General features: G+C 60.4%; 58 protein-coding genes and 1 tRNA gene (1 of these 59 only partly in view). 34 read left to right on the forward strand and 25 right to left on the reverse strand.

From position 1 onward, the window contains the following. On the reverse strand, positions 1-248 hold a 248-nt coding region (locus tag IHV84_RS20470), incomplete at its 3' end, for a hypothetical protein (RefSeq protein WP_233099999.1). Positions 249-351: 103 nt separating this feature from the next. Here IHV84_RS20470 and galE point away from each other — a divergent pair. The 9 genes from galE (at position 352) to tatC (ending at position 5,787) form a co-directional block, all read left to right on the forward strand. Continuing rightward, entirely contained in the window at positions 352-1,365 is a 1,014-nt protein-coding gene (galE, locus tag IHV84_RS13080) for a UDP-glucose 4-epimerase GalE (protein ID WP_198847181.1), read from the forward strand. 114 nt (positions 1,366-1,479) lie between these two features. Beyond that, the gene (gene hisF / locus IHV84_RS13085) at positions 1,480-2,280 is read left to right on the forward strand and encodes an imidazole glycerol phosphate synthase subunit HisF (protein WP_044400245.1); all 801 of its coding nucleotides are present in this window, start codon (positions 1,480-1,482) and stop codon (positions 2,278-2,280) included. A gap of 126 nt (positions 2,281-2,406) precedes the next feature. After that, on the forward strand, positions 2,407-2,796 hold the full coding sequence (hisI, locus tag IHV84_RS13090) for a phosphoribosyl-AMP cyclohydrolase (RefSeq protein WP_044400239.1): 390 nt from the start codon (positions 2,407-2,409) through the stop codon (positions 2,794-2,796). Positions 2,797-2,800: 4 nt separating this feature from the next. Next, positions 2,801-3,196 carry a phosphoribosyl-ATP diphosphatase gene (locus IHV84_RS13095; RefSeq protein ID WP_044400234.1) on the forward strand — a complete coding sequence of 132 codons (396 nt, stop codon included), beginning with the start codon at positions 2,801-2,803 and terminating at the stop codon, positions 3,194-3,196. Between the two features lie 5 nt (positions 3,197-3,201). Further along, entirely contained in the window at positions 3,202-3,588 is a 387-nt protein-coding gene (locus IHV84_RS13100) for a hypothetical protein (RefSeq protein ID WP_066697814.1), read from the forward strand. 179 nt (positions 3,589-3,767) lie between these two features. Next, the gene (locus IHV84_RS13105; protein WP_044400409.1) at positions 3,768-4,124 is read left to right on the forward strand and encodes a histidine triad nucleotide-binding protein; all 357 of its coding nucleotides are present in this window, start codon (positions 3,768-3,770) and stop codon (positions 4,122-4,124) included. A gap of 84 nt (positions 4,125-4,208) precedes the next feature. Continuing rightward, positions 4,209-4,454 carry a Sec-independent protein translocase subunit TatA gene (gene tatA / locus IHV84_RS13110; RefSeq protein ID WP_198847182.1) on the forward strand — a complete coding sequence of 82 codons (246 nt, stop codon included), beginning with the start codon at positions 4,209-4,211 and terminating at the stop codon, positions 4,452-4,454. A gap of 23 nt (positions 4,455-4,477) precedes the next feature. After that, positions 4,478-4,939 carry a Sec-independent protein translocase protein TatB gene (tatB, locus tag IHV84_RS13115; RefSeq protein ID WP_044400226.1) on the forward strand — a complete coding sequence of 154 codons (462 nt, stop codon included), beginning with the start codon at positions 4,478-4,480 and terminating at the stop codon, positions 4,937-4,939. A gap of 53 nt (positions 4,940-4,992) precedes the next feature. Beyond that, positions 4,993-5,787 (forward strand): twin-arginine translocase subunit TatC, encoded by a 795-nt coding sequence (gene tatC, locus IHV84_RS13120; RefSeq protein WP_198847183.1) that lies wholly within the window; start codon positions 4,993-4,995, stop codon positions 5,785-5,787. Between the two features lie 260 nt (positions 5,788-6,047). Here tatC and IHV84_RS13125 read toward each other — a convergent pair whose 3' ends face one another. Further along, on the reverse strand, positions 6,048-7,193 hold the full coding sequence (locus IHV84_RS13125) for a Do family serine endopeptidase (protein ID WP_198847184.1): 1,146 nt from the start codon (positions 7,191-7,193) through the stop codon (positions 6,048-6,050). A 163-nt stretch (positions 7,194-7,356) separates the two neighbouring features. Here IHV84_RS13125 and IHV84_RS13130 point away from each other — a divergent pair, with 163 nt between their 5' ends. Both IHV84_RS13130 and pdxA read left to right on the forward strand, forming a co-directional pair. Beyond that, complete coding sequence (locus IHV84_RS13130) at positions 7,357-8,112, forward strand: Nif3-like dinuclear metal center hexameric protein (RefSeq protein WP_198847185.1); 756 nt, start codon at positions 7,357-7,359, stop codon at positions 8,110-8,112. 62 nt (positions 8,113-8,174) lie between these two features. Then, the gene (gene pdxA / locus IHV84_RS13135) at positions 8,175-9,212 is read left to right on the forward strand and encodes a 4-hydroxythreonine-4-phosphate dehydrogenase PdxA (protein ID WP_198847186.1); all 1,038 of its coding nucleotides are present in this window, start codon (positions 8,175-8,177) and stop codon (positions 9,210-9,212) included. An 87-nt stretch (positions 9,213-9,299) separates the two neighbouring features. Here pdxA and mscL read toward each other — a convergent pair whose 3' ends face one another. Beyond that, the gene (gene mscL / locus IHV84_RS13140; protein WP_066697826.1) at positions 9,300-9,731 is read right to left on the reverse strand and encodes a large conductance mechanosensitive channel protein MscL; all 432 of its coding nucleotides are present in this window, start codon (positions 9,729-9,731) and stop codon (positions 9,300-9,302) included. Between the two features lie 198 nt (positions 9,732-9,929). On the opposite strand from mscL, the gene petA reads away from it, so the two are divergent. From petA to IHV84_RS13170, 6 genes are all read left to right on the forward strand, one after another. Then, positions 9,930-10,526, forward strand: coding sequence for a ubiquinol-cytochrome c reductase iron-sulfur subunit (gene petA / locus IHV84_RS13145; protein ID WP_066697829.1), 597 nt, complete (start codon positions 9,930-9,932; stop codon positions 10,524-10,526). 11 nt (positions 10,527-10,537) lie between these two features. Then, the gene (locus IHV84_RS13150; RefSeq protein ID WP_044400205.1) at positions 10,538-11,950 is read left to right on the forward strand and encodes a cytochrome bc complex cytochrome b subunit; all 1,413 of its coding nucleotides are present in this window, start codon (positions 10,538-10,540) and stop codon (positions 11,948-11,950) included. Between the two features lie 18 nt (positions 11,951-11,968). Next, positions 11,969-12,727, forward strand: a complete 759-nt coding sequence (locus IHV84_RS13155; protein ID WP_066697836.1) for a cytochrome c1 — start codon at positions 11,969-11,971, stop codon at positions 12,725-12,727. Positions 12,728-12,833: 106 nt separating this feature from the next. Continuing rightward, complete coding sequence (locus IHV84_RS13160) at positions 12,834-13,445, forward strand: glutathione S-transferase N-terminal domain-containing protein (protein ID WP_044400199.1); 612 nt, start codon at positions 12,834-12,836, stop codon at positions 13,443-13,445. A gap of 41 nt (positions 13,446-13,486) precedes the next feature. After that, positions 13,487-13,996, forward strand: a complete 510-nt coding sequence (locus tag IHV84_RS13165) for a ClpXP protease specificity-enhancing factor (protein ID WP_198847187.1) — start codon at positions 13,487-13,489, stop codon at positions 13,994-13,996. A 48-nt stretch (positions 13,997-14,044) separates the two neighbouring features. Next, positions 14,045-14,120: transfer RNA gene (locus IHV84_RS13170), tRNA-Thr, on the forward strand. Positions 14,121-14,154: 34 nt separating this feature from the next. Here IHV84_RS13170 and IHV84_RS13175 read toward each other — a convergent pair. Next, entirely contained in the window at positions 14,155-14,463 is a 309-nt protein-coding gene (locus IHV84_RS13175; protein ID WP_044400193.1) for a hypothetical protein, read from the reverse strand. A 32-nt stretch (positions 14,464-14,495) separates the two neighbouring features. Here IHV84_RS13175 and IHV84_RS13180 point away from each other — a divergent pair, with 32 nt between their 5' ends. The 5 genes from IHV84_RS13180 to mutT all read left to right on the forward strand — a co-directional run bounded on the left by IHV84_RS13180 (position 14,496) and on the right by mutT (position 21,070). Further along, positions 14,496-15,479, forward strand: a complete 984-nt coding sequence (locus tag IHV84_RS13180; RefSeq protein WP_198847210.1) for a M23 family metallopeptidase — start codon at positions 14,496-14,498, stop codon at positions 15,477-15,479. A 129-nt stretch (positions 15,480-15,608) separates the two neighbouring features. Further along, on the forward strand, positions 15,609-18,368 hold the full coding sequence (secA, locus tag IHV84_RS13185; RefSeq protein ID WP_198847188.1) for a preprotein translocase subunit SecA: 2,760 nt from the start codon (positions 15,609-15,611) through the stop codon (positions 18,366-18,368). A gap of 97 nt (positions 18,369-18,465) precedes the next feature. Continuing rightward, positions 18,466-19,695: a bifunctional glutamate N-acetyltransferase/amino-acid acetyltransferase ArgJ gene (gene argJ, locus IHV84_RS13190; RefSeq protein ID WP_198847189.1), complete on the forward strand. Its 1,230-nt coding sequence runs from the start codon at positions 18,466-18,468 to the stop codon at positions 19,693-19,695. A gap of 55 nt (positions 19,696-19,750) precedes the next feature. Further along, positions 19,751-20,617, forward strand: a complete 867-nt coding sequence (locus IHV84_RS13195) for an ATP-binding protein (RefSeq protein WP_198847190.1) — start codon at positions 19,751-19,753, stop codon at positions 20,615-20,617. Between the two features lie 45 nt (positions 20,618-20,662). Beyond that, the gene (mutT, locus tag IHV84_RS13200; RefSeq protein ID WP_198847191.1) at positions 20,663-21,070 is read left to right on the forward strand and encodes an 8-oxo-dGTP diphosphatase MutT; all 408 of its coding nucleotides are present in this window, start codon (positions 20,663-20,665) and stop codon (positions 21,068-21,070) included. A gap of 63 nt (positions 21,071-21,133) precedes the next feature. Here the strand turns inward: mutT and IHV84_RS13205 are convergent, their stop codons facing one another. From IHV84_RS13205 to IHV84_RS13235, 7 genes are all read right to left on the reverse strand, one after another. After that, a complete protein-coding gene (locus IHV84_RS13205; protein WP_198847192.1) occupies positions 21,134-21,367 on the reverse strand; it encodes a DNA gyrase inhibitor YacG in 234 nt (77 codons plus the stop codon). Between the two features lie 42 nt (positions 21,368-21,409). After that, on the reverse strand, positions 21,410-22,165 hold the full coding sequence (gene zapD, locus IHV84_RS13210) for a cell division protein ZapD (RefSeq protein WP_066697879.1): 756 nt from the start codon (positions 22,163-22,165) through the stop codon (positions 21,410-21,412). Between the two features lie 89 nt (positions 22,166-22,254). Next, on the reverse strand, positions 22,255-22,869 hold the full coding sequence (coaE, locus tag IHV84_RS13215; protein WP_142081919.1) for a dephospho-CoA kinase: 615 nt from the start codon (positions 22,867-22,869) through the stop codon (positions 22,255-22,257). Further along, positions 22,870-23,754 carry an A24 family peptidase gene (locus IHV84_RS13220; RefSeq protein WP_198847193.1) on the reverse strand — a complete coding sequence of 295 codons (885 nt, stop codon included), beginning with the start codon at positions 23,752-23,754 and terminating at the stop codon, positions 22,870-22,872. It abuts the gene before it with no gap. After that, complete coding sequence (locus IHV84_RS13225; protein WP_066783615.1) at positions 23,754-24,971, reverse strand: type II secretion system F family protein; 1,218 nt, start codon at positions 24,969-24,971, stop codon at positions 23,754-23,756. Before IHV84_RS13225 ends, IHV84_RS13220 begins: the two co-directional genes overlap by 1 nt. A gap of 28 nt (positions 24,972-24,999) precedes the next feature. Continuing rightward, complete coding sequence (gene pilB, locus IHV84_RS13230; RefSeq protein WP_198847194.1) at positions 25,000-26,733, reverse strand: type IV-A pilus assembly ATPase PilB; 1,734 nt, start codon at positions 26,731-26,733, stop codon at positions 25,000-25,002. A 711-nt stretch (positions 26,734-27,444) separates the two neighbouring features. Next, positions 27,445-28,374, reverse strand: a complete 930-nt coding sequence (locus tag IHV84_RS13235; RefSeq protein WP_066698878.1) for a polyprenyl synthetase family protein — start codon at positions 28,372-28,374, stop codon at positions 27,445-27,447. Between the two features lie 207 nt (positions 28,375-28,581). Between IHV84_RS13235 and rplU the strand changes: the two genes are divergently transcribed. The 4 genes from rplU to proB all read left to right on the forward strand — a co-directional run bounded on the left by rplU (position 28,582) and on the right by proB (position 31,693). Continuing rightward, positions 28,582-28,893: a 50S ribosomal protein L21 gene (gene rplU / locus IHV84_RS13240; protein ID WP_010462012.1), complete on the forward strand. Its 312-nt coding sequence runs from the start codon at positions 28,582-28,584 to the stop codon at positions 28,891-28,893. A 15-nt stretch (positions 28,894-28,908) separates the two neighbouring features. Further along, positions 28,909-29,166: a 50S ribosomal protein L27 gene (gene rpmA, locus IHV84_RS13245; RefSeq protein ID WP_044400157.1), complete on the forward strand. Its 258-nt coding sequence runs from the start codon at positions 28,909-28,911 to the stop codon at positions 29,164-29,166. 250 nt (positions 29,167-29,416) lie between these two features. Then, the gene (gene cgtA, locus IHV84_RS13250) at positions 29,417-30,487 is read left to right on the forward strand and encodes an Obg family GTPase CgtA (RefSeq protein WP_142081915.1); all 1,071 of its coding nucleotides are present in this window, start codon (positions 29,417-29,419) and stop codon (positions 30,485-30,487) included. Between the two features lie 66 nt (positions 30,488-30,553). Next, a complete protein-coding gene (gene proB, locus IHV84_RS13255) occupies positions 30,554-31,693 on the forward strand; it encodes a glutamate 5-kinase (protein WP_198847195.1) in 1,140 nt (379 codons plus the stop codon). Positions 31,694-31,887: 194 nt separating this feature from the next. Here proB and IHV84_RS13260 read toward each other — a convergent pair whose 3' ends face one another. Beyond that, on the reverse strand, positions 31,888-32,580 hold the full coding sequence (locus IHV84_RS13260; protein WP_198847196.1) for an RNA pyrophosphohydrolase: 693 nt from the start codon (positions 32,578-32,580) through the stop codon (positions 31,888-31,890). Between the two features lie 91 nt (positions 32,581-32,671). Here IHV84_RS13260 and IHV84_RS13265 point away from each other — a divergent pair, with 91 nt between their 5' ends. Together IHV84_RS13265 and IHV84_RS13270 are read left to right on the forward strand one after the other, a co-directional pair. After that, a complete protein-coding gene (locus tag IHV84_RS13265; RefSeq protein ID WP_066696207.1) occupies positions 32,672-34,414 on the forward strand; it encodes a proline--tRNA ligase in 1,743 nt (580 codons plus the stop codon). Beyond that, on the forward strand, positions 34,411-35,100 hold the full coding sequence (locus tag IHV84_RS13270) for a lytic transglycosylase domain-containing protein (RefSeq protein WP_198847197.1): 690 nt from the start codon (positions 34,411-34,413) through the stop codon (positions 35,098-35,100). Before IHV84_RS13265 ends, IHV84_RS13270 begins: the two co-directional genes overlap by 4 nt. 81 nt (positions 35,101-35,181) lie before the next feature. Here the strand turns inward: IHV84_RS13270 and IHV84_RS13275 are convergent, their stop codons facing one another. From IHV84_RS13275 to hemA, 6 genes are all read right to left on the reverse strand, one after another. Beyond that, positions 35,182-36,489, reverse strand: coding sequence for a hemolysin family protein (locus tag IHV84_RS13275; RefSeq protein WP_198847198.1), 1,308 nt, complete (start codon positions 36,487-36,489; stop codon positions 35,182-35,184). A gap of 117 nt (positions 36,490-36,606) precedes the next feature. Then, entirely contained in the window at positions 36,607-37,614 is a 1,008-nt protein-coding gene (locus tag IHV84_RS13280; protein ID WP_066696193.1) for an AAA family ATPase, read from the reverse strand. A 195-nt stretch (positions 37,615-37,809) separates the two neighbouring features. Then, entirely contained in the window at positions 37,810-38,127 is a 318-nt protein-coding gene (gene grxD, locus IHV84_RS13285) for a Grx4 family monothiol glutaredoxin (RefSeq protein ID WP_044400131.1), read from the reverse strand. A gap of 59 nt (positions 38,128-38,186) precedes the next feature. Next, positions 38,187-39,023, reverse strand: a complete 837-nt coding sequence (prmC, locus tag IHV84_RS13290) for a peptide chain release factor N(5)-glutamine methyltransferase (RefSeq protein ID WP_198847199.1) — start codon at positions 39,021-39,023, stop codon at positions 38,187-38,189. 102 nt (positions 39,024-39,125) lie between these two features. Next, the gene (gene prfA / locus IHV84_RS13295; protein ID WP_198847200.1) at positions 39,126-40,214 is read right to left on the reverse strand and encodes a peptide chain release factor 1; all 1,089 of its coding nucleotides are present in this window, start codon (positions 40,212-40,214) and stop codon (positions 39,126-39,128) included. A gap of 114 nt (positions 40,215-40,328) precedes the next feature. Beyond that, positions 40,329-41,636 carry a glutamyl-tRNA reductase gene (hemA, locus tag IHV84_RS13300; protein ID WP_066696177.1) on the reverse strand — a complete coding sequence of 436 codons (1,308 nt, stop codon included), beginning with the start codon at positions 41,634-41,636 and terminating at the stop codon, positions 40,329-40,331. A 76-nt stretch (positions 41,637-41,712) separates the two neighbouring features. Here hemA and IHV84_RS13305 point away from each other — a divergent pair, with 76 nt between their 5' ends. Both IHV84_RS13305 and IHV84_RS13310 read left to right on the forward strand, forming a co-directional pair. Continuing rightward, positions 41,713-41,988: a hypothetical protein gene (locus tag IHV84_RS13305; protein WP_066696173.1), complete on the forward strand. Its 276-nt coding sequence runs from the start codon at positions 41,713-41,715 to the stop codon at positions 41,986-41,988. Positions 41,989-42,194: 206 nt separating this feature from the next. Next, positions 42,195-43,154, forward strand: a complete 960-nt coding sequence (locus IHV84_RS13310) for a tripartite tricarboxylate transporter substrate binding protein (RefSeq protein WP_044400121.1) — start codon at positions 42,195-42,197, stop codon at positions 43,152-43,154. 112 nt (positions 43,155-43,266) lie between these two features. On the opposite strand, the gene ugpQ is transcribed toward IHV84_RS13310, so the two are convergent. The 6 genes from ugpQ to ugpB all read right to left on the reverse strand — a co-directional run bounded on the left by ugpQ (position 43,267) and on the right by ugpB (position 48,814). Next, positions 43,267-44,022: a glycerophosphodiester phosphodiesterase gene (gene ugpQ / locus IHV84_RS13315; RefSeq protein ID WP_198847201.1), complete on the reverse strand. Its 756-nt coding sequence runs from the start codon at positions 44,020-44,022 to the stop codon at positions 43,267-43,269. Between the two features lie 41 nt (positions 44,023-44,063). After that, the gene (locus IHV84_RS13320; RefSeq protein ID WP_198847202.1) at positions 44,064-44,405 is read right to left on the reverse strand and encodes a VOC family protein; all 342 of its coding nucleotides are present in this window, start codon (positions 44,403-44,405) and stop codon (positions 44,064-44,066) included. Between the two features lie 27 nt (positions 44,406-44,432). Continuing rightward, complete coding sequence (locus tag IHV84_RS13325; RefSeq protein ID WP_044400112.1) at positions 44,433-45,437, reverse strand: sn-glycerol-3-phosphate import ATP-binding protein UgpC; 1,005 nt, start codon at positions 45,435-45,437, stop codon at positions 44,433-44,435. A 60-nt stretch (positions 45,438-45,497) separates the two neighbouring features. Next, on the reverse strand, positions 45,498-46,349 hold the full coding sequence (ugpE, locus tag IHV84_RS13330) for a sn-glycerol-3-phosphate ABC transporter permease UgpE (RefSeq protein ID WP_066699114.1): 852 nt from the start codon (positions 46,347-46,349) through the stop codon (positions 45,498-45,500). Positions 46,350-46,490: 141 nt separating this feature from the next. Further along, a complete protein-coding gene (ugpA, locus tag IHV84_RS13335; protein ID WP_044400106.1) occupies positions 46,491-47,372 on the reverse strand; it encodes a sn-glycerol-3-phosphate ABC transporter permease UgpA in 882 nt (293 codons plus the stop codon). A 134-nt stretch (positions 47,373-47,506) separates the two neighbouring features. Further along, positions 47,507-48,814 (reverse strand): sn-glycerol-3-phosphate ABC transporter substrate-binding protein UgpB, encoded by a 1,308-nt coding sequence (gene ugpB / locus IHV84_RS13340; RefSeq protein ID WP_198847203.1) that lies wholly within the window; start codon positions 48,812-48,814, stop codon positions 47,507-47,509. 269 nt (positions 48,815-49,083) lie between these two features. On the opposite strand from ugpB, the gene serA reads away from it, so the two are divergent. From serA to IHV84_RS13355, 3 genes are all read left to right on the forward strand, one after another. Continuing rightward, entirely contained in the window at positions 49,084-50,313 is a 1,230-nt protein-coding gene (gene serA, locus IHV84_RS13345; RefSeq protein ID WP_198847204.1) for a phosphoglycerate dehydrogenase, read from the forward strand. A gap of 229 nt (positions 50,314-50,542) precedes the next feature. After that, a complete protein-coding gene (gene ychF / locus IHV84_RS13350; RefSeq protein ID WP_044398844.1) occupies positions 50,543-51,637 on the forward strand; it encodes a redox-regulated ATPase YchF in 1,095 nt (364 codons plus the stop codon). 408 nt (positions 51,638-52,045) lie between these two features. Continuing rightward, positions 52,046-53,764, forward strand: coding sequence for an AAA family ATPase (locus IHV84_RS13355; RefSeq protein ID WP_370541274.1), 1,719 nt, complete (start codon positions 52,046-52,048; stop codon positions 53,762-53,764). A 15-nt stretch (positions 53,765-53,779) separates the two neighbouring features. Here the strand turns inward: IHV84_RS13355 and IHV84_RS13360 are convergent, their stop codons facing one another. Next, on the reverse strand, positions 53,780-54,250 hold the full coding sequence (locus IHV84_RS13360; protein WP_198847205.1) for a YqaA family protein: 471 nt from the start codon (positions 54,248-54,250) through the stop codon (positions 53,780-53,782). Positions 54,251-54,412: 162 nt separating this feature from the next. Here IHV84_RS13360 and IHV84_RS13365 point away from each other — a divergent pair, with 162 nt between their 5' ends. Continuing rightward, a protein-coding gene (locus IHV84_RS13365; protein ID WP_198847206.1) for a M15 family metallopeptidase crosses the window boundary here: on the forward strand, positions 54,413-54,837 show its 5' portion. It continues 136 nt past the right edge of the window; 425 of the gene's 561 nt are visible here — the first part of the coding sequence; the start codon lies at positions 54,413-54,415; its stop codon lies off the right edge, out of view.

Raw genomic sequence — 54,837 nt, forward strand, 5'->3', positions numbered from 1 at the left:
ATCTTTTTGGGATTGGGGATGCCTTGGCCTATGGCCGATTTATGCAACAAAGCCGTGTTGATGCTCAATGGTTTTGGGGCTAAGGAGGCTCGCAAAGCCACTTCCGGGTGTTTGGAATTCACCCACAGTGGAAAACGATTGTTTGCAATGGTGCTGGGGCCGCGACCATGGCCTTCGTCCCTTGTGTGCTCTTGCTGGCCAGCCCGGCGAATCGGAAAAGAAGGCGCGCAAGCCTTTTGGCGCTGCATTGCGGGAGGCTTTTTGATCCGACAATTCACCCTATCGGGTCGATCCCGTGCGATGGATCTCTTCCTCAAAACCCAGATCCCCATTTTTTAGGAGTGCGATAGCGTGATTCTTGTAACGGGCGGAGCCGGCTTCATTGGCTCGCATACCTGTGTGGCGTTGGCCCAGGCCTGCATTCCTTTCGTGGTGCTGGACAACTTTTGCAACAGCCGCCGTTCGGTGCTGGAGCGGGTGGAGCGCATCACTGGCGCACCCGTGCCTTTCATCGAGGGTGATATCCGCGACACGGCCATGCTGCAGCGGGTGTTTGCCGAGCACGCCGTCGAAGGCGTCATCCACTTCGCAGCCCTGAAGTCGGTGGGCGAGTCGGTGCGCGAGCCGCTGCGGTACTACGACAACAACGTTGCGGGCACGGTGGCCCTGCTGGGCGCCATGCGGGCGGCGAATGTGCGCACGCTGGTGTTCTCCTCGTCTGCCACGGTGTATGGTGACCCGGCCTCGGTGCCTATCCGCGAGGACTTCCCGCTGTCGGCCACCAACGCCTACGGCTGGAGCAAGCTCATGATGGAGCAGGTGCTGGCCGATGTGGACGCTTCCGAGCCCGGCCAGTGGCGCATTGCCCGCCTGCGCTACTTCAACCCCGTGGGGGCCCACGCCAGTGGCTTGATCGGCGAAGACCCGCAAGACATTCCCAACAACCTGCTGCCTTACGTGGCGCAGGTGGCCGTGGGCCTGCGCGAGCAACTCAGCGTGTACGGCAACGACTACCCCACGCCCGATGGCACCGGGGTGCGCGACTACATCCATGTGTGCGATCTGGCCGAGGGGCATGTGGCCGCGCTGCGCTACCTGCGCAGCCACCCCGGCCTGCTGACGGTGAACCTGGGCACGGGGCGGCCCGTGTCGGTACTCGAGATGGTGCGCGCCTTTGAACGCGCCAGCGGCCGGGCTGTGCCCTACCGCATCGTGGCGCGCCGGCCCGGTGATGTGGCCCAGTGCTGGGCCGACCCCGCTCTGGCGCAGCAACTGCTGGGCTGGACGGCCAAACTGGGCCTGGACCAGATGTGCGAAGACGCGTGGCGCTGGCAAAGCGGTGTGGGCGCCAGCCTGCAAGCCTGAGCGGGCCGGGCCCTGCGGATGGCCGTGGTATCTTGCACGGGCCGCTCTGGCCGCGCCTTCGGGGTTGCGGCTTTCTTTGATTGATATTCTTCTTTTTTCTCATCCCTTTGCGCCATGCTTGCCAAACGCATCATTCCCTGTCTTGACGTTACCGGAGGCCGCGTGGTCAAGGGTGTCAATTTTGTTGAACTGCGCGACGCAGGCGACCCGGTAGAGATTGCCGCGCGCTACAACGCCCAGGGGGCTGATGAGCTGACCTTTCTGGACATCACAGCTACCAGCGACGGCCGCGACCTGATTCTGCACATCATCGAAGCCGTCGCCAGCCAGGTGTTCATTCCGCTCACCGTGGGTGGTGGCGTGCGTACGGTGGAAGATGTGCGCCGCCTGCTCAATGCGGGCGCGGACAAGACGAGCTTCAATTCGGCCGCCATTGCCAACCCCGACGTCATCAATGCGGCCTCGGCCAAATACGGCGCCCAGTGCATTGTGGTGGCCATTGATGCCAAGCGCCGCTCTGAAGAAGACGCGCTGCGCATCGGCGCCAACGGCCAGCCGGTAGGCCCTGGCTGGGATGTCTACAGCCACGGCGGGCGCAAGAACACCGGGCTGGATGCACTGGCGTGGGCGCAGGAGATGGCGCAGCGCGGTGCTGGCGAAATTCTGCTCACCAGCATGGACCGCGACGGCACCAAGTCCGGCTTTGACCTGGCCCTGACCCGTGCGGTGAGCGACGCCGTGAGCGTGCCCGTCATCGCCTCGGGCGGAGTGGGCAATCTCGACCACCTTGCCGACGGCGTGCAGCAGGGCGGCGCCGATGCCGTGCTGGCAGCCAGCATCTTCCACTACGGTGAGTACACCGTGGGCCAGGCCAAGCAGCGCATGGCAGAGCGTGGCATTCCCGTGCGTCTGTAATTGGCAGCTTGTTTTGCTATTGATTTAATAGCTGCTGGCGCTTGCTGCAAAAGCGCTAGCGGCCAAAAACGTTTAAATTTTTGATCCCCGTCCGGCCCTCCGGCACAAATCACCGACAATCCGCCCATGAACTGGCTCAATGAAGTGAAATGGGACGCGCAGGGCCTGGTGCCCGTGATTGCGCAAGAGCAGGGCACAGGCGATGTGCTGATGTTTGCCTGGATGAACCGCGAAGCGCTGGCCAAGACCGCAGAGCTGGGTCGCGCGGTGTATTTCAGCCGCTCGCGCAAGAAGCTGTGGTTCAAGGGCGAGGAGTCGGGCCATGTGCAGACGGTGCATGAAATCCGCCTCGACTGCGACAACGACGTGGTGCTGCTCAAGGTCACGCAGGAAGGGCACGAGCCTGGGATTGCCTGCCACACCGGGCGCCACAGCTGCTTCTTCAGCGTGCTCAAGGATGGCGCCTGGAAGGCCGTTGATCCGGTCTTGAAAGATCCCGAATCCATCTACAAATAAGCCCATGAGTTCCAATGATTCCCACGTGCTGTCTCAGCAAGACGCCCTGGCCCGCCTGGCGGCCGTGATTGAAAGCCGCAAGCCCGCCAACGGTGGTGACCCACAGACCAGCTATGTCTCGCGCCTGCTGCACAAGGGGCCGGATGCCTTCTTGAAGAAGATTGGCGAAGAGGCCACCGAAGTCGTGATGGCGGCCAAGGACGTGGACCATGGTGCCGACAAGGCAAAGATCGTTTACGAGGTGGCCGACCTGTGGTTCCACTCCATGATCGCCCTGGCCCACTACGGCTTGAGCCCGGCGGATGTGGTCAAGGAGCTGGCCCGCCGTGAAGGCACCAGCGGTATCGAAGAAAAAGCCCTGCGCAAGGCAGACGCGCGCGCGGCAGACGAGAAAGGCTGACAGCCATGGCAGATGACTTCACCGATGTGCAGACCAAGGACCAACGGGCCGAGGATTTGAAGGCCATCGGCTGGGTCAGCTACCTGTTGCATCTGATCGTGGCGGTGGGGGCGGTCATTCCCGGTGCGCAGCCCGGCGCTGCGTTGCTGTTGATTGCGCTGGTGATCGACCTCGTCAAAAAGAGCGACGCAGAAGGCACCTGGCAGGCCAGCCATTTTTCCTGGCGTCTGCGCACGGTGATCTGGGCAGGTGTGCTCTATGTACTGACGGCACCGCTGTGGATTTTGATCCTGCCCGGCTGGATCGCCTGGGGGCTGATCTCCCTGTGGTTCCTGTACCGCATCGTGCGCGGCATGGTCGCCATGAATAAGGGGCAGGCTCTGGAGATGTGAGTTTGGCGCTGCTGGCGAGCGGGTGTCTTGCTCAGCCCTTGGCTGACAGCCCTTCGTCAGCCGGCGGACACGCAGGACGCCGTGTATATCCCTGACAATGCGAAAACTTGCCCGGAGTCATTCAGGGCTCTGTAATCAGTTATCTGGCGGCTGCGGCCGGTTTCATTCATCCCTTCACCATGCACGATCCGAACTGCCTTTTTTGTAAGATCATTGCCGGCGAGATTCCTTCCCGCAAGGTCTATGAAGACGAGGAAATCTTCGCATTCCACGACATCCATCCCTGGGCGCCGGTGCACTTTCTCATGGTGCCCAAGGCGCATATCCCTTCGATGGCCCAGGTTACCCCGGAGCACGCCGGGCTGCTGGGGCGCATGATGGCGCTGGCGCCCCGGCTGGCTCTGGAGCAGGGGTGTAACCCGTATCCGGACGGTGGCTTTCGCATCGTCACCAACACAGGGGTTGAAGGCGGGCAGGAAATCCACCATCTGCATATCCATGTGATGGGTGGCCCACGCCCCTGGCTCAAAGGCTGAGGTCAAGAGCTGACGGTCTTTTCCCCTTCACGCCGGGGTTACATCGCGCGTCTAAAATGATTGCAATTCGTTAGGAGAAATTCCATGGGTTCCTTTTCCATCTGGCACTGGCTGATCGTGCTGCTGATCGTTGTCATGGTCTTCGGCACCAAAAAGCTCAAGAACATGGGCTCTGACCTGGGCGGCGCGGTCAAGGGCTTCAAGGACGGCATGAAAGACGGCTCAAGCGACGCCCCCGCACCCACCGCAGCTCCAGCCCCCAGCCAAGTGGCCAACAGCCAGGCCGCCGACAAGACCACCATTGACGTGGAAGCCAAGCAAAAAAGCTGATGGCTTGAGCGAGCGTTGATTCCATGATTGATATTGGCCTGTCCAAAATGGCGCTCATTGGGGCGGTGGCGTTGATCGTCATCGGTCCGGAAAAGCTGCCCCGCGTCGCCCGTACCGTGGGCACCCTGCTGGGCAAGGCGCAGCGCTACGTGGCCGATGTGAAGTCTGAAGTCAACCGCTCCATGGAGCTCGATGAGCTTCGCAAGATGAAGGACTCGGTGGAAAATGCCGCGCGCGACGTGGAGCAGTCCATCCAGACCAGCGCCAGCGAGTTTGAAAAAGACTGGGCGCAAGCCACCAGTTTCGAGACCGAGAGTCACGACACGGCTTCGGCTGTGCTGCCCGCTTACAAGCACCCTGGCAAAAACTGGCGCCTCAAGAAAGGCGCTACCCCCCAGTGGTACAAAGCCCGCAATGGTGTGCGCACCAAAGCGTTGTCCGGTGCGGCGCGGGTAGCGCGCTACCGCCCTAAAAAGTTCCACTGATGCTGCGCCCGCGCGCGCTGCATGGGCGGCCCTGACGCCCTCGAAGATCCAACATGGCAGACACCCCCACCCAAGAAGACGAGCTTGCTGGAACGGAGCAACCGTTTGTCCAGCATTTGATGGAGCTGCGCGACCGCTTGGTCAAGGCCATCATTGCCATTGCCGTGGCTGCTGTCTTCCTGTTTTTCTTTCCCGGCCCCGGGCCGCTGTACGACTTTCTGGCAGCGCCACTCGTAGCGCATTTGCCCAAGGGCGCTACGCTGATTGCCACTTCGGTGATCTCGCCCTTCATGGTGCCGCTCAAGATTTTGCTGATGTCGGCCTTTTTGCTGGCTTTGCCATTCGTGCTCTGGCAGGTGTGGGCGTTTGTGGCGCCGGGCCTGTATTCGCATGAGAAGAAGCTGGTCTTGCCGTTGGTGGTCTCCAGCACTGTGCTGTTTTTCATCGGCGTGGCCTTTTGCTATTACTTCGTGTTTGGGCAGGTGTTCGCGTTCATCCAGAGCTTTGCGCCCAAGAGCATCACGGCCGCGCCAGACATTGAGGCTTATCTGAGCTTTGTGCTGTCCATGTTCCTCGCCTTCGGCCTGGCCTTTGAAGTGCCGATTGCGGTGGTGGTGCTGGCCCGCATGGGGGTGGTGAGCATTGAGAAGCTGAAGAACTTCCGTGGTTACTTCATCGTCATCGCGTTCGTGATCGCCGCCATCGTCACCCCCCCCGACGTGGTGTCGCAACTGGCCTTGGCCGTGCCCATGTGCATTCTTTACGAGATTGGCATCTGGGCCGCGCAACTGTTCATCAAGCACACCAAAGCGCCGGGCACGGCAGAGGAAGAAACCGCTTCTTCCTGACAGCGGAGGCGCTGCTTTGTGGCGGCATTGGGCTGCTGCCCACTATTGCGGCGCCGTATTGCCCTGCTTTGCACTCCTCCAGTGACGCTCCGCATGGTTGGTTTGACGACTTTCAGTGCAGGAAGTCTGGTTGCCGCCAAAGCAGGATAGAGTTTTTTGCCAACAAAAATAGCTGCTAGCGCCCGAAAATAAAGCGCTAGCAGCTATGTTATTGATAGCGTATAAGTTCCTGCGGGTCGCAGGAGTTTTCTACCGTGCCTTCAGCGACGCACAGCGCGCTGGGGGCGAGGGCGTACCCCAGGGTTGATGTTCAACTCCAACTTCTTGTCGGCACGTTGCACCTCGAAAACCGAGGGCGTACCGGGTTTGAGTGCGGCCACGGCGCTCAGTAGCTGCGATACGTTGCCTATCGCCTTGTCGTCCACCTTCAAGATGACATCGCCAGGTCGCATGCCCGCCTGTGCGGCAGGGCCGTCTTGCAGCACCCCGGTGATGATCACGCCCTCAGTGGCTTTCACGCCGAAGGTTTCGGCCAGCTCGGCTGACAGCTCATTGGGTTCCACGCCAATCCAGCCGCGGGTCACCTGCCCGTCTTTCACGATGCCATCGAGCACCTGGCGCGCAGTAGACACGGGGATGGCGAACCCGATCCCCATGCTGCCACCCGAGCGCGAGTAGATGGCCGTGTTGATCCCCATGAGGTTGCCGTTCACATCCACCAACGCGCCACCCGAGTTGCCGGGGTTGATGGCGGCATCAGTCTGGATGAAGTTCTCAAAGGTGTTGATGCCCAGCTGGCTGCGGCCCAGCGCGCTGACAATGCCGCTGGTCACCGTCTGGCCCACGCCAAAGGGGTTGCCAATGGCCAGCACCTGATCGCCCACGGCCAGGGAGTCTGAATCGCCAAGCGTGATCACGGGCAGCTTGTCGAGCGTGATCTTGAGAATGGCCAGGTCGGTTTCGGGGTCGGTTCCGATCACGCTGGCGCGGGTGCGGCGGCTGTCGGTCAGCGTGACTTCGATTTCGTCCGCACCTTCGACCACATGGTTGTTGGTGAGGATGTAACCGTCGGGGCTGATGATGACACCGCTGCCCAGTCCGGTCTGGGCCTGCGGGGCCTGGTCGCCAAAGAAGAATTGGAACCAGGGGTCGTTGCTGCGCGGGTGGCGCACGGCCTTGCTGGTATTGATGCTGACCACGGCGGGCGATGCTTTGCGTGCTGCGCCGCTGAAACTGCCCGCTGCAGGCTGCCCTGCCGGGGCTGGGGGCGCTTCAACCAGGGCCACGCCCGCGCCCGAGCGGGTGGCGCCTTGGCGGATCCAGTCGGGCTGGAGGGTGGCGACAACAAAATAGGCCGCGGCGAAAACCGTCACGGCCTGAGAGAACAGCAGCCAGATGCGTTTCATGATGAGTAGATGGGGCAAAGGTGCGTGGGGTGCGCGAAGTTCTGCTGTGTGATCTTCGGGGCTCGGAATAGTTGCTATTGTCCTCCAAGACTTGGCGGCGCATGGCGCGGCGTTCGGTGGGGTCTTGGTGCTGCCTGCGCGAGCCCGCGCGACAATAGCGGGCATGAGCATATCCCGCGTAGACCTTCTGCAGGCATTCGACGGCCTGCTGCAACCCGAGCGTTTCAAAGACTACGGGCCCAATGGCCTGCAGGTGGAGGGCAAGGAACAGATCGCTCGCGTGGTGAGCGGCGTCACGGCCAGCAAGGCGCTGATCGAGGCGGCCATCGCTGCCCGCGCTGACGCCATCTTCGTCCACCACGGACTGTTCTGGCGGGGGCAAGATGGCCGGGTCACGGGCTGGATGAAGCAGCGCCTGCAACTGCTGCTGGCGCACGACATCAATCTTTTTGCGTACCACCTGCCGCTGGATGCGCACCCCCAGTGGGGCAACAACGCCCAGTTGGGCCAGATGCTGGGGTGGACGAGCGTGGCGCAGTTTGGTGAACAGCTGCTGGGTTGCGTGGCCAATGCCGACTATCCCCATGCGCAGGCCGTGGCGGACCATGTGGCCGCCGTGCTGGGCAGGCCGGCAACGCTGGTGACTTCTGCCGATAGCACGCGCCCCGTGACCAAAGTGGCGTGGTGCACGGGGGGGGCGCAAAGCTACTTTGAGGCGGCCATCGCCGCAGGCGCTGACGTGTTCATCACGGGCGAAATTTCTGAGCCACAAGCCCATCTGGCGCGCGAAACGGGTGTGGCCTTCATTGCCGCGGGCCACCACGCTACCGAGCGCTATGGCGCTCCGGCGGTCGCGGGTGAAGTGGCGCGGCTGCTGGGCATCGGGCACGAGTTCATCGAAATCGACAACCCCGCGTGAATAGTTTGCTATTGAAAGCATAGCTGCTTGCGCTTGATTGACGGGCGTTAGCGCCAGAATTTATGAAAACCAATCTCAAGCCCATCGCCATTACCCAAGGCGACCCTGCAGGCATAGGCCCTGAAATCGTGGCCAAGGCGTTCCGGGATGCGCCCGATGTGCTGCGCGGCTGCTTCGTCGTCGGGAACGTGGCCACCTTGCGACGCGCCGCGGGCTGCATTGCACGCCCGGGCATACCTTCGCTGCCCGTGGCGGTGATCGAGGGGGTGGCAGATGCCCTGGATGCGCCCCCGCGCTGCGTGCCAGTGCTGCCGCTTGCGGGTCTGCCCGACACCGTGGCGGTGGGGCGGGTCAGTGCCGAGGCAGGGCGCGCCGCTGCTGATTGTGTGCGGTGGGCAGCACGCGCCGCGCTGCGCGGTGAGGTGGCTGCACTGGTTACGGCGCCTTTGCACAAAGAGGCGCTGTCTGCCGCTGGTGTGAACTACCCCGGTCACACTGAACTGCTGCAGGCCGAGGCTGCTGCCCACCAAGGCGTGGCGCTGGATGCCATGCCGGTGCGCATGATGTTGGCAAGCGATGAATTGCGCACGGTGCTGGTCAGCATCCATGTGTCCCTGCGCGATGCGATTGCTGCTGTGACCGAGGCCAACGTGCTGCAGACCGTGCAGATCGCACATGCGGCACTGCTGCGCACCTTGGGGCGTGCGCCGCGCATCGCTGTGGCAGGGCTCAACCCCCATGCCGGCGAAGGTGGTTTGTTTGGCCGGGAGGAGCTGGAAATCATTGCTCCCGCTCTGGCTCAATTGCGCGCGCAAGGGGTGGATGTGCACGGACCGTTGCCGCCGGATACCGTCTTCATGCGGGCTCGGCACACCGAGGCCCATCCCGGTGAGTTTGATGTCGTGATCGCGATGTACCACGACCAAGGGCTGATTCCTGTCAAATATCTGGGTGTGGATAAAGGGGTGAACGTCACCCTGGGCCTGCCATTGGTGCGCACCAGCCCCGACCACGGCACCGCGTTCGATATCGCCGGGCAGGGTGTGGCAGATGCGTCCAGCCTGATTGAAGCGGTGCGCATGGCGCGGCAACTCGCCTGAATTTTCGAGTGGTGTCGGCCGCAGATGCGACAACGCCCTCGACGAGAGGGCGTTGAATCCATCAAAAAGCTGAGCTTGCGGCGCAGATCAGCGCTTGAGGCTATCGCGGATCTCGCGCAGCAAGACGATGTCTTCGGGTTCAGGGGCTGGAGCCGCAGGCGCTGGTGCAGGTGCTTCGCGCTTGAGTCGGTTGATTTGCTTGATCATCATGAAAATGATGAACGCCAGAATGATGAAATTGACGGCCACCGTCAAAAAGTTACCGTAGGCGAAGACGGGCACGCCGGCCTTGCGCAGTGCGTCCAGGGTCATGGCGGTGCCTGCGGGAACATTTCCCAGCACCAGGAACAAATTGGAAAAATCCAGTTTGCCAAACACCAGGCCCACCACCGGCATGATCAGATCGGCCACCACGGAGTCCACGATTTTTCCGAAGGCTCCGCCAATGATCACGCCCACAGCCAGGTCGATCACATTGCCCTTGATGGCAAATTCTTTGAATTCTTTGATGATTGTCATCTTTGCTTCCCTTTTTGGTTTCAAGGGCCCGTCGCCCCAGGTGGTGTGAGATCGCATTATCTAGGAGAGATGGCGTGCGGTGCTGCTTCGCTATGGGGCTGTGACGCCAGATCGCAAGAGGGTGGCTGGTGTGATGAGTTTTCACTCCGCTACAATCCCCGGCTGACCCCAACATAGCGATGTATACCGAGGATCCCCATGAGTGACACACCAGTCGACACCAGCAAGCGGACGTGGCTGATTGCGTCCGGATGCGCTGGTGCTGCGGGAGGAGTGGCCGTAGCCGTGCCCTTCGTCAGCAGTTTTCAGCCTTCGGAAAAAGCCAAAGCAGCCGGTGCTGCGGTAGAGGTTGATATTTCAGCCCTGCAACCCGGCGAAAAGCTCACTGTGGAATGGCGCGGCAAGCCCGTGTGGATTCTCAAGCGCACCCCGGAGCAGATTGCTTCGTTGGCCAAGACCGAGCCTCAACTGGCCGATCCCAAGTCAGATCGCAAGACGTACCCCACCCCTGAGTACGCAAAAAACCAACACCGCTCCATCAAGCCTGAAATCTTCGTGGGCGTGGGCATTTGCACCCACTTGGGTTGCTCGCCCGGCGATAAGTTCCAAACGGGCCCTCAGCCTTCTTTGCCTGACGACTGGAATGGCGGCTTCCTGTGTGCTTGCCACGGCTCCACTTTCGACTTGGCTGGCCGCGTGTTCAAGAACAAGCCTGCGCCTGACAACCTGGAAATCCCGCCCCACATGTATCTGTCCGATTCGCGTCTGCTGATCGGTGAAGACAAGAAGGCTTGAGGTAGCACAACATGGCTGAATTCAAGGAAATCTCCCCCAACGCTTCGGCGTCTGCCAAGCTGACGAATTGGTTTGAGAACCGGTTCCCCACAGCTTTCGACGCCTACCGTGTGCATATGTCGGAGTACTACGCTCCGAAGAATTTCAATTTCTGGTACATCTTTGGTTCGCTGGCACTGCTGGTGCTGGTGATCCAGATCGTCACCGGTATCTTTCTGGTCATGCACTACAAGCCTGATGCGAACCTGGCTTTCGCATCGGTGGAGTACATCATGCGTGATGTGCCCTGGGGCTGGTTGATTCGCTACATGCACTCCACGGGGGCTTCGGCCTTCTTCGTAGTGGTGTACCTGCACATGTTCCGTGGCCTGATCTACGGTTCTTACCGCAAGCCGCGTGAGCTGGTCTGGATCTTTGGCTGCGCCATTTTCCTGTGTCTGATGGCTGAAGCCTTCATGGGCTACCTGCTGCCTTGGGGCCAGATGTCTTACTGGGGCGCTCAGGTGATCGTGAACCTGTTTGCCGCCATTCCCTTCATCGGTCCTGACCTGGCTCTGCTAATCCGTGGCGACTTTGTGGTGGGCGACGCTACCCTGAACCGCTTCTTCAGCTTCCACGTCATTGCCGTTCCTCTGGTTCTGCTGGGCTTGGTCGTTGCGCACTTGCTGGCGCTGCACGACGTGGGCTCCAACAACCCAGACGGCGTTGAAATCAAGGGTCCCAATGCGCCCCGAGATGCCAAGGGCAAGCCTCTGGATGGCGTGCCGTTCCACCCTTACTACACCGTGCACGATATCTTTGGCGTGTCTGTGTTTCTGTTGGCTTTCTCTGCGGTGGTTTTCTTCGCGCCCGAATTTGGTGGCTACTTCCTCGAGTACAACAACTTCATCCCCGCAGATCCGCTGGTGACGCCGTTGCACATTGCTCCCGTGTGGTACTTCACCCCGTTCTATTCGATGCTGCGTGCTATCACCAGCGAAATGATGTATGCCCTGATCGCCTGTGTGCTCCTGGGTGCATTGTTTGGAGTGCTCAAGGCCCAGTTGCCAGCCATCTTCAAGGTGGTGATCGCTGGTGGCGCTGTGGTGGTCACCGCTCTGATGCTGGCCATTGACGCCAAGTTCTGGGGCGTGGTCGTGATGGGTGGTGCTGTGATCATCCTGTTCTTCTTGCCCTGGCTGGACTACAGCCCTGTGAAGTCCATTCGTTACCGTCCCGACTGGCACAAGTACTTCTACGCTGTCTTTGTGATCAACTTCCTGATCTTGGGTTACCTGGGCGTCCAGCCTCCCTCGCCGATTGGTGAGCGGGTTTCTCAGGTGGGTACTTTGTTCTACTTCGGCTTCTTCCTGCTGATGCCTTGGTGGAGTCGCATTGGTAAGACCAAGCCTGTGCCTGATCGCGTTACCTACGTTGCGCACTGAGAGCCGGAGAAAACAACAATGAAGAAACTCATTCTCACGATCGTGGCAGCGCTGGGCATGGTGGCTGGTTCTGCAATGGCTGCTGGCGGCGGCCATCCCCTGGACAAGGCGCCCGTCAAGACCAATGACTTGGCCTCTTTGCAAAATGGTGCCAAGCTGTTCGTCAATTACTGCCTGAACTGCCACTCTGCTGCGTTCATGCGGTTCAACCGTTTGAAAGACATCGGTTTGACAGACCAGCAGGTGAAAGACAATCTGCTCTTCACCACCGACAAGGTCGGTGAAACCATGAAGGCGGCGATTGATCCTAAGCAAGCCAAGGCTTGGTTCGGTGCCAATCCTCCTGACCTCACTGTGATTGCCCGCTCGCGTGCAAGCTCTGCAGGTTCGGGTGCTGATTACCTCTACACCTACCTGCGTACCTACTACCGCGACGACACCAAGCTGACGGGCTGGAACAACCTCGTGTTCCCCAACGTGGGCATGCCTCACGTACTGTGGGAGCTGCAGGGCGAACGCCGCCCCGTCTTTGAAGAGCACGAAAGTCACGGTCAAAAGACTCACGTGCTCAAGGGTTGGGAGCAAGTGTCTCCAGGGAAGATGACTCCCGCGCAGTACGATGCCGCTGTCGGCGACTTGGTCAACTACATGCAGTGGATGGCCGAGCCTGCTCAAAACACGCGCATCCGCGTTGGTGTGTGGGTTCTGATTTTCCTGGGCTTCTTCACCGTCATTGCATGGCGACTGAATGCGGCTTTCTGGAAAGACGTCAAATAACTTGCTGACTTTCTGACGACTTCTCTTGGGTGAGAAGTCGTCAGATTTTTTATAGAGTGGGCGCTTTGGTGCTTCCCACTCTTTTGATTTTTAGGAGCCTCCCACCATGATGGTGCTTTATTCGGGAACAACTTGTCCCTTTTCCCACCGCTGCCGTTTTGTCCTGTTTGAAAAGGGCATGGATTTTGAAATCCGCGATGTGGATCTGTATAACAAGCCGGAAGACATCAGCGTCATGAACCCTTATGGGCAAGTGCCTATTCTGGTGGAGCGTGATCTGATTCTGTATGAGTCGAACATCATCAACGAATACATTGATGAGCGCTTTCCTCATCCCCAGTTGATGCCTGGCGACCCGGTTGATCGTGCACGTGTGCGTCTGTTCTTGCTGAATTTCGAGAAAGAGCTGTTCGTTCATGTGAACACGCTGGAGTCTCGCGCCACCAAGGGTAACGAAAAGGCGCTGGAGAAGGCCCGGGCCCATATCCGTGATCGCCTGACCCAGCTCGCGCCTGTGTTCCTCAAGAACAAGTACATGCTGGGCGACAATTTCTCCATGCTGGATGTGGCCATTGCTCCGCTGCTGTGGCGCCTCGACTACTACGGTATTGAATTGAGCAAGAACGCCGCACCTTTGCTGAAGTATGCAGAGCGCATCTTCTCGCGTCCTGCCTACATCGAAGCATTGACCCCCTCCGAAAAGGTCATGCGCAAGTAAGTGCGAAGTCTTCGCGAAGCCACTGAACTGCTGGACACCCCATGAACGCCCAGGAATCGACCTCCACACGACCGTATTTGATTCGCGCTCTGTACGAGTGGTGCACTGACAATGGTTTTACGCCTTACGTCGCGGTGCGTGTGGATGATTCAGTGCAGGTGCCGCGCGAGTTTGTTCACGATGGTGAGATCGTGTTGAACATCAGTTTCGACGCAACCAGCTCGCTGCAGCTGGGTAATGATTTCATCGAATTCAAAGCCCGGTTTGGCGGCAAGCCCCGCGATATCCTGGTTCCTGTCGGGCGTGTGATTGCCATCTATGCGCGTGAAAATGGACAGGGCATGGCTTTCCCTCCGCCGGTGGACAGTTTGGTGGCGGCCCCTTCATCGTCGGCTGTGTTGGCCCCTGTAGCCGATGTTGTTGAGTCGGGTGCTTCTGTTGAGGATCGCGTTGTTCAGTTGGTTCCGGCCGTTGATGTGGGTGATGATGAACCGCCTAAGCCCACCCCTGGGCCTGCGGGCGGCCGTCCTTCACTCAAACGGGTGAAATAAGCCAGTTTTTTGTTGAGGCTCGTTTTTTCGGGATAGAATGCGTGCTTCGCCGGTTTAGCTCAGTTGGTAGAGCACCCGCCTTGTAAGCGGTAGGTCGTCAGTTCGATTCCGACAACCGGCACCAAATTTCTTTTCCTTTTTCTCTTCATTTCGTCAGTTCAACGCAAGTCCGTTTGAACTTTCAGGCGAATAGAGTTAACCTCCCACCCCTTGATTCGCAAATGAGCCTGCAGTGCAGGCAGTATTTGCCGCAGCTTGGCTGCTGCTGAGTTGCTTTTGACCAGAAGGCACCAAGTAGCACCTTCAATAGGCCCTGCCCGTACGGTGTCGCGCAGGCCCGCTGGGAGCAGCGGCTCAATGGCCTTCAGCCTTTCGCTAGAGTCTTTGGTCAGTGCGGTCAGCATGGCCAGCGTGGGTGATTCTGCGCTGGCTTGCTGCAGTGTGATGGCATAGTGGCGGCGGTTCATGGGTGGTGCCTCTATGGCAGGGAGATGTTTTTGTGCATTTGATTATCACGGACGCTCGCGGAGCCCGCACCCGCTCCTTGCACCTGTCGGGTGCTCGGCTGGCTCTGGTGGGTTGCATGCTCGCGCTCGGATTTTTGCTGGTTGCTGCGTCGCTCTATCACTGGGTTTTTGTGAAGGGGGCGCGGGAGGGGTGGCCCGTGTTTGGCGCGCTGGTCAAACTGGTTGCCAAAGACGAGTTCGATGAGCGCGACAAGTTCATGCGCGCCAACCTTGATGCCATGGCCAAGCGCGTGGGCGAGATGCAGGCCCGTATGGTTCAGCTGGAATCCCTGGGCGAGCGCGTCATGGGCTTGGCTGGCTTACCTGCTTCAGATGTTCCCAAGGCCGATGGCCGCGGCGGTGCGCTGGTCGGGGCGCGGAATTTGTCGCTCGAAGAGCTGCAAGCCACCCTGGATGATCTGGAGAGGGTGGCTGGCCAGCGATCTGACTGGATGACGGTGGCTGAATCCCGGCTATTTGATCAGCACATCCGCAAGAAAATGGTACCCACGCATGCCCCGGTGACAGGGCGCACGGCCGGGTCTGCGTTTGGGTGGCGGCTGGATCCATTCACCGGCCAGTCGGCGCTGCATACAGGGCTTGATTTTCAGGCGGATACTGGTACCCCCATCCTGGCAGCTGCTGGTGGGGTGGTGATTGCTCAAGAGTTTCACCCGGCTTATGGGAACATGATCGAATTGGATCATGGCAACCAGTTGGTGACACGCTATGCCCATGCGTCCCGCACTCTGGTAAAGCAGGGTGATCTGGTCAAGCGTGGGCAGAAGATCGCTGAGGTGGGTAGCACCGGGCGTTCTACGGGACCCCATCTGCATTTTGAGGTGCTCGTTCAAGGGATATTTCAGGATCCTCAAAAATTCCTCAATGCCGCATCTGGCATGGCTGCAGATACCGTCGCGGCTATCTCCAGAACCCCTCTGGTAGCCCAGCAAAACGCGCCTCCTGCAGGCAGGTAAAATCTATCGTCCTGGGCTCCCCGCGGAATGCTTGCATTTACCCGCGAAGAGCCCACCTGCATTCAATTCTTATTAGGGATTTCGGTCGTTCGACTGCGCTGCTGAAGTGTGTCGAGCGGACCTGTTCGCATGGCAACCAATTTCCTCACCAAAATTTTCGGCAGCCGAAATGACCGGCTTCTCAAGCAGTACCGCAAAGTGGTTGCTCGCATCAACGGCATGGAGCCCGAATATGAGAAGCTTTCGGACGACGCGTTGCGCGCCAAAACCCAGGAATTCAAGGATCGCGTAGCCAAGGGCGAGTCCCTCGACTCGATCCTGCCCGAAGCGTTTGCGGTGGTGCGTGAGGGTTCCAAGCGCATCATGAAAATGCGCCACTTCGATGTGCAGATGCTCGGGGGCATGGCACTGCACCATGGCAAGATTTCGGAAATGCGCACGGGTGAGGGCAAAACCCTGACCGCAACGCTGCCGGTGTACCTCAATGCGCTGTCTGGCAAGGGCGTGCACGTAGTCACCGTGAATGACTATCTTGCCAATCGCGATGCCCAGTGGATGGGCCGCCTCTATAACTTCCTGGGTTTGACGGTGGGTATCAACCTGCCCAACATGCCGCGCGAGGAAAAGCAAGCCGCGTATCGCGCTGACATCACCTACGGCACCAACAACGAATACGGCTTCGATTACCTGCGTGACAACATGGTCTACGAAGCCCGTGACCGTGTGCAGCAAGGGCTGAACTACGCCATCGTGGACGAGGTGGACTCCATCCTGATCGACGAGGCACGTACGCCGCTGATCATCAGTGGTCAGGCAGAAGACCACACGGCAATTTACATTGCCATGAACAAGGTGGTTCCGCTGCTGGTGCGCCAGGAAGGGGAGGCTGATCCTCGCACTGGCGAAGGAGTCATCAAGCCCGGAGACTTCACCGTTGATGAGAAGGCGCACCAAGTCTTCCTGACCGAGCAAGGGCACGAGTCTGCAGAGCGTATTCTGGCCAGCCATGGCCTGATCGCCGAGGGTGCTTCGGTTTACGACCCGGCCAACATCACTTTGATGCACCACCTGTACGCAGCCCTGCGTGCCAACCACCTTTATCACCGCGATCAGCACTACGTTGTGCAAAACGGCGAAATCGTGATCGTGGATGAATTCACTGGCCGCCTGATGTCGGGCCGTCGCTGGAGCGATGGGTTGCACCAGGCGGTAGAGGCAAAAGAAGGTGTGAACATCCAGGCTGAAAACCAGACCCTGGCTTCGATCACATTCCAAAACTACTTCCGCTTGTACAACAAGCTGGCTGGTATGACGGGCACGGCCGATACCGAAGCGTATGAGTTCCAGGAAATCTACGGTCTGGAAACCGTGGTCATTCCGCCCAACCGCCAAAGCCTGCGCGACGACCAGTTGGACCGCGTCTACAAGACGACCCGCGAAAAGTACGAAGCCGCGATCAAGGACATTCGCGAGTGCCACGAGCGCGGCCAGCCTGTGCTGGTGGGTACTACCTCGATCGAGAACTCCGAAATCATCGATGAGCTGCTGAACAAGGAAGGGCTGCCGCACCAGGTGCTCAATGCCAAGCAGCACGCGCGCGAAGCCGACATCGTGGCCCAGGCCGGCCGCGAAGGCATGATCACCATTGCCACCAACATGGCTGGTCGTGGTACCGACATCGTGCTGGGTGGCAACATTGAGAAGGATGTGGCGGCCATCGAGGCCGACGAGTCCCTGTCCGAATCTGAGCGTGCCGCCAAGGTGGCCGCGTTGCGCGAACAGTGGAAGGCCGACCACGAAAAGATCAAGGCACTGGGCGGTCTGCGCATCATTGCGACGGAGCGCCATGAGTCTCGCCGCATCGACAACCAGTTGCGTGGCCGTTCCGGCCGCCAAGGTGACCCAGGCTCTTCACGTTTCTACCTGAGCCTGGACGACTCGCTGATGCGCATTTTCGCGGGCGACCGCGTCAAGGCCATCATGGACCGCCTGAAGATGCCCGATGGCGAAGCCATCGAAGCCGGCATCGTGACGCGCAGCATTGAATCTGCCCAGCGCAAGGTCGAGGCCCGCAATTTCGACATCCGCAAGCAACTGCTGGAATACGACGACGTAGCCAATGACCAGCGCAAGGTGATCTACCAGCAGCGCAACGACATCCTCGATTCGTCGGATTTGACGGACGTGATTGCCGCGATGCGCGAGGACTGCATGACAGATCTGGTGCGCCAGTATGTGCCCGCCGAGTCGGTGGAAGAGCAGTGGGATCTGGCTTCACTCGAGAAAATCCTCAACGACGAATGGCAGGTTTCCGTGCAGTTGCAGGCATGGGTGAGCCAGTCCGAGTCCATCACCGACGAGGAAATTCTGGAGCATGTTGTCAAGCTGGCGCATGCCGCCTTTGAAGCCAAGGTGGCACAAGTGGGGCGTGAGAACTTCACCCAGTTCGAGCGTGCAGTGCTGCTGCAAAGCTTTGACTCCAACTGGCGTGACCACCTGAGCGCGCTGGACTATCTGCGCCAGGGCATCCATCTGCGCGGCTACGCCCAGAAGCAGCCCAAGCAGGAATACAAGCGTGAAGCGTTTGAGCTGTTCCGTCAGTTGATCGATCACGTCAAGAACGAAGTCACCAAGATCTTGATGACGGTGCAAGTGCAGTCTTCTGCCCAGCTGGATGAGGCGGCCCAGCAGTTGGAGGCCCGTGCTGAGCACATCACCAACATGACCTACACCGCACCCACCGAAACCGGCGAGGCCGAAACCACTTCTGGTGACGCCGGTGGCGGTATCGACGCCGCAGCCTTTGAAGGCATGCGCGTGGGGCGCAATGATCCCTGCCCTTGCGGCAGTGGCAAAAAATACAAGCAGTGCCACGGCAAGCTGGCCTGATGGCAGGTTAGTTTTCAACACGGGCTGCGGCCCGTGTTTTCATTTGTACCCTCGTCTTTGCGCATAATCGTTCGCAGTTTTCTTGAAAGAGCACTCTATGCCTGTAAATCTTCTGGCCCCTGTGGCGGCTGACCTGCATCCCATCGCAGGTGTTCGTATTGGCGTGACCGAAGCGGGCGTCCGCAAGGCCAATCGCAAGGACCTCACGGTGTTTTTGCTGGACGAAGGGGCCAGCGTGGCTGGTGTCTTCACGCAAAACCGCTTTTGCGCAGCGCCGGTGCAAGTGAGTCGCGAGCATCTGGCCGCAGGCAAAGGCGTGCGCGCCATGGTCATCAACACTGGCAACGCCAACGCCGGCACGGGGGCCGATGGCTTAGCGCGTGCGCGCTCTACCTGCCAGGCCCTGGCGGGCTTGCTGAACGTGGCGCCGGAACAGGTGTTGCCTTTCTCCACCGGTGTGATCATGGAATCCCTGCCCACGGACCGCATCGAAGCCGGTCTGCCCGCCGCGTTGGCTGACGCGCAGGCTGACCACTGGGCGCGTGCGGCCGAAGGCATCATGACCACGGACACCCTGCCCAAGGCGTTCAGCGCCCAGGCCCGGGTCGGAGGTGCCACCGTGTCCATCACGGGCATCAGCAAGGGTGCAGGCATGATCCGCCCCAACATGGCGACCATGCTCGGTTTTTTGGCCACCGATGCCTGTGTGGATGCATCGGTTGTGCAGCAACTGGCACGCCATCTGGCAGACCGGTCGTTCAACCGCGTGACGATCGATGGCGACACCTCGACCAACGATTCTTTCGTGGTGGTCGCGACCAACAAGGCAGCCCACGCCCCCATCACTTCGCTGGACAGCGCCGAAGGGCAGGTGCTGCTGGCGGCCATGCTGGATGTGGCGCAAAAGCTGGCCCAGGCCATCGTGCGCGACGGCGAGGGGGCGACCAAGTTCATCACTGTGCGCGTGGAAGGCGGCAAGACTGGTGAAGAGTGCCGCCAGGTGGCCTATGCCATCGCCCACTCGCCCCTGGTGAAGACAGCCTTCTACGCCAGCGACCCAAACCTGGGTCGCATTCTGGCGGCGGTGGGCTATGCCGGCATTGCTGACCTGGACCAGACCCGGATTGATCTGTACCTGGACGACGTGCATGTGGCCGTGAGCGGTGGGCGCAATCCTGCCTACCGCGAGGAGGATGGCCAGCGTGTGATGAAGCAAAGCGAGATCACCGTGCGCGTGGTACTGGGCCGTGGTGATGCATCGGACACCGTGTGGACCTGCGACTTCAGCCACGACTACGTGACGATCAACGCCGACTACCGGTCTTGATTTGCTATTGAATTTATAGCTGCTTGCGCTTGATGGTAAAGCGCTGGATGCCAAAATGAATGAAAAATTTGAACGCTTGATGGAGCGGGCCGAGCAGCTCATCGCCCGCATCGAATCGGTGCTGCCCCAGCCCTTGGGTGCGCCCGATTGGTCGCAGTCCATCGCCTGGCGCTACCGCAAGCGCAGCAGCGGCCACGGCACGCTGGAACCTGTGCGCCATGTGGCGTCCATGCAGTTGGCTGATCTGAAAGAGATCGATGGCCAGAAGGAAAAGATCGAGCGCAACACCCTGCAGTTTGTGCAGGGCAAAACCGCCAACAATGTGCTGCTGACGGGTGCCCGTGGCACAGGCAAGTCCTCCCTCATCAAGGCCTGCCTGAATGCCTACGCGGGTCAGGGCCTGCGCCTGATTGAAGTGGACAAGGCCGATTTGACGGATCTGCCGGATATCGTCGATGTCGTCTCCGACCGTCCTGAGAAGTTCATCATCTTTTGCGATGACCTGAGCTTTGAAGATGGCGAGCCGGGCTACAAGGCACTCAAGTCCATTCTGGATGGTTCGGTGGCTGCAGCCACCCCCAACGTGCTGATCTATGCCACCAGCAACCGGCGCCACCTCTTGCCCGAGTACATGTCGGAAAACCGCACCTACACGCACACAGACGATGGTGAAGTGCACCCGGGCGAGGTGGTGGAAGAGAAGATTTCGCTGTCGGAACGCTTTGGCCTGTGGGTGAGCTTCTACCCCTTCAGCCAGGATGAGTACCTGACCATCGTGGCCCAGTGGCTTGCATCCCTTGGTGTGCCCGCATCGGCGATTGAAGCGGCACGACCCGAGGCGCTGGTGTGGGCGCTGGAGCGCGGCTCGCGCAGCGGGCGGGTGGCCTACCAGTTCGCACGCGACTACGCGGGGCGGCTATGAGGCTTGGCTGCGTTAGGGGGCTCATCCCACGTGGAGGGCTCTGCCATGGCTGAACTCCGCAAGCACACCGAGGTCGCCGTCGGCATTCTGTTGCGTGAAGATGGCGCCATGCTGCTATCCACTCGCCCACCGGGCAAGCCGTACGCTGGGTACTGGGAATTTCCGGGGGGCAAGCTGGAAGCGGGCGAGACCGTAGAGCAGGCGCTGCGCCGTGAACTGGAAGAGGAGCTGGGCATCACCATTGCCTCCGCCAGCGTCTGGAAGGTGACCGAGCACGACTACCCTCATGCCCTGGTGCGCTTGCACTGGTGCAAGGTTCGGGAGTGGAGCGGCCAGTTTGAAATGCGCGAAGGCCAGTCCATGGCTTGGCAGACGTTTCCCCTCACCGTGGAGCCCGTGTTGCCAGGAGCCTACCCTGTTCTCGATTGGCTGGAGCAGGAGCAGCTTGCTTGATTTGCTCCTGATTTTGTAGCTGCTGGCGCTTGCTAGATAAGCGCTAGCACCACATTTAATGTATCAATGCTCCAGGCGCGGGTCGCCGTACTGAGCGTCTGCCGGAGGCGCTTCTGCGGGCATGCGGAAGTCTTCACTGGCCCAGGCGCCCAAATCGATTTGCTTGCAGCGCTCACTGCAAAATGGCCGGTAGCGGTTGGCAGGGCTGTAAACGCTGTCTCCACCGCAGGTCGGGCACACCACGGTGCGGGCCGCTTCTTGGCCTGACGGTTCGTTATGGGTTTTGCTGGATGCCATGTCGGACTTCTTCAAGAGGCTTGCGCGGCGGAAAGCCTGGAATCAAGCGCACAACGTCAGTTCAAACGCCGCATCGTCGGTGCAGGCGTGCAGTCGCCCATCCGCCTCCTGCTTCATCAGGCGCACGGAGACAATCAGGCGGTTACCACTGATTTCAGGGATCAGTCCACAAGAGGGATCAATGCGCAGCCGCAGCAGTTGAAACGTGCGGCCTGCGGGCAGGTTTTGCTGGAACTGACCCCGTTCGGCCGCCACTTTTTGTGGCACGCCAGAGTCGCGCAGGAGTTTGAGCAACACATAGATCGACTCGGCCAGTGGGGCCAGCGTCGATGCCCAGCCTTGGAGTGCCTCTTGCCGATAAGCGGCGTCCTTGTGCTGCCAGGCGTAGTACGCAGGCAGATCAAACCCGCAAGTACCGCCAGGAATGCCTACGCGGCTGCGAATGCTCATCAGCCAGTCGTTTTCGGTGAGCGCATGGCCCGCCTTGCCTGATTGGCTGTTCAACGCAGCAAAACAACGGTCCAGCTGCGCAATCACCGCATCCAGAGCCGCCTCGGAAATGGATGGATTGCCACGGTAGCCGTCCAGCTGATGCTTGTGCTTTTCGATGTCCTTGAGCACATCTGATTTCAGATCGGCTCTGGCCGCCACATCCATGATTTCAAACATGGTGACCAACGCGTAATGGTGGTCCAGGGGATGGGCCCTGGGAATCAACTCTCCAAGCCGCCGGAACAATTGCTCCAGGCGGAGGTATGTCCTGAGTCGTTCGTTGAAAGGGTATTCGTAAAGGATCACGCTGGCAGGTTCCTGGGCGCAGTGGGTTGGGCCTGGCGCCGAAGGCTTGAAAACGCCAACCGGCAGGTGCTTTTATGCATTGAGGAACATCATAGCCCCAACCGGGTGGCTACTTGTTCCGCCATCTTGTGAAGATCGGCCAGCGTGCAATTATCACCATTGTGAACCACGATATCGGCCGATGCGCGCCGAATGTTGCGGGGAGATTGGGCAGCCAAAATCGCCTCGACAGTGCTCCGGTTCAGACCACTTCGGCTCATCACACGCTGAATCTGCAAAGCGGGCGGGCAATCGATCACGATCACCGCATCCAGCCGCTGCACCCAACGGCCAGACTCCACCAGCAACGGGACGTCAAACACAATGACCCGCGTTCCCGCATCTTCTGCCGCCTGTGCTTGCTGGCTGCTGTGCAAGGACACCAGCGGGTGAACGATGGCTTCCAACGCTGTGCGTGCATCAGGTGCCGAGTACGCCAACTCTCGCATCCGCCCTCGGTCAAGCGCCCCCGTATCGTCCACGAACTCAGGTCCAAAGCGCTGAACAATCGCGGCGATGGCTGCGCCCCCGGGCCCGGTGACTTGTCTGGCGATTTGATCGGAATCCACGAGGGCTGCTCCGCGCTTCTGGAGCAACGCTCCAAAAGTGGACTTGCCGCTGCCGATGCCCCCAGTAAGGCCAATTCTTGAGGCGCGCCCGCGCATTTACAGCCCAAACGTCCGCAACACCGTATCCAGCATCACCTTGGGGCTCGCGATCATTGCGGTCAGCCCAGCACCTACCAGGAACGGTCCGAAAGGAATGTAGCCCCCCTCGCGCAAGCTGCTGAAAACTTTGAGCCCAATACCGACAATCGCCCCAATCACGGAGGACATCAGGATGATCGGGACCAAGGCCTCCCAGCCAAACCAGGCGCCCAAAGCGGCAAACAGTTTGAAGTCGCCGTACCCCATCCCCTCCTTGCCCGTGGCCAACTTGAAGCCCCAATAGACAAGCCACAAGGACAGGTAGCCAGCCGCAGCCCCCATCACGGACGAGAACAACGGCACCTGAATCCACTGCAACGCGGCAGCCAGCAGACCCGCCCACAAGAGTGGCAAGGTCAAATCATCAGGCAGCAACGTGGTGTCCCAATCAATGAAAGCAAGCGCAATCAAAACCGCTGAAAAACCACACCAAGCCAATCCTGTGGGGGTGGGACCCCAGCGATGCACGCAAAAAAAGAAAAGTGCCCCGGTCAAAAGTTCCACCAGCGGATACCGCGCACTGATCCGCGTCGCGCAACCTGAACACTTACCGCGCAGAAACAGGTAACTGACGACAGGGATGTTTTCGTACCAAGCAACCTGGTGCCCGCATGCCGGACACGCTGACCGAGGAACCATGAGATTGAAGGACGCTTCCGCGGGGGGCGGCTCTTCTGTTCTTGATGGGCTGTTCTCTTTTTCTGCCTGATAAGCGGTAATTTCCGCCGCCCATTGACGTTCCATCATCTTGGGCAATCGGTAAATCACCACATTCAAAAAACTACCAACGAGCAATCCCAGCAAACCTGCCAACCCAGCGGCTGGCAACACAGCGAAATCCATTAAACCACCTGACCCAATTTGAAAATGGGGAGGTACATGGAGACTACGATTCCGCCAATCAAAGAGCCGAGAAAAACAATAATGATGGGTTCCATCAGACTGGAGAGGCCTGCAACCATCTCGTCAACTTCCGCTTCGTAAAAATCAGCAGCCTTCCCCAGCATGTGATCAATGGATCCGGACTCTTCACCGATAGCACACATTTGAATGACCATCGACGGAAATATCTTCGCGTTGTCCATAGCTACGGTGAGGCTGGTGCCTGTAGATACTTCCTGCTGAATTTTTTCTGTCGCTGTTGCATAGACAGAGTTGCCTGATGCGCCTCCTACCGAATCTAGTGCTTCAACCAGTGGAACGCCTGCTGCAAACATGGTTGCCAATGTACGTGTCCATCGTGCAACACAAGATTTATCGATCAGTGCCCCAAAAATGGGCATTTTTAATAAAAATCGATCCATGAATTTCTGCATCTTTTCATTTCTTTTCCATGCTTGAAAGAAAAAATAAAATCCGCCGCCAATTATTGAAAAAATGAGCCACCACCATTTCACGAAAACTTCGCTGATTCCCATCACGAAAAGTGTTGGTGCGGGTAGGTCGGCTCCAAAAGAGGTAAATACCTCTTTGAATGCTGGAATAACAAATATCATAATCACTGTTACAACTACAAAAGCAACAATGATGACGGAGGCTGGGTACATTAGAGCCGATTTGATTTTAGACTTAATCGCCTCCGTTTTTTCCATGTAGGTGGCTAGGCGATCAAGTAATGCTTCTAAAATACCTGCTGCCTCTCCTGCCTCTACTAGATTGCAGTAGAGACTATCAAAATACATGGGGTGCTTGCGAAACGCTGCGTTCAAAGATGTTCCCGTTTCAACATCCGAGCGAATGTCATTAAGAAGCTTTGTAACGCTTGCGTTTGTATTGCCTCGGCCAACGATGTCAAAAGACTGAAGCAATGGAACTCCAGCTTTCATCATTGTTGCCAGTTGTCGAGTAAAAAGCGCTATGTCTTTAGGCTTGATCTTTTTCCCCGAGCGGGTGCGTCGCTTCTTTATTTTTGTAGGGAAAACTCCTTGACGGCGAAGTGTCGCTTGGACTTGATTTTCGCCTACAGCCCGGATTTCTCCGCGCACCACTTTACCTGCACGATCTTTTCCCTCCCATTCAAAGACAAATTCCTTGATGTCTCTCGATGCTGCCGTGGCCATAGATTTTTCCCTGTGTGTCTGAATTTTATTATTCGTTAGTCACGGCAAGCACTTCTTCGAGGGAAGTGAGCCCAAGCCGAGCTTTGTGTAAACCGGACTCTCTCAAGGAGCGTACTCCTTCGTTCCGCGCTTGTTCTGCTATTTCGAGTGCGCTGCCATCACGCAGAATAATGCGCTGAATTTCCTCTGAAATTGGCATGACTTGGTAGATCCCCACGCGCCCTTTGTAGCCGTTGTTGCATGCGGGGCATCCGACAGCTCTGTAGGTTACCCAGGATCCGTCTAAATCTTCTTCGCGGTATCCCGCTTCCACGAGTGTCTCGTGAGGAACATCTGCTGGGGCTTTACAGGCTGGACACAGGCGTCTTGCCAAACGCTGAGCAGTGATAAGAATCACACTGGATGCAATATTGAACGGGGCGATGCCCATATTCCGCATGCGTGTCAGTGTAGTTGGGGCATCATTGGTGTGGAGTGTGGATAGCACCAAGTGACCCGTTTGTGCCGCTTTGATGGAAATATCAGCTGTCTCCAAATCTCGAATTTCCCCCACCATGATGATGTCGGGATCTTGGCGTAAAAATGATTTCAGTGCGACGGCAAACGTAAGTCCAGCCTTTTCGTTGACATTAACTTGGTTAACACCGGGTAGATTGATTTCAGAAGGATCTTCCGCGGTAGCAATATTTACACTTGGCTTGTTTAATAGATTCAGGCAGGTATACAAAGATACGGTTTTACCTGAGCCTGTGGGTCCCGTGACAAGAATCATGCCATATGGTCGACCAATCGCGTGTAATAGTCGCTCTTTCTCTTTGGGTTCATACCCCAAAGCATCAATGCCAAGCTTTGCACTGCTGGGGTCAAGAATACGAATTACAATTTTTTCGCCAAACAAAGTAGGCAGCGTACTCACCCGAAAGTCAATAACCCGATCTGGGCCTACCTTGAGCTTCATTCGTCCATCTTGAGGGACTCGCTTTTCTGAAATATCCATTCTGGATATGACCTTGATGCGTGAAGCTAGCTTGTCTTTAATTGCGATAGGAGGGGATGAAATTTCTTTCAGCTCACCGTCAATACGAAAACGCACTCGGTATTGATGCTCGTAAGGTTCAAAATGCAAATCAGATGCCCGCATATTAAAAGCATCCAAAAGCATCTTATGAAGAAACTTAACAACGGGGGCATCTTCAACCTCGTTGGCTCCTGAATCTATAACCTCGGGAGTTTCTTCGGCAACTGATTCATCAAATTCAAAATCGCCACTGGTCAGGCTTTCCATGGACTCGGAGGCGGACTTGGTTGTGGCCTCCACTAGGCGATTCAGTTTGTCATATTCTGCGATAATCCAATCCACGCCCATCTGGGTGGTGAACTTGATTTTTTCTGCCGCCTCTTGGTCTGTTGGGTCCGCCGTCGCAACAATCAAGCGGTTGCTACGTTTGCTTAGTACTACGACTTTGTAGGCTTGGCAAATCTTGGCGTCCAATAAATCTTTCGGTAATCGCAGAGGGTCAATGGCTTCCAAATCCAGTAGTGGAGCTCCAAAAACTGCAGATACCGTATGTGCCAAGTCGGCTGCCGACACCACCCCCGACCCCGTCAGTTCGGCAATAAAGCTTGTCCGACTAATTTGTGACTTTTGGTAAATTTCCTCGGCTGCTTTCTGCGTAAGCTTGCCCGCAGACATTAAGGCCCTTCCTAGGCCGGGAAGAGCGATTGCAGAAGCGTCTTTGGGGGCAATATCAGCGGTAGCCATTTAGCCGTTAGTACGTTATGGGACAGCGGGGCATCCTATCATCGCCCATCCCCTCTGCGCTGTACAGCCCGTAAGGAGGGTGGCACGGTCGCAACGTTGGTCTACATCACTTGTCGATTGACCCGATGTCTCGTGTTCTGCGAGTGATAGTTCGGCATATTCTGCGCATGCAAATTCAAGTGCTACGCCAGTAATTCAAACGTCTGACGGGTTGTTTCGTTGCTGACAACTTCGACTTGGTACTGCAATCCATGCGCAGTTAAGGTTGTGTCTAAGGATCTGGCGGGGATCTTCCCCAACTCTTCATCGATCTGGTGCTGTGTCCCAAATTTTGCCAAGGAATCTTGCTGAAATATCTCTGTCAGATTGCAAAGATGGTTGTTCGCGCACCATGTTCCGCCTTGAGCTCAGTCCGTTTGTTGAATGCTCCGAATTGACGGAGATGCTTGCTTCGGTGTGTGGATGCTTGCCTGCCGTGGCATCTGGCTTTGAGCGATTGCTGGTTTATCGCGCTCAATCTGCAGCTGCATTTGTGCAATTTGCGCGCACGGGTTCCATCTGTAATGCGTCAAGTTCTCATCGATTGCGCAAGGCACGGCCTCGCGGCAATTCGTTTCAAGTCTTTAAACTCGCACAACCGTGGAAGTCAGCCTCAGTCTAAAGTTTCTTTGACGTGTTGGCTTATGCGTGTGTGACTAGACTTGCGTAGCGCTAAGTTCGCCTGTCTGTCAGCTGATTGGCGAGCACTCGCATTGCGGCAGCAAATTCGGTCGCCGGAAGTAGCCTAATGGCGTCTATCGCGCGGTTTGCTTCTTGGGTTGCAGCAGACCTTGCAATCTCAAGCGCGCCTGTTTGCTGGACGATTTCGATGATTTTTGCCAGTTCCTCTGTGGAGCCCTGTTCAATCGCGCTGCGAATCACGGCCGCTTGCTGAGGGGTGCCGCGCTCCATGGCTGCAATCAAAGGCAAGGTGGCTTTCCCCTCTCGCAGATCATCGCCCAAATTCTTGCCCATTTCGACTGCATTCCCAGCGTAATCGAGAACATCGTCAATGATCTGGAATGCGGTGCCCAGTGCTTGCCCATAGGTGGCACATGCTTCCTCGATGGCTGGTGGTGAGTTTGCCAGTACGGCTCCCAGTCGGGCGCTGGCTTCGAAGAGCTTTGCGGTTTTGGAACGAATCACCTTGAGGTAATCCGCTTCGCTCAAGGAGGCGTCGTGCATGTTCATCAATTGCAGGACTTCGCCCTCGGCGATGATGTTGGTGGCCTCTGAAAGGATTTCCATCACCCTCATGCTGCCTGTCTCAACCATCATTTGGAAGGAACGGGTGTGGAGAAAATCCCCAACCAGAACACTGGCTGGATTGCCGAACGTTTCGTTGGCTGTGGCTCTTCCTCTGCGCAGCGTGGAAGCATCTACCACGTCATCATGCAGCAGGGTTGCGGTGTGAATGAGCTCGACCACAGCTGCCAAGGTGTGGCGATGTGAGCCTTGGTAGTTCAATGCTCCGCACACCATGAGTAAAAGGGCTGGGCGCAGTCGTTTGCCGCCGGCCGCAATGATGTATTGGGCGACCTGGCCTACCAGCGGGACTGTGGATGTCAGGCGTTGCCCGATGACGATATCAACTTCACGCATGTCCTCTGCGATTAGCGAGAGGGGTGAGGAGGCTGTGGAGGAGAGGTGATCAGTCAAGATAGCGGCTACCAAAGTTCCCCGGATTATAGGAATGAAGCGTTGGGCAGGAGTGCCTCCTCGGAGCCGGGCTAGCCTTTTTGGGGGTGCTGTGGCATAATCTGCGGCTCTGCAAAAATTGGTTTGCGGAACTCAATTCAAGAGGTTCACATGTACGCGGTCATAAAAACCGGCGGCAAGCAGTATCGCGTTGCTTCCGGCGAAAAAATTAAAGTAGAACAGATTGCTGCGGACGTAGGCCAGGAAATTGTGATCGATCAAGTGTTGGCAGTCGGTAACGGCGCTGAACTCAAGATCGGTACGCCCCTGGTGTCCGGCGCAACCGTGAAAGCCACCGTCGTGGCACACGGCAAGCACGACAAAGTGCACATCTTCAAGATGCGCCGTCGCAAGCACTATCAGAAACGCCAAGGCCATCGCCAGCAGTTCACTGAGCTGCAAATCGGTGCGATTGCTGCCTAATAAGGAGTCGATGTCATGGCACAGAAAAAAGGCGGCGGCTCTACGCGAAACGGTCGTGATTCCAAGCCAAAGATGCTGGGTGTCAAGGCCTTCGGCGGTGAATTGATCAGCGCTGGTTCCATCATCGTGCGTCAGCGCGGTACACGCTTCCACCCCGGCAACAACGTCGGCGTGGGCAAGGATCACACCCTGTTTGCTTTGGTTGACGGCCACGTGTCGTTCGGCACCAAGGGCGCACTGTCCAAGCACACTGTCAATGTGACTCCAGCCTGAGGTTTGCCTCTGGTTGAATCCAAAGCCCCGCATTGCCGGGGCTTTGTCGTTTATGTTCTGCGGTTGCTGGTTCTGGCAATATGTGGATTTTTCGGCCAGAGCAGGCCGTTAGTGGTCTGAAGTGCTGAGCATTTCTGACTCCGGGTGAGCGCAGGTGGGGTTCGTTGGTGGAGTGAATTTCAAGTCACTCCAGATGCCGATGAGAAATCACCGCCTGCCTTTCGCGCCTCTTTTGTAAATTGGATACCCCATGAAGTTCGTCGACGAAGCCTATATTGACATTGCCGCAGGTGATGGCGGCAATGGCTGCGTGTCTTTTCGCCACGAAAAATACAAGGAATTCGGTGGGCCCAATGGTGGGGATGGCGGGCGTGGGGGGCATGTGTTTGCCGTGGCAGACCCGAATCTAAACACTTTGGTGGATTTTCGATACTCCCGTCGCCATGAGGCCAAGCGCGGTGAGCACGGAATGGGCTCCGATATGTTTGGTGCCGCTGGCGAAGACATCACGCTGAAAATGCCGGTGGGGACCATCATTTCTGATGCTGAGACGGGCGAGGTGCTGTATGAGCTGCTCACCCCCGGAGAGGTCATCACCATTGCCAAAGGAGGCGATGGGGGCTTCGGCAACTTGCGCTTCAAGAGCGCTATCAACCGTGCCCCGCGTCAAAAAACGCCAGGCTGGCCGGGTGAGCGCAAGAACCTCAAGCTGGAACTCAAGGTGCTGGCTGACGTCGGCCTGCTGGGCATGCCCAATGCGGGCAAGTCGACGTTCATCACGGCGGTGTCCAATGCTCGCCCCAAGATTGCTGACTACCCCTTCACCACACTGCACCCCAATTTGGGCGTCGTGCGGGTGGGGCCGGAGCAGAGCTTTGTGGTGGCGGATATCCCTGGCTTGATTGAAGGCGCCTCCGAAGGCGCGGGCCTGGGTCACCAGTTTCTGCGCCATTTGCAGAGAACGCGCCTGTTACTGCACATCGTGGATATGGCCCCGTTTGACGACGCCATTGATCCTGTGGCGCAGGCCAAAGCCATTGTGGGCGAGCTCAAAAAATACGACACCCAACTGTATGAAAAGCCCCGCTGGCTGGTGTTGAACAAGCTCGACATGGTGCCCGTAGAGGAGCGCGAAGCTCGGGTCAAGGATTTCGTGAAGCGCTTCAAATGGAAGGGGCCGGTGTTTGAAATTTCAGCGCTGACCCGTGAGGGCTGCGAGGCACTGATCCATGCCATCTACCGTCATGTACAAAGCGAGCAAAGGGTGGAAAACGCCCCTGTGGAAGTGGATCCACGCTTTGTTGGTGACACGCCTCTTTAATTGCTATAAAAATAGTAGCTGCTGGCGCTTGCTGCATAAGCGTCTACTCATAAAAAGACCCTTAACATGGTTTCTAGCGTATTGCGAGATGCCCGCCGCATCGTGGTCAAGGTGGGTTCCAGTCTGGTGACAAACGAAGGGCGCGGCCTGGACGAGGCCGCCATTGGTGAATGGAGCCGCCAGTTGGCTGCGTTGGTGCGAGGGGATGGAGGCGTGCCGCGCGAAGTGGTCATGGTCTCCAGTGGGGCGATTGCCGAGGGTATGAAGCGGCTGGGTTGGGCGACTCGCCCGCAAGAGATTCACGAACTGCAAGCGGCTGCTGCGGTGGGCCAAATGGGTTTGGCCCAGATGTATGAAACCAAGTTGCGGGAGCAAGGCATGGGCAGCGCCCAGGTGCTCCTCACCCATGCCGACTTGGCTGATCGTGAGCGCTATCTGAATGCGCGTTCCACCCTGCTGACGCTGCTGCGTCTGGGGGTGGTTCCCGTGATCAATGAGAACGACACGGTCGTGACCGACGAAATCAAGTTCGGTGACAATGACACGCTGGGTGCGTTGGTTGCCAATCTGGTCGAGGCGGATGCTCTCGTGATCCTGACCGACCAGAAGGGCCTGTACACCGCAGATCCGCGTCGTGATCCGGCTGCGCAGTTTGTGCACAAGGCCAACGCAGGCGACCCAGCGCTGGAGGCCATGGCAGGTGGGGCCGGGTCCAGCATTGGCAAGGGCGGCATGATTACCAAGATCTTGGCTGCCAAGCGTGCAGCTGGCTCCGGTGCATCCACAGTGATTGCGTGGGGGCGAGAGCCGGATGTGCTGGTGCGATTGGTGGGCGGCCAGGCACTGGGCACCTTGCTGGTTGCCCAAACGCAGAAAAAGCAGGCGCGCAAGCAATGGATGGCCGATCACCTGCAGTTGCGGGGTGCTGTGACTGTTGATGCCGGTGCTGCCGCCAAACTGAGGGAAGAGGGCAAAAGCCTGCTGCCGATCGGAATGACTGCGGTCGAAGGAGATTTCTCGCGGGGTGACGTCATTGCAGTGCGTGACGAAGCCGGAGCGGAGATTGCCCGTGGGTTGGCCAACTATGCTGCCGCAGAGGCGCGCTTGCTATGTCGCAAGCCTTCGTCTGAGTTTGAAAAGCTGCTCGGTTACACGGCTGAAACCGAGATGGTTCACAGGGACAACTTGGTGTTGTCGGTTGCTTAAAAGCAGCCAACGAAGCTCCGGGGAACCGTTGTCTCGCCTGATGGTTTCTGCGCTGGTTGGTACTGAGCGCTGGGTGAGGGTCGTTTCTCTGAGTTTTTAGCCGATCCAAATCATTCCCATGAAAAAAAGCCGATGCCGGAGTTTGCTCTGGCATCGGCTTTTTCATGATTGCGTTCCAGCGGGTTGCCGCTTCGCTAAGTGCTTCCTGCTTCTGGCTTGCTGGCTGAGTGGGTTGCTTCCACCGGCAGACTGTTTTGGGGGTCTGGATCGAAGCTCGCCCCAGGGGGGAGTTCCATCGCGGGGTGGAGCAGCATGGATCCGGAGCGTAGCGCGGGCGCTGCATGCGCGTTGCCATGTGCGTGTTCCCCATCGCGAGCACGCATTCCGCTGCGCAAATACCGGTTACGCTGGTCCTGCCGTGGCAAGTACCTAGCCAGCTCCGTCAATGCCATTTCATAGACGCCACGCTTGAACTCAACAACCACGTCGAGAGGCACCCAGTAGTCGTTCCAACGCCAGGCGTCGAACTCCGGGTGGTTGGTGGCGCGCAGGTTCAAGTCCCAGTCGTGACCGACCAGTTGCAGCAGATACCAGATTTGTTTCTGGCCTTTGTAGTGACCGCGTGCATCGCGGCGGATATACCGGTCAGGCACCTCATAGCGCAACCAATCCCTTGTGCGGGCGACCAAGCGGACGTGGTTGGGCAATAATCCTACCTCTTCGTGCAATTCCCGGAACATGGCCTGTTCGGGGGTCTCGCCCCGGTCAATGCCGCCCTGCGGAAATTGCCAACTGTGGGTGCGGATCCGCTTGCCCCAGAACACTTGGTTCTTTTGGTTGAGCAGGATGATGCCGACGTTCGGCCGAAAGCCGTCCCGGTCAAGCATAATCGAACCCCAGATTTTTAAACTGCGTCCATTATGCACGGTGCCATGCGCCCGGCAAGAGGACCAGTCTGAATAGACTGAATTCGCCCCGATGAAAGCCTCTCAATTCTTTATCTCCACCCTCAAGGAAGCTCCGGCCGACGCCGAAGTGGTCAGTCACAAACTCATGATGCGTGCGGGGCTGATCAAGAAGCTGGGCGCGGGCATCTATAACTACATGCCCATGGGGTTGCGGGTCATCCGCAAGGTGGAAGCCATCGTGCGCGAGGAAATGAACCGGGCCGGGGCCGTGGAGTGCACCATGCCGGTGATCCAGCCCGCCGAGTTGTGGCAGGAAACCGGGCGCTTTGAAAAGATGGGGCCTGAGTTGCTGCGCATCAGCGACCGCCATGGCCGCGACTTCGTGGTGCAACCCACCAGCGAAGAAGTGGTGACAGACATTGCACGGCAAGAACTGCGCAGCTACAAACAGCTGCCCAAGAACTTCTACCAGATCCAGACCAAGTTCCGCGACGAGCGCCGCCCACGCTTTGGCTTGATGCGTGGTCGCGAGTTCATCATGAAGGACGCGTACTCGTTCGACCGCGACCAGACTTCAGCCAAGGCCAGCTACCAGGTGATGGCTGCCGCATACCGCCGTATTTTTGACCGGTTTGGCTTGACCTATCGCGCGGTGGCCGCAGACAGCGGCGCCATTGGTGGGGACCTGAGCGAAGAGTTCCAGGTGATTGCCGCCACAGGCGAGGACGCCATCGTCTACTGCCCTGGCAGCGACTACGCCGCCAACATGGAAAAAGCCGAAGCCCTCGCGCCCCAGGGCCCACGTGCTTCCCCCAGTCAGGCGATGACCAAAACGGCAACGCCCGGCAAGAGCACCTGTGTCGATGTGGCGGAGCTGCTGGGCCTGCCCCTGAGCCGCACCGTCAAATCCCTGGTGCTGGCCACCGACACCACCAATGAGCACGGCGAAATTGTGAAGACGCAGGTCTGGCTGTTGTTGCTGCGCGGCGACCATGACATGAACGAAATCAAGGTCAACAAAGTCGCCGGGCTGGAAAACTTCCGTTTCGCGACCGTGGCGGAGATTGAAGACCACTTTGGTTGCAAGCCAGGGTACCTGGGGCCCATCGGGTTGCAGAAGCCCGTGAAGATCGTGGTCGACCGCGAGGTCGCGGTGATGTCCGACTGGGTGTGCGGTGCCAACGAGGCGGACTTCCACATCACCGGCGTGAACTGGGGCCGTGATTTGCCTGAGCCGGACGCAGTGGCAGACCTGCGCAATGTGGTGGCAGGTGATCCATCGCCCGATGGCAAGGGCGTTCTGGCGATTGAGCGCGGCATCGAAGTGGGCCATGTGTTCTATCTGGGCACCAAGTACAGCCGCGCGATGAACGCGACCTTCCTGGACGAGAACGGCAAACCGCAACCCTTTGAAATGGGCTGCTACGGTATTGGTATTACCCGCCTGCCCGCCGCTGCCATTGAGCAAAATCATGATGAGCGCGGCATCATCTGGCCCGACGCCATCGCTCCGTTCACCGTGGTGATTTGCCCCATTGGCATGGACCGCAGCGAAGAAGTGAAACAGGCGGCCGAGAAGCTCTATGCAGAAATGCTGGCGCAGGGCGTGGATGTTTTGCTGGACGACCGCGGCGAGCGCCCCGGTGCCATGTTTGCCGACTGGGAGTTGATCGGTGTACCCCACCGTGTCACGATTGGCGACAAGAGCCTCAAGGAAGGTGTGGTCGAGTACCAGCACCGCCGCGATGCAGCGGCGACCAAGGTGGCGGTGAGCGATGTTGCGGCCCATGTGAAAGGCCGCATGGCGGTATGACGCAGGAGGTGGACAGCGTGCGAGGGGATAGCGGTTTGGAGCGCGGCGTGCGGGGTATTTCGCGCCGTGCGTGCTTGATTGCGGCTGCAGCGCCCGCCGGTTGGCTGGCTGTGCCTGGCCAGGCCCATGCGGGCGGCCAGCTGGAAGAGCCGTTGATGGACTCGGTGCGTACTGCCCTGAGTTCTGCGATCGCCAACCAGGCACCACCCGAGCCCGTGTTCTTCTCTACCGAGTCTCGCCTGAGCTACCTGCGCTGGCTGGGCACGATGAGCGACCGGCTGCGCAACCGCAAGCCCGATTGGGAAGTGCGCCGCGATTTTCTGCAGACGGTCTGGTACGAGTCCAAGCGTGCAGGGCTGGACGTGTCCCTCGTGATGGGGCTGATCCACGTCGAAAGTGCGTTCCGCAAGTTTGCGGTGTCCAGCGTGGGTGCGCGGGGCTACATGCAGGTCATGCCCTTCTGGACCCGTGTGATTGGCGATGGGGACCCGGGAAAGCTCTTCCACATGCAGACCAATTTGCGCTTTGGCTGCGTGATCCTGCGCCACTACATCGACCGCGAGCAGGGCGACCTGTTCATGGCCCTGGGCCGCTACAACGGCAGCCGGGGCAAGCCGCCGTACCCCAACGCGGTGTTTGCCGCCCAGCGCAACTGGGCGTTTGAAGCCAAAACGAATCTGGGCTGAGGTGCACCGAGGCTGAGGGGGCATGGGGCATAAACCCCGCTGCTCCCTCAGTAATGCCCATCCATCTTGCTAGCCCACGCCTTATGACGCGGCCGGGCTGTCTGCGGAAGGCAGCCGTGACACCATGACCTGGTCGATGCGGTAGCTGTCCACGTCCAGCACCTCGAACTTGAATCCCTTCCAGCTCACGCTGTCCGTCCGGCGGGGCACGCGGCGCAGCATCACCATCAGGAAGCCCGCCAGCGTCTCGTACTCGCCCGCGTGCGGCAGTTCGTCCAGGTCCAGTACGCGCACCACGTCGCTGACGGGGGTGACGCCATCGATCAGCCACGAGTTCTCGTCGCGCTGCACGATCTGCTCTTCATCCGAAGGGCCACCGACCAGGTCGCCCATCACCGTGCTCATCACGTCGTTCAGTGTGACCACGCCCACCACCAGGCTGTACTCATTGACGATGACGGCGAAGTCCTCATGCACCTGCCGGAACTGCTCCAGCACTTCCGACAGCGTGAGTTTGTCCGGCACGATGAGCACCTTGCGCACCAGGCTGTCGTCGGCCAGCGAGATGGGTTGGTTGTTCAGCACGCGCTGGAACAGGTCTTTTGCGTCCACGTAGCCCACTACGTGGTCGATGTCGCCCTCGCACACGGGGTAGGTCGAAAAAGGCTCGGCGGCAATACGCAGCCGGATGACGGAGTCGGGTTCGTCCCGCAGAAAGAACGCTACCCGGTCGCGGGGTGACATGGCGCTGGAGACAGTGCGGGTGTCCAGCTCAAACACATTGGTGATCACCTGCTGCTCGCGCGCGGCCAGCACGCCCGCGCGGGCGCCGGCTTCCATCATGGCCAGGATGTCGTCTGACGTAATGCGATCGTCGCGCAGCGACGACAGGCCTAGCAGCCGAAACAAAGCATCGGCCCCCCGGCTGTAGAACCACACCAGAGGGCGCAGCAGCGCCATGAACCAGGCCATGGGCCGCGCCAGGCGCACGGCCAGCCGTTCAGGTTCGGCCATGCCCAGGCGTTTGGGGAACAGGTCAGCAAAAAGAATGAACAGGGATGTGATGATCAGGAACGACGCAATGAACCCGGCGGTGTTTGCAGACGCGTCGCTCATCCAGACGCTGAAGAAACTGCTGAAGTGGGGGCTCAGGGCGCCTTCGCCCACGATACCGCCCAGGATGGCGACGGCGTTTTGCCCGACTTGCACCACGGTGAAGTAGTCACCGGGCTGTTCTTGAATGCGCAGCACCAGGTCGGCGCGCGGGTCTCCTTCGTCGGCCATCTGGCGCAGGCGCAAGCGCCTGGCTGCGGCCAGCGAGATTTCTGCCATGGAGAAAAAGGCACTCGCTGCAATCAGCAGCGCAATCACTAAAAGGCTTTGGGTCATGGAGGGTGACAGAGCGTGGCGCTATGGCACAACGGTCCATGAAGTGTATCTGTCCGTACAGCCCCGCCTCAAGGCAGGGCTGTACCGTTCAGTGGCGCAGGGTCTGCCCGTAACGGCTCACTGCACAAAGCCAATGCGCCCGCGCGTGTTGGCGGCTTTGGGCAGGTCCGCAATCTCCACGGTCGAGCGGCGATCCAGCCGCGCATTGCCAAAGCCCGTCATCAGCGCCCGGCGCATCTCGCGCGGTGGCATATGGGCCAGGTGCTCCAGCACATCGTCCTGCGGCTCCGGGTCCAGCAGGCGGCCCCAGTCGTGGCTGTTGCGAATGTCCTGGTACAGGTTCAGTGCAATGGTGCGTGCCTGCTCCAGCGTGGGCGCCTCCACCTCAAACACATTCATGCGGTTGAGGATGGGGTCAGGGATGCCGCGTGCATCGTTGGCCGTGGTGATCCAGATGACCTGGCTGGCATCAATCGCCACCTCGGCAAACTCGTCGGTAAAGCTCTGTGCGGTGTCGTGCTCCAGCAGGCTGTACAGGGCACCCAGCGGGTCGTACTGTGCGTCGCCACTGGCCTTGTCGATTTCGTCCACCACGATGACGGGGTTGGCATACTCGCCCTCCACCAGGGCCTCGAACACCTTGCCAGGGCGTGCGCCTTTCCATTGTGCAGACGACCCCGACAGCAACCAGCCAGCGGTCATGGAGCTCATCGGCAGCAGGTTCATGCCCGTGCCCAGCAACTCGGCCAGGTGGCGGGCAAAGTGGGTCTTGCCGATGCCGGGTGGGCCCAGCAGCAGCATGGGGGTCACCTCCAGCCCATCGCTGCTGTCTTGCGCCAGGGCTACGTGGCGTTTCACATCGTCCAGCACGTCGGTGAAGTTGGGCAGCAGCTCGTACAGGCCGCTCATGTCGGGCACCCCTGATGGTTTGACCTGGAAGCGTTCAGGCCCTCGTTCCAGCATGCGTTCGTACACGGCACGCAGGTTTTCGTATTCGCGTTGGCTGCCTGCGTCCTGCAGGCGGGCTAGTTTGCGTTCCACATCCCCAGGGTGAAACACGTTGCGCATCTGCGCCACCGGAATGCGCAGTGCGGCGCTTTGGGGAACAAGGCTATGGCTGGTCATTGCATGCTCCTGTGTGTTGGGGTCACGCTGTCATTCAAGCACACAACATGCCCAGCCTCAATGTGGGAAAAGCCCTGAAATGGTGCCGGTGTTGCAGCCATCCCAATCCCTGTGGTGGCCAAGCGGCCTGGCTTGCCACGTACCAAAGAAAAAGCCGCCCGAAGGCGGCCTGGTGCGCGGGGGGGGGGCTCAGCCTCAGGTACCCAGCACCTGCTTGAGTTCGCCGGACTCGTACATCTCCATCATGATGTCGGAGCCGCCGATGAATTCGCCCTTCACGTACAGCTGGGGGATGGTGGGCCAGTTGCTGTATTCCTTGATGCCTTGGCGGATGGCGTCGTCTTCCAGCACATTCACGGTGACCACGCTCTTGGGGTCCACGCCGCAGGCCTTCAGGATCTGGATGGCACGGCCGGAGAAGCCGCACATGGGGAAGCTGGCGCTGCCCTTCATGAACAGCAGGATGTCGCTGGATTTGACGAGGGCGTCGATACGTTGTTGGGTGTCGCTCATGGGGTACTCCTTGAAAAAGAGGCGGACAAAAAATGCTGTGAGCCCGCGTTGGGGGGGGATTATTTCACTGTCGGCCACTGCCCGCCCGTACAGCGCGCGATGCCGGCAAGGTCATTGCGGCTTTGCACCTGCACAAACCCATGGGCTGCGAGCAGCGCCTGCACTGCCTCGGCCTGGTCGTAGCCGTGTTCCAGCAGCAGCCAGCCGCCCGGTGTCAGCCGGGCTGGCGCCTGGGCCACGATGGTGCGGATGTCGTCCAGCCCGTCGCTGCCGCTGGCCAGGGCCTGCAGCGGCTCGTGCGTCAGCGCGGCCAGGTGCGGGTCTGCGCTGGGGATGTAGGGCGGGTTGGAAACGATGGCGTCGAATATCCCTTCCACCCCGTGCAGCCAGTTGCCGTGCTCAAAGCGCACGGGCAGGCCCAGCCGCTGTGCGTTGGCCTGGGCCACCGCCAAGGCGTCGGCGCTGGCATCCACCGCCAGCACCTGGGCCGTGGGCCGCTGGCTTTGCAAGGCCAGCGCAATGGCGCCACTGCCGGTGCCCAGGTCGGCCACGCGCGGGGCGGGCAGGGGGGCGATGGCTTCCAGCGCCCAGTCCACCAGCGTTTCGGTGTCGGGGCGGGGGTCCAGCACGCGGGCGTCTACCTGCAGCGGCAGGCCATAGAACTCCTTGCGTCCGGTGAGGTAGGCCACGGGCTCACCCGCCACGCGGCGCTGGCACAGGGCGATGAACTGCGCGTGCGTGGCCTCGTCCATCGCATCGGTGTCGTGCGCCAGCAGCCAGGCACGGCCCGCGTCGGGGCGCCCCAGTGCGTGCAGCAGCAGCAGTTGCGCGTCGATGCGGGGCAGGCCCAGCGCGTGGGCCTGGGCCAAAGCCTGGGCGAGGTTGGGGGTGTTCACGTTTGCTCTGATATTGATAGCTGATCGCGCTTGATGGACAGGCGCTGGAGGCCTAAAAGGCTTAAAGGGTTTGTGCGCTGCACCGGAATGCTGCTGCAGGCGTTACACACCCGCACCCTTTTCCAGCTCTTCCAGTTGCTCGGCCTCACGGGCGTGTTGCAGGGCTTGCAGCACATCGCCCAGGTCGCCTTCCATCACGGCCAGCAGCTTGTACAGCGTGAGGTTGATGCGGTGGTCCGTCAGCCGCCCCTGCGGGAAGTTGTAGGTGCGGATGCGGTCGCTGCGGTCGCCGCTGCCGATCAGGCCCTTGCGCAGCGCGGCCTCCTTGGCGGCGTGTTCGCTGCGCTCTTTTTCTTGAATGCGCGCTTGCAGCACCTGCAGCGCCTTGGCTTTGTTGCTGTGCTGGCTGCGGCCATCCTGGCATTCGGCCACGATGCCGGTGGGCAAGTGAACCACGCGCACGGCAGAGTCCGTCTTGTTGATGTGCTGCCCGCCCGCGCCGCTGGCGCGGAAGGTGTCGATGCGCAGGTCCGCCGGGTTCAAGGTGATGGCCTGGTGCTCATCGGGCTCGGGCATCACCGCCACGGTGCAGGCGCTGGTGTGGATGCGGCCTTGGGTTTCGGTGGCGGGCACGCGCTGCACGCGGTGGCCGCCGGATTCGAACTTGAGGGCGCCGTACACGTGATCGCCCTCTATGCGCAGCACGATTTCCTTGTAGCCGCCTAGCTCGCTTTCGTTGGCGCTCATCACCTCCACTTTCCAGCCCTGGGTGGCGGCGTAGCGGGTGTACATGCGGGTCAAATCGCCTGCGAACAGGGCGGATTCGTCACCGCCTGTGCCTGCGCGGATTTCAACGAAGGCGTTGCGTGCGTCGTCCGGGTCCTTGGGCAACAGCAGGCGCTGCAATTCGTCTTCCAGTTGCAGCAGCTCGGCTTCGCTGCTTTCGATTTCCTCCTGCGCCATTTCGGCCATGTCGGGGTCGGCCAGCATTTCGCGGGCTCCGGCCAGGTCGGCCTCGCGCTGCTGGTAGCGGGCATAGCGGCCGGCAATCTGCGTGACCTCGGCGTGCTCGACAGAGATGCGGCGGTACTGCGCCATGTCGCTCATGATGTCTTCGCGCGAGAGCAGGAAGTCCAGCTCGCCCAGGCGCTGTGCATAGCGCTCCAATTGGCTTCGAAGAAAGGGTTTCATGGGGCTTTGAAAAAAGAAGGTGCTACGAATTTGGTAGCTGCTAGCGCTTGTGTATCAAGCGCGGGAGGCCGATTTGGCTTGAAATCGGAGCGGCGGGTGAGCGGGCGGGCGCCGCTACTGGCCGTTTTTGCTTTGCGAGCGCAGGAACAGGCGCGAGACGGTCTGTGCCGTCTGGGCGCGCATTTCGGCGTCGCCCGCGCGCAGCTCGGCCAGGGTGCCGTGCAGCATTTTTTGCGTGAGGCCACGCGACAGGGCTTCCAGCACCGCGTCCACGTCTTCACCCTTGGCCAGCAGCTTTTTGGCGCGCGCGATTTCGGCAGCGCGCCATTCGTCGGCTTGCGCGTTGAGCTGCTGGATCAGCGGCACCACGCCCCCCGCAGCGGTGGCGGGGCTGCGCAGCTCCATCCAGTGCATGAAGCTTTGCACGCCCGCGTCGATGATGGCTTCAGCCTGCGCCACGGCGGCCTGGCGGTTGGCCTGCGCGGTTTGCACCACGGTGGCCAGGTCGTCCACCGTGTAGAGGTACACGTCGCCCAGGGCTTTCACCTCGGGCTCGATGTCGCGCGGCACAGCCAGGTCCACCATGAAAATGGGGCGGTGGCGGCGCTTCTTCAGGGCGCGTTCCACAGCGCCCAGGCCGATGATGGGCAGGCTGCTGGCCGTGCAGCTGATGACGGCGTCAAACTCGTGCAGGCGCTCGGGCAGGTCGGCCAGGCGCATCACCTCGCCGCCAAAGCGGGTGGCAAGCTTTTCGCCGCGCTCCAGCGTGCGGTTGGCAATGGCAATGGCCTTGGGGTTCTTGGCGGCGAAGTGCGTGGCGCACAGCTCAATCATCTCGCCCGCGCCCACGAACAGCACCTTGATCTCGGTGAGGTCTTCAAACAGCTGGCTGGCCAGGCGCACCGCGGCTGCCGCCATGCTGATGCTGTGTGCGCCAATCTCGGTGCTGCTGCGCACCTCCTTGGCCACAGCAAAGCTGCGCTGAAAGAGCTGGTTCAGTGTGGTGCCCAAAGCGCCCGCTGTTTCGGCAGCGCGCACGGCGTCCTTCATCTGGCCCAGGATCTGCGCTTCGCCCAGCACCATCGAATCCAGCCCGCTGGCCACGCGGAACGCATGGCGGGCAACGAGGCTGTCTTCCAAAGTGTAGGAGTGCGAACGCAGCAGCGCGGGGCTCACGCCGCCGCTGTGGGCGAGCCAGCCCAGGGTATGGTCCAGCGCGGGCCGTTCGCCAGCACAGTAAATTTCGGTGCGGTTGCAGGTGGAGATGATGGCGGTTTCCACGCCCGAATGGCTGAGGGACTGCCCCAGCGACTGGCGCAAACCCTGCAAGGTGGGCGCGATCTGGTCGAGCGCGAACGCAAACCTGCCACGCAGATCGAGCGGCGCGGTGGTGTGGTTGATGCCGAGGGCCCAGACTGCCATGGTGGCGGATTATAAAATCGTTACCTTCTCTGCGGCTCCCAGCATGGGTATGCCTTGATCTGGGTCAATTGCGCACATGGGTCCGCTCGACAGCCTCAACCACCTTCTGAACTTCTTGGCGCCGGCATTCTGGATGGCCCTCTTCATGGCCATGCTGGGGCCTTTGGTGCTGCGCGGCCCGCGCGGGCTGGGGCGAGGCGCGCAGTGGCTGCTGGACTTTGCGGTGTGCTCGGCCGTGCTGCTGGCGGGGCTGTGGATCACCGGCCGCGACGGCAAGATGCTGACGTATGGCGCCTTGGTGCTGGCCTGCGCCACATCGCACGCAGTAGGCCAGCGCCTGTGGCGCAAATAAGCGTTTGCATTGCTCAGCGCGGCGGCTGTTAAGAGCGGCTAACAAAACTCAGCGAAGCGGTTCTGGCTAGGCGCCGCGTCGCAGGCAGTACGCGTAGTACGACAAGACGCGGCAACGACGCCAGAACAGTTTTGTTAGCCGCTCTAAGCCTGCCATTCTGCTTTTACCATCGCAACTTGACAGATTTACAACAACGGAGACACCCCATGAGTACCTTTCGCACCCTGTTGGTGGGCGCAGCCTTGGCCTGGACGGCTGCTGTGCACGCGTTTCCTACCAAGCCCGTGCGCATCGTGGTCGGCTTTCCTGCGGGTGGCCCGCTGGACCAGCATGCCCGCCTGCTGACCGATAAACTGCAGGCCGTGCTGGGCCAGCCCGTGGTGGTGGACTACAAGGCCGGCGCCGGCGGCACGGTGGGCGCGCAAGACGTGATGAAGGCGCCGCCCGACGGTCACACCCTGATGCTGGCCAACACGGGTGTGATGGTGATCAACCCGGCTCTGTACAGCCGCCTGCCGTACGCCACGCTCAAGGATTTCACGCCGATTGCGCGCACCGCGATGCAGCCGTTGGCCCTGCTGGTGAACCCGAACGTGCCAGCCAAGAACCTGCAGGAATTCATGGCCTACGCCAAGTCCAAGCCAGGGCAGATCAACTATGGCTCGGCAGGCAATGGCGGCATCAGCCACCTGGTGCCTGAAATGTTCAAGACGGCCACGGGCCTGTTCATGGTGCACATCCCCTACCGCGGCAGCGCCCCAGCGTTCACCGACCTGATGGGCGGGCAGGTGCAGTTCATGGCCGAGAGCATTCCGCAGGCCGCGGCGTACCACAAGCAGGGCAAGGTGCGCGCCCTGGCGGTGACCAGCCGCGAGCGCAACCCCGCCTTGCCTGATGTGCCCACAGTGATCGAGAGCGGCCTCAAGGGCTTTGAGGTGGTGGGCTTTTATGGATTCCTGGCGCCTGCGGGCACGCCCAAGGATGTGGTGGCCAAGCTCAGCGATGCGTTTGGCCGGGTGATGCAGTCGCCCGAAGTGAAAAGCCGCATGGTGAGCCAGGGCGCAGACCCTGCGTTCCTGGGCGCAGATGACTTTGCCAAGTTTCTGGCCTCTGAGATGCCCCGTTGGGCAGATGCAGTGAAGAAGTCGGGCGCGAAGCTGGATTGACCCCCTGAGGCGCTGCGCGCCTTTCCCCTGAAAGGGGTATGCCACCGGTGGCCCGGCAGAGCCGGTTCCACGGTGGCGCTAGCTCAGGGCCGCGTTGGTTGGAAGATGCGCCCTATGGCGTGGCGGGCGAAAACAGATCCACGCGGTCGGTGATGATGCCGTCCGTGCCCAAAGCGATCAGGCGCTGGGCGGCCCAGTCGTCGTTGACGGTGTAGCTCAACGTGCGCATGCCCATGCCTTTGACCTGGGCGACCAGTGCGGCGTCCCACAGCGCGTGGTTGCACACGATGGCCACACAGCCCAGGCGGCGAGCGGTGTCCAGGCAGCCATCCCACAGCGTATCGAGCAGCAAGGCGCGCGGAATGTGGGCTGCGGTGGCCTGTGCGCCTGCCAGCGCGTCGGGCTTGAAGGACGAGAACAGCGGGGGCACGGCCTGGCCCTGCCAGAGCCGCGCTGCGGTTTCGCCCACCACGCGCCCGGTGGTTTCTTCCTGCCCTGGCGTGGGCTTGATCTCGATGTTCAGAAAGTAGCCGTTGGCGATGCAAAAGCGGGCCAGCGCCTCCAGCGTGGGCACGGCCTCGCCAGCGTAGGCGCGTGAATGCCAACTGCCCGCATCGAGTTGCGCAAGCGCGCCCAGCGGCAGGTCGCCGCCGGTGCCACGGCCGTTGGTGGTGCGCTCCAGCGTGGCGTCGTGCAGCAAAAAGGGCACGCCGTCGGCGCTCAGCTTGGCGTCGCATTCGAACATACGGTAGCCGTGCTGTGCGCCCAGGCGGAAGGCGGCCAAGGTGTTTTCAGGGGCCAGCTTGCCGGCGCCACGGTGGGCAATCCAGCGGGGGTAGGGCCAGGAGGAAGCGGTGATCGCGTTCATGGTGCGAAGGGGAGGGCAGTGGTTGGCGGGCTCAGTTCGGTTCAAGCGGGCTCGCCAAACTTGAGCAGGTTGCCGTGGGGGTCGATGACATGGAACTCGCGCATGCCCCAGTCGCGCAACTGCGGGGGCTCTACCAGCAAGCCGCGTTGCGCAAAGTCGGCGTGCAGGGCGGCGGTGTCGCCCCGCACGTAGCACGAGGTGTTTTCGGCGATGTGGCGCTCGGCGCAGTGCCACAGGTGCAACTCGCAGCCGTCGCGCCGCAGCATCAGGTAGTCGGCCGATGCGTGCAGGCAATCGAAGCCCAGCAGTTCGGTATAGAACTGCCGGGACTCCGCCAGGTCCAGCGATGCCAACACGGGCACGGTGGCGTGGATGCCTGCCATGGTGGCGCTAGTGCGTTGTGCGCGCGCTCAGATGCGCTTGCCGGTTTCCGCGTTGAACCAGTGCAGGCGGTCTTCGCGGGGCGCCACGCGAATGGCGTCGCCAGGCTTGGGCGAGGGGCGGCCTTCGTCGATGCGCACGATGAGTGTGTCCTGTCCCATGGTGGCGTACACCAGGCGCTCGGCACCCAGCAGCTCGATCGTGTCCACGCGCACTTCCCAGCCGGTGTCGCCAATGTCCATGTGCTCGGGGCGGATGCCCAGGATGGTGCCGGGCTTGCTGTTGGGCGCGTGCTTGAGCAGGTTCATGGGCGGCGAGCCGATGAAGCTGGCCACGAAGGTGGACGCAGGCGTGTGATAGACCTCTTCAGGCGTGCCGAACTGTTCCATGTTGCCCGCGTTCATCACGATCATGCGCTGGGCCAGCGTCATGGCTTCCACCTGGTCGTGCGTGACAAACAGGCTGGTGATGCCCAGTTCGCGGTGCAGCTTCTGGATTTCCAGGCGCGTTTGCGCGCGCAGCTTGGCGTCGAGGTTGGACAGGGGCTCGTCAAACAAAAACACCTGCGGCTGGCGCACGATGGCGCGGCCCATGGCCACGCGCTGGCGCTGGCCGCCGGACAGTTCGCGGGGCTTGCGCTCCAGCAAGTGGCCCAGTTCCAGAATCTTGGCAGCCTTGTCCACGCGCGCCTTGATTTCTTCCTTGGGCACCTTGGCGATCTTCAGGCCATAGGCCATGTTCTCGAAGTTCGTCATGTGCGGGTACAGCGCGTAGTTCTGGAACACCATGGCGATGTCGCGCTGGGCGGGTTCCAGGTCGTTCACGATGCGGTTGCCAATGTGCAGCTCGCCGCCGGAGATTTCTTCCAGCCCAGCCACCATGCGCAGCAGCGTGGATTTGCCGCAGCCCGAGGGGCCGACGATGACGACGAATTCGCCGTCCTTGATTTCAGCGTTCACGCCATGGATGACCTGATTGGCCTTGGGGCCGTGGCCATAGCGCTTGATGATGTTGCGAAGAGAGATGGATGCCATTTTGCTCTTAAATTTGTAGCTGCTGGCGCTTGATAAATAAGCGCTAGCGGCAGATTTCGTTTATTTTTCTGTATCGACCAGGCCCTTGACGAACCAGCGCTGCATGAACACCACCACCAGGGCGGGGGGCAGCATGGCCAAGAGGGCGGTGGCCATCACCACGTTCCATTCGTTGCCGGTGTCGCCGCCAGCGATCATGCGTTTGATGCCGATCACCACGGGGTACATGTCTTCCGAGGTGGTCACGAGCAGCGGCCACAGGTACTGGTTCCAGCCGTAAATGAACTGGATCACGAACAGCGCGGCGATGGACGTGCGCGACAGCGGCACCAGGATGTCCTTGAAGAAGCGCATGGGGCCGGCACCATCAATGCGTGCGGCTTCGACCAGCTCGTCCGGCACCGTCAGGAAGAACTGGCGGAACAGGAAGGTGGCCGTGGCCGACGCGATGAGCGGCACCGTCAGGCCCGCATAGGTGTTGAGCATGCCCAGGTTGGACACCACCTGGTACGTGGGGCCAATGCGCACTTCCACGGGCAGCATCAGCGTGATGAAGATCAGCCAGAAGCAGATGCCCTTGAAGGGGAAACGGAAGTACACGATGGCGAACGCCGACAGCAGCGAGATGGCGATCTTGCCCACGGTGATGACCATGGCCGTCACGAAGCTCACCCACATCATGTGCGCCACCGGGGCGCTGGAGCCAGGGCCCGAGCCGCCGCCGAACAGCGCGGTTTTGTAGGTTTCCCAGAAGTTGCTGCCGGGCAGCAGGGGCATGGGCACCTGCACGATGTCTTGCGCCGTGTGGGTGGACGCCACAAACGCCAGGTACAGCGGGAAGCCCACGATGATGACGCCAAGCACCATGATCAGGTGCGAGAACGCCTTGAGAAAAGGACTGCGTTCAACCATTGGAATCTTTCAGATGTGATGCCTGGCCCCAGGTGCCGATCAAGGGCGCGCCATAGGCGAGGGCCGCCAAGCAAGGGCCGCCCCGCAGTGAGGGCGGCGTCCCCCTGGCGGGGGAAGGCGCGAAGCGACTCAGGGGGCGCATCAATATTGCACTTTCTTCTCGACGTAGCGGAACTGGACCACGGTCAGTACGACCACGATGGCCATCAGCACCACCGATTGCGCGGCCGATCCGCCCATGTCCATGGCCTTGAAGCCATCGTGATAGACCTTGTAGACCAGGATCGAGGTGTCTTGCCCAGGGCCGCCCTGCGTGGTGGAGTCCACGATGGCGAAGGTGTCGAAGAAGGCATAGACCACGTTGATCACCAGCAGGAAGAACGTGGTGGGCGACAGCAGCGGGAACTGGATGCTCCAGAACCGGCGCCATGGGCCAGCGCCATCAATCGCGGCCGCTTCAATCAGCGATTTGGGGATGGACTGCAGGCCTGCCAGGAAGAACAGGAAGTTGTAGGAGATCTGCTTCCACACAGCCGCAATCACGATCAGCGTCATGGCGTGGTCGGAGTTGAGCAAGTGGTTCCAGTCAAACCCCGACTGGCGCAGCAGATACGCCACCACGCCCAGCGAGGGGGAGAACATGAACATCCACAGCACGCCCGCCACGGCAGGGGCCACCGCATAAGGCAGCAGCAGTGCGGTTTTGTACACCAGGGCCCCGCGCACGATGCGGTCGGCAAAGATGGCCAGCACCAGCGAGATGGCGATGCCCGAGACCGCGACGGCTATTGAGAAAAATGCCGTCGTCTTGAACGAGGCGAGATAGCTCGGGTCTTCAAACAGGTTGCGGAAGTTTTCCAGCCCCACCCATTCGGTGGACATGCCAAAGGCATCTTGCATCTGGAAAGATTGCACCAGCGCCTGGCCCGCCGGCCAGAAGAAGAAGACGCTGATCACGACCAGCTGGGGTAGCAAAAGCACCCACGGCAGCCATGCAGAGCGGAATAAAACGCGTTTTTCCATATCGGATCAGTCTGAACAAAACAGCCCGCAGCCCATGCAAACCGGTGTTTGCGAGGGGTGCGGGCCAACGATGGAGCCCAGAAACCCAGGGGAATGCCTGGAGAGTCGGGCCCCATCAACGGGGGCGATAAAAATTAGCGGTTAGCGCGTGCGAAACGGGCCAGTTGCTCGTTGCCGCGGGTCACGGCTGTGTCCAGGGCTTCCTTGGGAGTCTTCTTGCCCGACCAGATTTGTTCGGTTTCCTCGTCGATGATGGCGCGAACCTGAACGAAGTTGCCCAGACGAATGCCGCGCGACTTGTCGGTTGCCTTGCGGATCATCTGCGTCACGGCCACATCGGTGCCTGGGTTCTTTTCATAGAAACCGGAGGCTTCGGTGAGCTTGTAAGCGCCCATGGTCACAGGCAGATAGCCGGTGCGCTGGTGGCTGGCGGCTTGCACCTTGGTGTCGTTCAGGAAGTTCAGGAAGTCGGCAACGCCCTTGTACTCTTCGGCCTTCTTGCCGGCCATCACCCACAGGCTGGCACCACCAATGGCGGTGTTCTGGGGCGCGCCCTTCACGTCAGCGTAGTAAGGCAGGGTCGAGATGCCGTAGGCAAACTTGGCTTCCTTGGCCACGCGGGCGTACAGACCGGACGAGCCGGTGATCATCGCGCACTCACCCGATGGGAAGGATGCGTCGGCTGCGTTGCCGCGGCCCTTGTACACAAAGCTGCCGTCCTTCGAAGCCTTGGCCAGGTTTTCAAAGTGGCGCACGTGCAGCGGGGTGTTGATCTGCAGCTGGGCATCCGTGCCGTCAAAGCCGTTGTTCTTGCTGGCGAACAGCGTGTTGTGCCACAGCGAGAAGCTTTCCAGTTGCGTCCAGCTGATCCAACTGGTGGTGAACGGGCAGCTGTGGCCGCTGGCCTTGAGTTTGGAGGCGGCTTCGAACACTTCAGGCCAGGTCTTGGGAGGCTTGTTGGCGTCCAGGCCTGCCTTCTTGAAGGCGTCCTTGTTGTAATAGAAGATGGTGGTGGAGCTGTTGAGCGGGTAGCTCAGCATCTGGCCGTTGGGCGCGGTGTAGTAACCGGCCACGGCAGACACGTACGAGGTGGGGTCGAACTTGAAGCCCGCATCGCTCATCACCTTGCCTGCGGGCACGATGGCGCCCTTGCTGGCCATCATGGTGGCGGTGCCCACTTCAAACACCTGAATGATGTGGGGTGCATTGCCAGCGCGGAAGGCGGCAATACCGGCTGTCATCGATTCGTCATACGTGCCCTTGTAGGTGGGCACGATCTTGTACTGGGTTTGGCTTGCGTTGTATTGTTTGGCCAGGTCATTCACCCAGTCGCCCAAAGCGGCGCTCATGGAATGCCACCATTGAATTTCCGTCTGGGCGTGTGCGGGAACACAGGCGCCGAAGGCGATGGCGGCAGTCAATGCCAATTTCTTCAGTTGCATAGATATCTCTCCAAAGATGACGCTGGGCACAAAGCGACCGATGCTAGGCACGAAATGCGTCAAACATGTGTCGTTGTCCCACGGTTGCCCGGCCGATTACAACGGTAAAAACCCGTTGAGGGCCGGGCGGTGTGTCCAATTGTGACGTTTCCATGACAGTTTCAGGGTGGATTTGCCCGGAGTTGCAAGGTTTTGTGCATTGCACCATGCTTGTGCTAGCCAAGGTAAATCTGCCCCAGCCCACCTCCATCCACTGAACAGGGACCTTCATGACCGCGCAATCGCTGGACAAAAGCAAGATCAAATTTTTATTGCTGGAGGGCATTCACCCCTCTGCGGTGGACGTGCTGCGTTCCGCCGGGTACACGCAGATCGAAGCCATCTCCGGCGCGCTGCCCGACGAGGAACTCAAGCGCAAGATTGCGGACGTGCACTTTGTGGGCATTCGCTCGCGCACCCAATTGACCGAAGAGGTGTTTGCCCACGCGCACAAGCTGGTCGCTGTGGGATGCTTTTGCATCGGAACCAATCAGGTGGACCTGAACGCTGCGCGCGAGCGGGGCATTGCCGTCTTCAACGCCCCGTATTCCAACACCCGCTCGGTGGCCGAACTGGTGCTGGCAGAGGCCATCTTGCTGCTGCGCGGCGTGCCCGAAAAGAACGCCGTGGCCCACCGTGGCGGCTGGCTCAAGTCGGCCGACAACGCCTACGAAATCCGGGGCAAGACGCTGGGCATCGTCGGCTATGGCTCCATCGGCACGCAGCTGTCAGTGCTGGCGGAAGCGCTGGGAATGCAGGTGGCGTTTTACGACGTGGTGAACAAGCTGCCGCTGGGCAATGCGCGCCAGGTGGCCAAGCTGCACGACCTGTTGGCGCAAAGCGACATCGTCAGCCTGCATGTGCCCGAGTTGCCATCGACCGAGGGCATGATTGGTGCGGCCGAAATTGCGGCGATGAAGCCCGGCGGCATCCTCATCAACGCCGCACGCGGCACCGTGGTGGATATCGATGCCCTGGCCGACGCGCTCAAAGCCAAGAAGCTGCTGGGTGCGGCGATTGACGTGTTCCCGGTCGAGCCGCGCACCAACAAGGACGAGTTCCTGTCGCCCCTGCGCGGGCTGGACAATGTCATCCTCACTCCCCACATCGGCGGCTCCACCATGGAAGCGCAGGCCAACATCGGCACCGAGGTGGCCGAGAAGCTGGTGAAGTACAGCGACAACGGAACCAGCACCTCGTCCGTCAACTTCCCTGAAGTGGCGCTGCCCGCGCACGCTGGCAAGCACCGCCTGTTGCACATCCACCGTAACGTGCCGGGGGTGCTGTCGGAAATCAACCGCATTTTTTCCGACAACCAGATCAACGTGGCAGCCCAGTACCTGCAAACCAACGAGAAGATCGGCTACGTGGTGATCGATATCGACGCAGCCTCTTCCCCGCTGGCGCTGGACAAACTGGCCGGGGTCACAGGCACCCTGCGCAGCCGCGTGTTGTTCTGATCCTGGCGCGGGCTGCGCGGTCGGGCCGGTGCGTTGGGCCGCCCAAGGTTAAAATCCGCGCCGCACCCAAGGCACCGCAAGCGCAAATCGCCGGATTTGACCGGCTTTTGCAGCGCAGTGTCTTCATCCAGCCCCTCCAGGGCTGTCGCCCCACACGGCGATGGCTCGCATGCGCCACCTGGCCTTCAGGCCCAGGGCGCGCTGCAGGGGCGATTCACAAGGAATTTCCATGAGCCTCAAATGCGGCATCGTGGGCCTGCCCAACGTGGGCAAGTCCACCCTCTTCAACGCGCTGACCAAGGCTGGCATTGCCGCCGAGAACTACCCGTTCTGCACCATCGAGCCCAACACCGGCGTGGTGGAAGTGCCCGATCCGCGCCTGCAGCAGCTGGCCGAGATCATCCAGCCCGAGCGCATCGTCCCCGCCATCGTCGAGTTTGTGGACATCGCTGGCCTGGTGGCTGGCGCCAGCAAGGGCGAAGGCCTGGGCAACCAGTTCCTGGCCCACATCCGCGAAACCGACGCCATCGTCAATGTGGTGCGCTGCTTTGAAGACCCCAACGTGATCCACGTGGCTGGCCGTGTGGATCCGATCGCCGACATCGAAGTCATCCAGACCGAACTGTGCCTGGCCGACCTGGGCACCGTGGAAAAAGCGCTGAACCGCTACAGCAAGGCCGCCAAGTCGGGCAACGACAAGGAAGCCGCCAAGATCGTTTCGCTGCTCACGCCCATCCAGGCCGCGCTGAACGAAGGCAAGCCCGCCCGCACGGTGGAAGTGAGCAAGGAAGATGCTCCGTTGCTCAAGCAGTTCTGCCTCATCACCTCCAAGCCCGCCATGTTCGTGGGCAATGTGAGTGAAGACGGCTTTGAAAACAACCCGCTGCTCGATCGCCTGAAGGAATACGCCGCTGCGCAGAATGCGCCCGTGGTGGCCATTTGCGCAAAGATCGAGTCGGAAATGTCCGAAATGAGCGACGAAGACCGCGACATGTTCCTGGCTGAAATGGGCCAGGATGAGCCCGGCCTGAACCGCCTGATCCGCGCCGGCTTCAAGCTGCTGGGCCTGCAAACCTACTTCACCGCGGGCGTGAAGGAAGTGCGCGCCTGGACCATCCATGTGGGCGACACCGCTCCCCAAGCCGCAGGCGTGATCCACGGCGACTTCGAGCGCGGCTTCATCCGCGCCCAGACCATCGCGTTTGAAGACTTCATCCAATACAAGGGTGAACAAGGCGCAAAGGACGCGGGCAAGATGCGCGCCGAAGGCAAGGAATACGTGGTCAAGGACGGCGACGTGCTGAACTTCCTGTTCAACGTCTAAGCCACTGCGCGGCAGAGTTTCTGCCCCTTGGCGTCGATCCAGCCCCGCCATGGCGGGGCTTTTTTATGGGCGACCGGGTTGCAGGCCTGATTTGCACTTTTCAATTGAAATTGGGCTCTTCTAGCGAATAGTAGTGATGGAAATCGCCGCACGTCTGTAAACGACGATTTCGACGTACGACATTTATCGAGTGCATCACTAGCATTCGCTAGAAGAGCCTGAAATTGGGCGCTAGCGCTTATCTAGTAAGCGCAATGCGCTATTTAATTGATAGCAATCGATTGGGCTGCGATAGGTGTTGAGCCATCCACCGGCGGTCGGTTGGCGCAGCCGGGTTGACAGCCGCCGCACCACGCGCACACTGGGGGCATCTTGTTGCCTGGCTGCACGGCCTGCGGTCTTTTGCTCGTGTCAGACATTTCCAACCCCACCCATCTCGCTCCTTCCGACTCCTTTGCGCGGCAGCACGTTGCCAGGCCCACGCTGGAGGATGCCTACGCCGCTGCGCAACAACGCGTGCATCAACTGCAGTACCACCCGCAGGCCTGGGGCTATGCGGGCTGTGCGGTGGAGTGCATCGAAACGCACATCTCGTGGCTACTGCTGGTGGGTGGGCATGTGTACAAATTCAAGAAGCCTTTGGCGCTGGATTTTCTGGACTTCAGCACCGCCGCACTGCGCTTGGCCGCGTGCCAGGAAGAGCTGCGCATCAACCGCCGCACGGCCCCGCACATGTACCTGGACGTGGTGGGCGTGGAGGGTGACGGCAGCGATTCCCGGCCCTGGCGGGTGAAGCCCTGGGCGGCAGGGGATGCCGCAGGGGCGGAGCCCGCGGTGCTGATGCGCCGCTTTGACCAGCAGGCCTTGCTCAGCCGCAGGCTGGAGGCGGGATGCGTGGCAGACGAAGACATGGATGCCCTGGCCGAGCAGGTGGCCAGGCTGCACACGCAGGCAGCCGTGGCAGACATGGCGCAGCTGGGCGGGGCGCTGGTGGCGCCATCGCCCGAGCATGCTGCCACCGCACCGGTGCGTGAATGCCTGGCCGCTCTGGCTTTGGTGCTGTCCCAGGTGGCGCCGGGGCAGGTGGGTGACTTGGAGCGGCTGGAGCAATGGTGTGCCGCCCGGCAGCGTGCGTTGCAGGGCGTGTGGGCCCAGCGCTGGCGCGGTGGCCATGTGCGCGAGTGCCATGGCGACCTGCACCTGGCCAACATTGCGTGGCTTGACGGCCAACCGCAGTTGTTTGATGCGCTGGAGTTCAACCCCGATCTGCGCTGGATTGACTGCATGGCCGACCTGGCCTTTTTGGCCATGGACCTGCAAGCGCGTGGGCGGCTTGATCTGGCCTGGCGCTGCGTGAACCGGTGGCTGGAGCACACGGGCGATTACGAAGGCCTGCAGGTGCTGGGCTACTACCGTGTGTACCGCGCGCTGGTGCGGGCCCGTGTGGCGGGCTTGCAGTGGACGCAGCTGCAAGCGCAGCGCGTCGATAGCGCAGCACAGGCGGCCCATGCTGCGCTGATAGACGAGGCGCAGCGCACGCTGCAACGCTACCTGGCGCTGGCCGTGGAGCTGACCCAGCCAAACGCAGTGGTGCTGTGGCTGGCGTATGGCTTGTCGGGCTCGGGCAAAAGCACCCATTCGTTACCGCTGGTGGCTCAGCGTGGCGCGGTGCGCCTGCGGGCTGATGTAGAGCGCAAGCGTTTGTTCGGCCTGCGCGCGGGGCAGCGCAGTGACGGTATTGAAGGCGGCATCTACACCCCCCAGGCTTCGCGGCAGACCCACGAGCGGCTGGCGCAACTGGCCGTGCTGGTGCTGAAGGCGGGCTACCCGGTGCTGGTCGATGCCACCTTCTTGAACCCGGCCACGCGCACTCAGTTCATGGCACTGGCGCGGGCGTTGCAGGTGCCTTGCCGCATTCTGGCTTTTGAAGCGCCGCTGGCGGTGCTGCGCGAGCGCGTGCAGGCGCGCCAGCGCCTGGGCGAAGATGCGTCGGAAGCCGATGTGGCGGTGCTGGATTCGCAATGGGCCCACCTGCAGCCCTTGGCGCCCGATGAATTGGCGCTGACGGTGCATGTGGACACCACCCAGCCGGTGGACTGGGATGCATTGCTGCCCCGAAGCCGATGACCTGGGTGCGGGCCCTCAGCCGCCCAACTGCCCTGGCATGAAGTACAGCAGCACGCTCGTCATGACCAGGTAGCGAAAGAACTTGCCCACTGCCATGTAGGCTACGCAGGGCCAGAACGGCAGCTTGAGCCAGCCGGCCACGGCGCACAGCGGGTCACCCACACCGGGCAGCCAGCTCAGCAGGCAGGCGGCGGGGCCAAAGCGGCGCAACCAGCCCAGTGCGCGCACTTCGGTGGGGCTGCCCCGGGCGCGGTCCACGGCCTTGTGGGCGCCCAGGCCCATCCACCAGCTCACCGCACCGCCCAGGGTGTTGCCCACGGTGGCCACACCAATCGCAGGCCAGAAAAGATCTGGGTTGAGCTTGACGAGCCCGAACACCGCAGGCTCGGAGCCCAAAGGCAGCAGCGTGGCCGAGATGAACGAGACCACGAACACCGTGCTCAGCCCGAATTGCGGCAAGGCCAGCCAGTGAAGCAGCTGGTGCATCCAGATTTCCATAGCGTTGGAGTGTAGGGCTCTGCGCCCGCGTTTCTCGCTTTGGCGGCCTCGTCCTACAGCGGCGCGGGGCATACGCTTTGGGGGCGGTGGCCCGTCGCTCGGTACCTTCTCCTCATGCCCACCCTGGAAAGCAAAAACGAGGAGGAACCCATGCCCCACCGCCACACAACTTCGATATTTGCCGACACGGCCCGCCCATCGCGCCCCCGCTGGCAGCTCTGGCAGCACTGGCTCGTGGCCGGGTTGTTGGCAGCGGGGTTTGGTGGCCATGCAGCCGTTCACGCTGCCGATGCCGAGGGAGATGTGGATTGGCGGGGCCAGTCGGCAGGCAGTTGCCAGCAAGACCGCGCTGGTCAAGCCGCGTTATCGCGCATTGCGCAGCAGTTGCAGGCGCAAGGCATGGCCTTGAAGGCGCGCTGCCATGGGCCCAGCGGCGCCTGGCGGGTCGAGGTGACCGTGGTGGATGGCCTCAAAGCCAGCAAGGTGGTGCGTGGCCCCTTGGCCGATGGGCATGAGGTGGACATGGGCACACCGGCCGGTGTACCGCTGGCAGCGGCGTCGGTGGATGCGGGCGG

The sequence above is a fragment of the Acidovorax sp. IB03 genome (genome assembly GCF_016406015.1).
GTDB lineage: Bacteria > Pseudomonadota > Gammaproteobacteria > Burkholderiales > Burkholderiaceae_C > Acidovorax > Acidovorax temperans.

Excerpts from the sequence above, each read along its gene's own strand:
- hisF (WP_044400245.1), top strand. The coding sequence starts at position 1,480 with ATGCTTGCCAAACGCATCATTCCCTGTCTTGACGTTACCGGAGGCCGC.
- hisI (WP_044400239.1), top strand. The coding sequence starts at position 2,407 with ATGAACTGGCTCAATGAAGTGAAATGGGACGCGCAGGGCCTGGTGCCC.
- IHV84_RS13095 (WP_044400234.1), top strand. The coding sequence starts at position 2,801 with ATGAGTTCCAATGATTCCCACGTGCTGTCTCAGCAAGACGCCCTGGCC.
- IHV84_RS13100 (WP_066697814.1), top strand. The coding sequence starts at position 3,202 with ATGGCAGATGACTTCACCGATGTGCAGACCAAGGACCAACGGGCCGAG.
- IHV84_RS13105 (WP_044400409.1), top strand. The coding sequence starts at position 3,768 with ATGCACGATCCGAACTGCCTTTTTTGTAAGATCATTGCCGGCGAGATT.
- tatA (WP_198847182.1), top strand. The coding sequence starts at position 4,209 with ATGGGTTCCTTTTCCATCTGGCACTGGCTGATCGTGCTGCTGATCGTT.
- tatB (WP_044400226.1), top strand. The coding sequence starts at position 4,478 with ATGATTGATATTGGCCTGTCCAAAATGGCGCTCATTGGGGCGGTGGCG.
- tatC (WP_198847183.1), top strand. The coding sequence starts at position 4,993 with ATGGCAGACACCCCCACCCAAGAAGACGAGCTTGCTGGAACGGAGCAA.
- IHV84_RS13125 (WP_198847184.1), bottom strand. The coding sequence starts at position 7,193 with ATGAAACGCATCTGGCTGCTGTTCTCTCAGGCCGTGACGGTTTTCGCC.
- IHV84_RS13130 (WP_198847185.1), top strand. The coding sequence starts at position 7,357 with ATGAGCATATCCCGCGTAGACCTTCTGCAGGCATTCGACGGCCTGCTG.
- pdxA (WP_198847186.1), top strand. The coding sequence starts at position 8,175 with ATGAAAACCAATCTCAAGCCCATCGCCATTACCCAAGGCGACCCTGCA.
- mscL (WP_066697826.1), bottom strand. The coding sequence starts at position 9,731 with ATGACAATCATCAAAGAATTCAAAGAATTTGCCATCAAGGGCAATGTG.
- petA (WP_066697829.1), top strand. The coding sequence starts at position 9,930 with ATGAGTGACACACCAGTCGACACCAGCAAGCGGACGTGGCTGATTGCG.
- IHV84_RS13150 (WP_044400205.1), top strand. The coding sequence starts at position 10,538 with ATGGCTGAATTCAAGGAAATCTCCCCCAACGCTTCGGCGTCTGCCAAG.
- IHV84_RS13155 (WP_066697836.1), top strand. The coding sequence starts at position 11,969 with ATGAAGAAACTCATTCTCACGATCGTGGCAGCGCTGGGCATGGTGGCT.
- IHV84_RS13160 (WP_044400199.1), top strand. The coding sequence starts at position 12,834 with ATGATGGTGCTTTATTCGGGAACAACTTGTCCCTTTTCCCACCGCTGC.
- IHV84_RS13165 (WP_198847187.1), top strand. The coding sequence starts at position 13,487 with ATGAACGCCCAGGAATCGACCTCCACACGACCGTATTTGATTCGCGCT.
- IHV84_RS13175 (WP_044400193.1), bottom strand. The coding sequence starts at position 14,463 with ATGAACCGCCGCCACTATGCCATCACACTGCAGCAAGCCAGCGCAGAA.
- secA (WP_198847188.1), top strand. The coding sequence starts at position 15,609 with ATGGCAACCAATTTCCTCACCAAAATTTTCGGCAGCCGAAATGACCGG.
- argJ (WP_198847189.1), top strand. The coding sequence starts at position 18,466 with ATGCCTGTAAATCTTCTGGCCCCTGTGGCGGCTGACCTGCATCCCATC.
- IHV84_RS13195 (WP_198847190.1), top strand. The coding sequence starts at position 19,751 with ATGAATGAAAAATTTGAACGCTTGATGGAGCGGGCCGAGCAGCTCATC.
- mutT (WP_198847191.1), top strand. The coding sequence starts at position 20,663 with ATGGCTGAACTCCGCAAGCACACCGAGGTCGCCGTCGGCATTCTGTTG.
- IHV84_RS13205 (WP_198847192.1), bottom strand. The coding sequence starts at position 21,367 with ATGGCATCCAGCAAAACCCATAACGAACCGTCAGGCCAAGAAGCGGCC.
- coaE (WP_142081919.1), bottom strand. The coding sequence starts at position 22,869 with ATGCGCGGGCGCGCCTCAAGAATTGGCCTTACTGGGGGCATCGGCAGC.
- IHV84_RS13220 (WP_198847193.1), bottom strand. The coding sequence starts at position 23,754 with ATGGATTTCGCTGTGTTGCCAGCCGCTGGGTTGGCAGGTTTGCTGGGA.
- IHV84_RS13225 (WP_066783615.1), bottom strand. The coding sequence starts at position 24,971 with ATGGCCACGGCAGCATCGAGAGACATCAAGGAATTTGTCTTTGAATGG.
- pilB (WP_198847194.1), bottom strand. The coding sequence starts at position 26,733 with ATGGCTACCGCTGATATTGCCCCCAAAGACGCTTCTGCAATCGCTCTT.
- IHV84_RS13235 (WP_066698878.1), bottom strand. The coding sequence starts at position 28,374 with ATGCGTGAAGTTGATATCGTCATCGGGCAACGCCTGACATCCACAGTC.
- rplU (WP_010462012.1), top strand. The coding sequence starts at position 28,582 with ATGTACGCGGTCATAAAAACCGGCGGCAAGCAGTATCGCGTTGCTTCC.
- rpmA (WP_044400157.1), top strand. The coding sequence starts at position 28,909 with ATGGCACAGAAAAAAGGCGGCGGCTCTACGCGAAACGGTCGTGATTCC.
- cgtA (WP_142081915.1), top strand. The coding sequence starts at position 29,417 with ATGAAGTTCGTCGACGAAGCCTATATTGACATTGCCGCAGGTGATGGC.
- proB (WP_198847195.1), top strand. The coding sequence starts at position 30,554 with ATGGTTTCTAGCGTATTGCGAGATGCCCGCCGCATCGTGGTCAAGGTG.
- IHV84_RS13260 (WP_198847196.1), bottom strand. The coding sequence starts at position 32,580 with ATGCTTGACCGGGACGGCTTTCGGCCGAACGTCGGCATCATCCTGCTC.
- IHV84_RS13265 (WP_066696207.1), top strand. The coding sequence starts at position 32,672 with ATGAAAGCCTCTCAATTCTTTATCTCCACCCTCAAGGAAGCTCCGGCC.
- IHV84_RS13270 (WP_198847197.1), top strand. The coding sequence starts at position 34,411 with ATGACGCAGGAGGTGGACAGCGTGCGAGGGGATAGCGGTTTGGAGCGC.
- IHV84_RS13275 (WP_198847198.1), bottom strand. The coding sequence starts at position 36,489 with ATGACCCAAAGCCTTTTAGTGATTGCGCTGCTGATTGCAGCGAGTGCC.
- IHV84_RS13280 (WP_066696193.1), bottom strand. The coding sequence starts at position 37,614 with ATGACCAGCCATAGCCTTGTTCCCCAAAGCGCCGCACTGCGCATTCCG.
- grxD (WP_044400131.1), bottom strand. The coding sequence starts at position 38,127 with ATGAGCGACACCCAACAACGTATCGACGCCCTCGTCAAATCCAGCGAC.
- prfA (WP_198847200.1), bottom strand. The coding sequence starts at position 40,214 with ATGAAACCCTTTCTTCGAAGCCAATTGGAGCGCTATGCACAGCGCCTG.
- hemA (WP_066696177.1), bottom strand. The coding sequence starts at position 41,636 with ATGGCAGTCTGGGCCCTCGGCATCAACCACACCACCGCGCCGCTCGAT.
- IHV84_RS13305 (WP_066696173.1), top strand. The coding sequence starts at position 41,713 with ATGGGTCCGCTCGACAGCCTCAACCACCTTCTGAACTTCTTGGCGCCG.
- IHV84_RS13310 (WP_044400121.1), top strand. The coding sequence starts at position 42,195 with ATGAGTACCTTTCGCACCCTGTTGGTGGGCGCAGCCTTGGCCTGGACG.
- ugpQ (WP_198847201.1), bottom strand. The coding sequence starts at position 44,022 with ATGAACGCGATCACCGCTTCCTCCTGGCCCTACCCCCGCTGGATTGCC.
- IHV84_RS13320 (WP_198847202.1), bottom strand. The coding sequence starts at position 44,405 with ATGGCAGGCATCCACGCCACCGTGCCCGTGTTGGCATCGCTGGACCTG.
- IHV84_RS13325 (WP_044400112.1), bottom strand. The coding sequence starts at position 45,437 with ATGGCATCCATCTCTCTTCGCAACATCATCAAGCGCTATGGCCACGGC.
- ugpE (WP_066699114.1), bottom strand. The coding sequence starts at position 46,349 with ATGGTTGAACGCAGTCCTTTTCTCAAGGCGTTCTCGCACCTGATCATG.
- ugpA (WP_044400106.1), bottom strand. The coding sequence starts at position 47,372 with ATGGAAAAACGCGTTTTATTCCGCTCTGCATGGCTGCCGTGGGTGCTT.
- ugpB (WP_198847203.1), bottom strand. The coding sequence starts at position 48,814 with ATGCAACTGAAGAAATTGGCATTGACTGCCGCCATCGCCTTCGGCGCC.
- serA (WP_198847204.1), top strand. The coding sequence starts at position 49,084 with ATGACCGCGCAATCGCTGGACAAAAGCAAGATCAAATTTTTATTGCTG.
- ychF (WP_044398844.1), top strand. The coding sequence starts at position 50,543 with ATGAGCCTCAAATGCGGCATCGTGGGCCTGCCCAACGTGGGCAAGTCC.
- IHV84_RS13360 (WP_198847205.1), bottom strand. The coding sequence starts at position 54,250 with ATGCACCAGCTGCTTCACTGGCTGGCCTTGCCGCAATTCGGGCTGAGC.